Source organism: Streptomyces sp. XM83C, assembly GCF_023072675.1.
GTDB classification, from domain to species: Bacteria; Actinomycetota; Actinomycetes; order Streptomycetales; family Streptomycetaceae; genus Streptomyces; species Streptomyces thermocoprophilus.
On sequence record NZ_JALLGL010000012.1, the window covers coordinates 1 to 43,509 of the forward strand.

General features: G+C 71.5%; 40 protein-coding genes, 1 pseudogene and 1 riboswitch. Of the genes and pseudogenes, 22 read left to right on the plus strand and 19 right to left on the minus strand.

What is annotated here, in order from left to right:
* Window positions 1-207 precede the first annotated feature (207 nt).
* The gene (locus tag MTQ10_RS02870) at window positions 208-816 is read left to right on the plus strand and encodes a TetR/AcrR family transcriptional regulator (RefSeq protein WP_247461851.1); all 609 of its coding nucleotides are present in this window, start codon (window positions 208-210) and stop codon (window positions 814-816) included.
* A 143-nt stretch (window positions 817-959) separates the two neighbouring features.
* Here MTQ10_RS02870 and MTQ10_RS02875 read toward each other — a convergent pair whose 3' ends face one another.
* From MTQ10_RS02875 to MTQ10_RS02890, 4 genes are all read right to left on the minus strand, one after another.
* A complete protein-coding gene (locus tag MTQ10_RS02875; protein ID WP_247461852.1) occupies window positions 960-1,283 on the minus strand; it encodes a DMT family transporter in 324 nt (107 codons plus the stop codon).
* Between the two features lie 144 nt (window positions 1,284-1,427).
* Window positions 1,428-2,438 carry a ribosome small subunit-dependent GTPase A gene (rsgA, locus tag MTQ10_RS02880; protein ID WP_247461854.1) on the minus strand — a complete coding sequence of 337 codons (1,011 nt, stop codon included), beginning with the start codon at window positions 2,436-2,438 and terminating at the stop codon, window positions 1,428-1,430.
* A gap of 17 nt (window positions 2,439-2,455) precedes the next feature.
* The gene (aroA, locus tag MTQ10_RS02885) at window positions 2,456-3,772 is read right to left on the minus strand and encodes a 3-phosphoshikimate 1-carboxyvinyltransferase (protein WP_247461856.1); all 1,317 of its coding nucleotides are present in this window, start codon (window positions 3,770-3,772) and stop codon (window positions 2,456-2,458) included.
* A 235-nt stretch (window positions 3,773-4,007) separates the two neighbouring features.
* Window positions 4,008-4,721 (minus strand): M50 family metallopeptidase, encoded by a 714-nt coding sequence (locus tag MTQ10_RS02890; RefSeq protein ID WP_247461858.1) that lies wholly within the window; start codon window positions 4,719-4,721, stop codon window positions 4,008-4,010.
* A 50-nt stretch (window positions 4,722-4,771) separates the two neighbouring features.
* On the opposite strand from MTQ10_RS02890, the gene MTQ10_RS02895 reads away from it, so the two are divergent.
* The 10 genes from MTQ10_RS02895 (at window position 4,772) to MTQ10_RS02940 (ending at window position 14,875) form a co-directional block, all read left to right on the plus strand.
* The gene (locus MTQ10_RS02895; RefSeq protein WP_247461859.1) at window positions 4,772-5,587 is read left to right on the plus strand and encodes an SOS response-associated peptidase; all 816 of its coding nucleotides are present in this window, start codon (window positions 4,772-4,774) and stop codon (window positions 5,585-5,587) included.
* 1 nt (window position 5,588) lies between these two features.
* The gene (locus MTQ10_RS02900) at window positions 5,589-6,227 is read left to right on the plus strand and encodes an alpha/beta hydrolase family protein (protein WP_247461861.1); all 639 of its coding nucleotides are present in this window, start codon (window positions 5,589-5,591) and stop codon (window positions 6,225-6,227) included.
* Between the two features lie 257 nt (window positions 6,228-6,484).
* Window positions 6,485-7,180 carry a sigma-70 family RNA polymerase sigma factor gene (locus tag MTQ10_RS02905; RefSeq protein ID WP_247461862.1) on the plus strand — a complete coding sequence of 232 codons (696 nt, stop codon included), beginning with the start codon at window positions 6,485-6,487 and terminating at the stop codon, window positions 7,178-7,180.
* Window positions 7,177-7,479 carry a mycothiol system anti-sigma-R factor gene (rsrA, locus tag MTQ10_RS02910; RefSeq protein WP_247461864.1) on the plus strand — a complete coding sequence of 101 codons (303 nt, stop codon included), beginning with the start codon at window positions 7,177-7,179 and terminating at the stop codon, window positions 7,477-7,479. The genes MTQ10_RS02905 and rsrA overlap by 4 nt, the downstream gene beginning before the upstream one ends.
* 129 nt (window positions 7,480-7,608) lie before the next feature.
* The gene (locus MTQ10_RS02915; RefSeq protein ID WP_247461866.1) at window positions 7,609-8,958 is read left to right on the plus strand and encodes an HD-GYP domain-containing protein; all 1,350 of its coding nucleotides are present in this window, start codon (window positions 7,609-7,611) and stop codon (window positions 8,956-8,958) included.
* A 71-nt stretch (window positions 8,959-9,029) separates the two neighbouring features.
* Window positions 9,030-10,253, plus strand: coding sequence for an HD-GYP domain-containing protein (locus MTQ10_RS02920; RefSeq protein WP_247461904.1), 1,224 nt, complete (start codon window positions 9,030-9,032; stop codon window positions 10,251-10,253).
* Between the two features lie 111 nt (window positions 10,254-10,364).
* Window positions 10,365-11,372 carry a tetratricopeptide repeat protein gene (locus MTQ10_RS02925; RefSeq protein WP_247461868.1) on the plus strand — a complete coding sequence of 336 codons (1,008 nt, stop codon included), beginning with the start codon at window positions 10,365-10,367 and terminating at the stop codon, window positions 11,370-11,372.
* Between the two features lie 74 nt (window positions 11,373-11,446).
* Window positions 11,447-12,097, plus strand: coding sequence for a peptide deformylase (gene def / locus MTQ10_RS02930; RefSeq protein WP_247461869.1), 651 nt, complete (start codon window positions 11,447-11,449; stop codon window positions 12,095-12,097).
* 301 nt (window positions 12,098-12,398) lie between these two features.
* Window positions 12,399-13,496, plus strand: a complete 1,098-nt coding sequence (gene cyc1 / locus MTQ10_RS02935; RefSeq protein WP_356757828.1) for an epi-isozizaene synthase — start codon at window positions 12,399-12,401, stop codon at window positions 13,494-13,496.
* Complete coding sequence (locus MTQ10_RS02940) at window positions 13,493-14,875, plus strand: bifunctional albaflavenone monooxygenase/terpene synthase (RefSeq protein ID WP_247461871.1); 1,383 nt, start codon at window positions 13,493-13,495, stop codon at window positions 14,873-14,875. Before cyc1 ends, MTQ10_RS02940 begins: the two co-directional genes overlap by 4 nt.
* Before the next feature lie 54 nt (window positions 14,876-14,929).
* Here the strand turns inward: MTQ10_RS02940 and MTQ10_RS02945 are convergent, their stop codons facing one another.
* The 6 genes from MTQ10_RS02945 to MTQ10_RS02970 all read right to left on the minus strand — a co-directional run bounded on the left by MTQ10_RS02945 (window position 14,930) and on the right by MTQ10_RS02970 (window position 22,824).
* A complete protein-coding gene (locus MTQ10_RS02945; RefSeq protein ID WP_247461872.1) occupies window positions 14,930-15,895 on the minus strand; it encodes a GlxA family transcriptional regulator in 966 nt (321 codons plus the stop codon).
* Between the two features lie 248 nt (window positions 15,896-16,143).
* Entirely contained in the window at window positions 16,144-17,100 is a 957-nt protein-coding gene (locus tag MTQ10_RS02950) for a ribonucleotide-diphosphate reductase subunit beta (protein ID WP_247461906.1), read from the minus strand.
* A gap of 59 nt (window positions 17,101-17,159) precedes the next feature.
* Window positions 17,160-19,520 (minus strand): ribonucleoside-diphosphate reductase subunit alpha, encoded by a 2,361-nt coding sequence (locus MTQ10_RS02955; RefSeq protein ID WP_247461873.1) that lies wholly within the window; start codon window positions 19,518-19,520, stop codon window positions 17,160-17,162.
* Window positions 19,521-19,643: 123 nt separating this feature from the next.
* A riboswitch (cobalamin riboswitch) is annotated at window positions 19,644-19,769 on the minus strand.
* A 174-nt stretch (window positions 19,770-19,943) separates the two neighbouring features.
* Window positions 19,944-21,572 carry a monocarboxylate uptake permease MctP gene (gene mctP, locus MTQ10_RS02960; RefSeq protein WP_247461874.1) on the minus strand — a complete coding sequence of 543 codons (1,629 nt, stop codon included), beginning with the start codon at window positions 21,570-21,572 and terminating at the stop codon, window positions 19,944-19,946.
* Window positions 21,569-21,835, minus strand: coding sequence for a DUF3311 domain-containing protein (locus tag MTQ10_RS02965; RefSeq protein WP_247461875.1), 267 nt, complete (start codon window positions 21,833-21,835; stop codon window positions 21,569-21,571). The genes mctP and MTQ10_RS02965 overlap by 4 nt, the downstream gene beginning before the upstream one ends.
* 224 nt (window positions 21,836-22,059) lie before the next feature.
* The gene (locus MTQ10_RS02970; RefSeq protein ID WP_247461876.1) at window positions 22,060-22,824 is read right to left on the minus strand and encodes a GntR family transcriptional regulator; all 765 of its coding nucleotides are present in this window, start codon (window positions 22,822-22,824) and stop codon (window positions 22,060-22,062) included.
* 408 nt (window positions 22,825-23,232) lie between these two features.
* Here MTQ10_RS02970 and MTQ10_RS02975 point away from each other — a divergent pair, with 408 nt between their 5' ends.
* From MTQ10_RS02975 to MTQ10_RS02990, 4 genes are all read left to right on the plus strand, one after another.
* Window positions 23,233-24,516: an extracellular solute-binding protein gene (locus MTQ10_RS02975; protein WP_247461877.1), complete on the plus strand. Its 1,284-nt coding sequence runs from the start codon at window positions 23,233-23,235 to the stop codon at window positions 24,514-24,516.
* 75 nt (window positions 24,517-24,591) lie between these two features.
* On the plus strand, window positions 24,592-25,578 hold the full coding sequence (locus MTQ10_RS02980) for a carbohydrate ABC transporter permease (RefSeq protein WP_247461878.1): 987 nt from the start codon (window positions 24,592-24,594) through the stop codon (window positions 25,576-25,578).
* Complete coding sequence (locus MTQ10_RS02985; RefSeq protein ID WP_247461879.1) at window positions 25,575-26,444, plus strand: carbohydrate ABC transporter permease; 870 nt, start codon at window positions 25,575-25,577, stop codon at window positions 26,442-26,444. The genes MTQ10_RS02980 and MTQ10_RS02985 overlap by 4 nt, the downstream gene beginning before the upstream one ends.
* Before the next feature lie 9 nt (window positions 26,445-26,453).
* Window positions 26,454-27,941 carry a glycoside hydrolase family 3 protein gene (locus MTQ10_RS02990; RefSeq protein ID WP_247461881.1) on the plus strand — a complete coding sequence of 496 codons (1,488 nt, stop codon included), beginning with the start codon at window positions 26,454-26,456 and terminating at the stop codon, window positions 27,939-27,941.
* Between the two features lie 109 nt (window positions 27,942-28,050).
* Here the strand turns inward: MTQ10_RS02990 and nagB are convergent, their stop codons facing one another.
* A complete protein-coding gene (gene nagB, locus MTQ10_RS02995; protein WP_247461883.1) occupies window positions 28,051-28,836 on the minus strand; it encodes a glucosamine-6-phosphate deaminase in 786 nt (261 codons plus the stop codon).
* 804 nt (window positions 28,837-29,640) lie between these two features.
* Here nagB and MTQ10_RS03000 point away from each other — a divergent pair.
* Window positions 29,641-31,107, plus strand: a complete 1,467-nt coding sequence (locus MTQ10_RS03000; RefSeq protein ID WP_247461908.1) for a sensor histidine kinase — start codon at window positions 29,641-29,643, stop codon at window positions 31,105-31,107.
* A gap of 277 nt (window positions 31,108-31,384) precedes the next feature.
* On the opposite strand, the gene MTQ10_RS03005 is transcribed toward MTQ10_RS03000, so the two are convergent.
* Both MTQ10_RS03005 and MTQ10_RS03010 read right to left on the minus strand, forming a co-directional pair.
* Complete coding sequence (locus MTQ10_RS03005) at window positions 31,385-31,642, minus strand: WhiB family transcriptional regulator (protein ID WP_003992873.1); 258 nt, start codon at window positions 31,640-31,642, stop codon at window positions 31,385-31,387.
* Between the two features lie 318 nt (window positions 31,643-31,960).
* Window positions 31,961-32,929, minus strand: a complete 969-nt coding sequence (locus MTQ10_RS03010) for a diacylglycerol/lipid kinase family protein (protein ID WP_247461885.1) — start codon at window positions 32,927-32,929, stop codon at window positions 31,961-31,963.
* 324 nt (window positions 32,930-33,253) lie between these two features.
* Between MTQ10_RS03010 and MTQ10_RS03015 the strand changes: the two genes are divergently transcribed.
* On the plus strand, window positions 33,254-33,694 hold the full coding sequence (locus tag MTQ10_RS03015; RefSeq protein ID WP_247461887.1) for a hypothetical protein: 441 nt from the start codon (window positions 33,254-33,256) through the stop codon (window positions 33,692-33,694).
* 98 nt (window positions 33,695-33,792) lie between these two features.
* Here the strand turns inward: MTQ10_RS03015 and MTQ10_RS03020 are convergent, their stop codons facing one another.
* From MTQ10_RS03020 to MTQ10_RS03030, 3 genes are all read right to left on the minus strand, one after another.
* Window positions 33,793-34,887 (minus strand): RNA polymerase sigma factor SigF, encoded by a 1,095-nt coding sequence (locus tag MTQ10_RS03020; protein WP_247461889.1) that lies wholly within the window; start codon window positions 34,885-34,887, stop codon window positions 33,793-33,795.
* A 17-nt stretch (window positions 34,888-34,904) separates the two neighbouring features.
* Window positions 34,905-35,318 (minus strand): anti-sigma regulatory factor, encoded by a 414-nt coding sequence (locus MTQ10_RS03025; RefSeq protein WP_247461910.1) that lies wholly within the window; start codon window positions 35,316-35,318, stop codon window positions 34,905-34,907.
* Window positions 35,319-35,567: 249 nt separating this feature from the next.
* Window positions 35,568-35,828, minus strand: coding sequence for a UBP-type zinc finger domain-containing protein (locus MTQ10_RS03030; protein ID WP_247461891.1), 261 nt, complete (start codon window positions 35,826-35,828; stop codon window positions 35,568-35,570).
* Window positions 35,829-35,942: 114 nt separating this feature from the next.
* Between MTQ10_RS03030 and MTQ10_RS03035 the strand changes: the two genes are divergently transcribed.
* Window positions 35,943-37,541: a Na+/H+ antiporter gene (locus MTQ10_RS03035; RefSeq protein WP_247461892.1), complete on the plus strand. Its 1,599-nt coding sequence runs from the start codon at window positions 35,943-35,945 to the stop codon at window positions 37,539-37,541.
* On the opposite strand, the gene MTQ10_RS03040 is transcribed toward MTQ10_RS03035, so the two are convergent.
* Window positions 37,523-38,494 (minus strand): 1-aminocyclopropane-1-carboxylate deaminase/D-cysteine desulfhydrase, encoded by a 972-nt coding sequence (locus MTQ10_RS03040; RefSeq protein WP_247461894.1) that lies wholly within the window; start codon window positions 38,492-38,494, stop codon window positions 37,523-37,525. The genes MTQ10_RS03035 and MTQ10_RS03040 overlap by 19 nt on opposite strands.
* Window positions 38,495-38,605: 111 nt before the next feature.
* Window positions 38,606-39,196 (minus strand): N-acetylmuramoyl-L-alanine amidase, encoded by a 591-nt coding sequence (locus MTQ10_RS03045; RefSeq protein WP_247461896.1) that lies wholly within the window; start codon window positions 39,194-39,196, stop codon window positions 38,606-38,608.
* Between the two features lie 420 nt (window positions 39,197-39,616).
* Between MTQ10_RS03045 and MTQ10_RS03050 the strand changes: the two genes are divergently transcribed.
* The 4 genes from MTQ10_RS03050 (at window position 39,617) to MTQ10_RS03065 (ending at window position 43,381) form a co-directional block, all read left to right on the plus strand.
* Window positions 39,617-41,023 (plus strand): family 2B encapsulin nanocompartment shell protein, encoded by a 1,407-nt coding sequence (locus MTQ10_RS03050; RefSeq protein WP_247461898.1) that lies wholly within the window; start codon window positions 39,617-39,619, stop codon window positions 41,021-41,023.
* A 118-nt stretch (window positions 41,024-41,141) separates the two neighbouring features.
* A complete protein-coding gene (locus tag MTQ10_RS03055; protein WP_282611712.1) occupies window positions 41,142-42,332 on the plus strand; it encodes a family 2 encapsulin nanocompartment cargo protein polyprenyl transferase in 1,191 nt (396 codons plus the stop codon).
* Window positions 42,333-42,720: 388 nt separating this feature from the next.
* Window positions 42,721-42,999, plus strand: a complete 279-nt coding sequence (locus tag MTQ10_RS03060) for a hypothetical protein (RefSeq protein ID WP_247461900.1) — start codon at window positions 42,721-42,723, stop codon at window positions 42,997-42,999.
* A gap of 34 nt (window positions 43,000-43,033) precedes the next feature.
* Window positions 43,034-43,381 (plus strand): DUF952 domain-containing protein, encoded by a 348-nt coding sequence (locus tag MTQ10_RS03065; protein ID WP_247461901.1) that lies wholly within the window; start codon window positions 43,034-43,036, stop codon window positions 43,379-43,381.
* On the opposite strand, the pseudogene MTQ10_RS03070 reads toward MTQ10_RS03065, so the two are convergent.
* Window positions 43,378-43,509: pseudogene (locus MTQ10_RS03070) on the minus strand (IS481 family transposase); the annotation flags it as partial. The gene MTQ10_RS03065 and the pseudogene MTQ10_RS03070 sit on opposite strands and share 4 nt — an antisense overlap.

Sequence of the window (43,509 nt, forward strand, 5' to 3'; positions counted from 1 at the left end):
GAACGGGGGCGGCCGGCATGCCGCCGCGTGCTCGTACGCCGTACCGCTGCGTGGGGTGGGCAGCCCGTGCGCGGCCCGTGCCCAGCCCGTGCCCAGCCCGCGCGCGGCCCCCGGGGATCCGGTGTGTCCCGCGGCTCTCGCGTGGGCTTGACAGGGTGTCGGGGCGCGTCAAACCTGGGCGGCAGGGTCCTGTCCCCCGGGGAGGCGATGATGCCTGCAGCGCGGGAGTCACTGCTGGATGCCGCATTCACGGCGCTGGCCCGACGGCCGTGGTCCGCTGTGCGGATGGTGGACGTGGCCGCTGCCGCCGGCGTCTCCCGGCAGACGCTGTACAACGAGTTCGGCAGCAAGGACGGGCTGGCCCGCGCGCTGGTGCGCCGTGAGGCCGACGGCTATCTCGCCGGAGTGGAACGGGCGTTGGCCACCCAGGGCGACCCCAGGGACCGGCTCACCGCCACCGCGGAGTGGACCGCGTCGGCCGCCCGCGACAACGCGCTGGTACGGGCCCTGCTGACGGGATGCTGGAGCGAGCGGCTGCCGTCGCCGGCGCTGACCGCCGTACCGTCCGGCTCTCCCGTACCGGCGCAGCGGCGGGCGGACGGCCCGCTGCCGTCACCCGGCGACTTCGTGGCGCTCGTCCGGGACCGTGCCGTCGCGGTCCTCACCGCACCCGGCGCCGCCCGGTCCGACAGCGCCGAACTGGCTCGCTCCTGCGAGCTGGTCGTCCGTCTCGCGCTGTCCTGCGTCGCCGCACCGCCCGGCGAGGGCGGAGTGGCGGGGCTGGTGGACAGCCTGTTCCGGCGCCAGCCGGTCTGAGCACCCCGGCGCGCCGAGCGGGCAGCCCGTCCGGGCGCCCCGGTGTGCCGAGCGCCCCACGCCGGTCGGCCCGACCGCCCTCGCGTCGCCCGGCCCGCCGCAGACCGCCGTATACCCCGCGCCGGACCGCCGTACGCCCCGCCTCAGTGCGCCGACCCCGACAATTGCAGCCCGATCACGCCGAGGATCACCAGACTGATCGAGACGATCTTCAGTGTGGAGACCAGGTCGCCGAGGAACACCATGCCGTACACGGCGGTCCCGGCCGCGCCGATACCCGTCCACACCGCGTACGCCGGGCCGACGTCGAGCCTCCGCAGCGACAGGGTGAGCAGACCGAAGCTGCCCAGCGCGAAGCAGGCGAACGCGATGGTGGGCCACAGCCGGGTGAAGCCGTGGGACAGCTTCAGACACACCGCGAAGCCGGTCTCCAGCAGCCCTGCGACGATGACCAGCAGCCACGCCATGTGCTTGTCCTCCCGTACGTCACGTCCCGCGACCGCTTGGGGCGGCGCTCGGTCAGGCTTGGTCAGGCTTGGTCAGGTCCGGGGAGCCCGGCTCGGTGCGATTATGCACTTGCCGCCCATGCCTCCACACAAACAACGCGGAGGTCAGTCGCCTTCCTTCGGCTCCCGCGTGGCCAGCAGGCGGCGCAGCGAGTACAGGCGGGCCGGGTCGGCGTGCCCCTGCGCCACCCACGCGTCCAGCGCGCAGTCCGGCTCGTCGTGGCTGCACGCGCGCGGACAGTCCTCGGTACCGGGCTCCAGGTCCGGGAACGCGTGGATGACCCGCGACGGATCGACATGGGCCAGCCCGAACGAGCGGACACCCGGTGTGTCGATCACCCAGCCGTCCGCGGCCTCCAACGGCAGCGCCAGCGCCGATGTCGTGGTGTGCCGGCCGCGGCCCGTCACCGCGTTCACATGCCCGGTCAGTCGCCGCCGCTCCTCCGGGACCAACGCGTTGACGAGGGTGGTCTTGCCGACACCGGAGTGACCGACGAAAGCGGTGACCCTGCCGTCCAGCAGCTCGCGCACCCGGTCCGCGGCGTCGCCGTTCTCCAGCTCCTCACGGCTGGTGACGACGTACGGGATGTCCAGGTCGCCGTAGAGCTCCAGCAGCTTGTCCGGCGGGGACAGATCCGACTTGGTCAGCACCAGCAGCGGCTCCAGGCCGCCGTCGTACGCAGCGACCAGACAGCGGTCGATCAGCCGCGGGCGCGGCTCCGGGTCGGCGAGGGCGGTGACGATGGCGAGCTGGTCGGCGTTGGCGACGACCACCCGCTCGTACGGGTCGTCGTCGTCCGCGGTGCGCCGCAGCACCGACGACCGCTCCTCGATGCGCACGATCCGCGCCAGGGTGTCCTTCTTGCCGGACAGATCACCGACGAGCGCGACCCGGTCGCCCACCACCGCCGCCTTGCGCCCCAGCTCGCGTGCCTTCATCGCGACGACGGTGCGGCCGTCGACGAGGCAGGTGAGCCGGCCCCGGTCCACGGTGAGGACCATGCCGGTGGCGGCGTCCTCGTGCTTGGGGCGGATGTGGGTACGGGGCCGGGTGCCCCGGCGGCCGGGGCGGCTGCGGATGTCGTCCTCGTCGGTGTGCTTGCCGTAGCGGCGCATGACGTGTCCCTGCGTCCCTACGCCCCGAGCATCCCGGTCCACAGGTCGGGGAACTCCGGCATCGTCTTCGACGTCGTCGCCACGTTCTCGATCCGCACACCCTCGACGGCCAGGCCGATGATCGCACCGGCGGTGGCCATGCGGTGGTCCTCGTACGTGTGGAAGACACCGCCGTGCAGCGGGCGCGGACGGATGTGCAGACCGTCGGCGGTCTCGGTGACGTCACCGCCCAGCTCGTTGATCTCCTTGGTGAGCGCGGCCAGGCGGTCCGTCTCGTGCAGCCGCAGATGCGCCACACCGCGCAGCGTGGACGGCGAGTCGGCCAGCGCCGCGACCGCGGCGATGCCCGGGGTCAGCTCACCGACCTCGCCGAGGTCCACATCGATGCCGTGCACGGCACCCGATCCGGTGAACACCAGGCCGTAGTCGGTGAGTTCGCAGGAACCACCCATCTCGGTGAAGATCTCCCGCAGCCGGTCACCCGGCTGGGTCGTACGCCGCGGCCAGTCCGGGATGACGACCCGCCCGCCGGTCACCAGCGCCGCCGCGAGGAACGGCTGCGCGTTCGACAGGTCCGGCTCGATCGTCAGATCCCGGCCGAGCAGCGCACCCGGCGTGACCCGCCACACGTTCCGCTCGCCGCCCGACTCCGGGGTGTCCACCTGGGCGCCGACCGCGCGCAGCATGTCCACGGTCATCCGGATGTGCGGCATCGACGGCAGCGTCGCGCCGACGTGCCGCACCTCCACGCCCTGGTTGAAGCGGGGCGCGGACAGCAGCAGCGCGCTGACGAACTGGGACGACGAGGACGCGTCGATCTCGACCACGCCGCCGTCCAGGGCGCCGCCGCCGTGCACCGTCATCGGCAGCGCGCCACGGCCGTCGTCGTCGATCCGCGCGCCGAGCGCGCGCAGCGCGTCGATCACACCGTGCAGGGGACGCTCGTACGACCGCGGGTCGCCGTCGAAGCGGACGGGACCGTCGGCCAGCGTGGCGACCGGCGGCAGGAACCGCATCACCGTGCCGGCGTTGCCGACGTCCACGGTGGCCGGGCCGCGCAGCCCCGTCGGCAGCACCCGCCAGGCCTCGCCGGTGCCGTCGGGTCCCACGCCCTCCTCGATCTCCACGCCCATGGCGCGCAGCGCGCCCGCCATCAGCAGGGTGTCCCGGGACCGCAGGGGGCGGCGCAGCCAGCCCGGCTCGGAGGCGAGGGCGGCGAGCACCAGGGCACGGTTGGTGACCGACTTGGACCCGGGCACGTGGACCGTCGCGTCGACGGCTCCGCTCGCGTGCGGGGCGGGCCAGAGGGCGGTGGAGGCGGCGTTCGGGACCATGGGGCCCACTTTATAAGGAGGAGAGGGCCACCGTTCGCCCGCGACCAGCCGCTGGAACGGCGACCGGGCCCGCCCCGAAGGCCGCGCACGCCGCTGTACGGGGCAACAGCCGGGCGCCCCCGACCGGGCCCCGCGCCGGCCGCGTGCGCCCCCCCGCGCCTCACAACCCCGGCGGCAGCCGCCGCGCTCGTCGCGTCCGACAGCCCCGGCGGCAGCCGGCGCCCCCGCCGGCTGCTCACAGCCCGAGCAGCCACCGCCCCCCGCCCGCCAGCGAGCACAGCGACACCGCGTGGAACAGGAACAGCCACAGCCCCGCCGGCGTGTGCGTCAGCCGGGCCAGCTGGTCGGCGTCGGAGTCGCCCGCACCGCCGTACCGCCGCTTGGCCTGAAGCTCGAAGGCCGGCCGGACCCCGCCCAGCAGCAGGAACCACACCACCACGTAGGCGAACGCCGCCTGCACCTGCGGCCCCGTCAGCCACGACACCAGCACGAACACGGCACCGGTGACCACCACCGTCACGGCGCCGTACGCGTTGCGGATCACCACCAGCATCGCCAGCAGCAGGGCCGTCGCCAGCCACAGCAGCAGCGTGATGCGCCCCGCGCCCAGCAGAGCGGCCCCGCCCAGCCCCAGCAGCGGCGGCGCGGTGTACCCGGCGACGGCGGTGAGGATCATGCCGAGGCCGTACGGCTTGCCGCGGCTGACCGTGAGACCGCTGGTGTCGGAGTGCAGGCGTATCCCGGTCAGCTGCCGGCCGGTGAGCAGCGCGACCAGACCGTGGCCGCCCTCGTGGGCGATGGTGATCGCGTTGCGGGCGACGCGCCACACCGGCTGCGACACGACGGCGGCGAGAGCGACGAGGCCGGTGGCGCCGACCACCCACAGATCGGGATCGGACTGGGTTCCGCTCAGTTCGTCCCACAGCGAGGTCGCGGTGCTGATGTCCATGTTTCCGGGCTGCTCCCTGTCCTCCGGCGGAATCTGGCAGTGTGGCACGTATGTGCGGACGGTATGCATCGAGTCGTGGGCCCGAGGATCTCGCGGGAATCTTCGAGATCGAGAAGTGGGAGCCGCAGGAGACCCTCGCGCCCGACTACAACGTGGCCCCGACCAAAGAGGTCTACGCCGTTCTCGACCGCCCTCTGAAGGACGCCGACGAGCCGCGTCCGGTTCGTCAGCTGCGCAAGCTGAAGTGGGGGCTCGTGCCGTCCTGGGCGAAGACACCCGAGGGCGGCGCGCGGATGATCAACGCGCGGGCGGAGACCGTCCACGAGAAGCCGGCCTACCGCCGCGCCTTCACCTCCCGGCGCTGCATCCTCCCCGCCGACGGCTACTACGAGTGGGTCACCGGCAGCAAGGAGCGCGAGCTGGAGGTCGAGGGGAAACGGAAACGGCCGCGCAAGCAGCCGTACTTCGTGCTGCCGGCCGACGGGTCGGTGTTCGCGATGGCCGGCGTCTACGAGTTCTGGCGTGACCGGACCCTGCCGGACGACCACCCGCAGGCCTGGTGGGTGACCTGCTCGGTGATCACCACCGAGGCGGAGACCACCCCGCTGGCCGTCGCGCCCGCCGAGGGCCCGCGCTCCCTCGCCGACATCCACCCGCGGATGCCGCTCATGCTCACCCCGGACCGCTGGGACGCCTGGCTCGACCCGTCCCGCACCGACCCCGACGATCTGCGGGAGCTGCTCGCGCCCCCGCCGCCCGGCCTGATGCGCGCCTACCCGGTGTCCACCGCCGTCAGCAACGTGCGCAACAACGGCCCGGAGCTGCTGAAGGAGCTGGAGGCCCCCGAAGAGGGCACACTCTTCTGACGTGACCCGAACCATTGAGGAGACCGTTCCCACCGACGCCGGCGACGCCCGCATCACCTGGCACCCGGCGAGGAAGGCGCGGCTGGTGCTGGCCGTGAGCCACGGCGCAGGCGGTGGCATCGAGGCCCGCGACCTCCAGGCGCTGGCCGGGGTGCTGCCCGCGCACGGCGTGACCGTCGCCCTCGTCGAGCAGCCCTGGCGGGTGGCCGGCAAGAAGGTCGCGCCCGCGCCGAGGACCCTCGACACCGGCTGGCGCGGCCTGTGGCCCGCGCTGACCCAGCCGGGCCTGCCGGTGATCGCCGGCGGGCGCAGCGCCGGGGCCCGCGTCGCCTGCCGTACGGCGACCGAGCTGGGCGCGAGCGCCGTACTGGCGCTGAGCTTCCCGCTGCACCCGCCGGGCAGGCCGGAGAAGTCCCGCGCGGACGAACTGCTCGGCGCCGGGGTGCCCACGCTCGTCGTGCAGGGCGGCAACGACCCGTTCGGCAAGCCGGAGGAGTTCCCCGAGGGGTCGTACGAACTCGTCGAGGTGCCGTACGGCGATCACGGCTTCGCCGTGCCGAAGCGGGCGCCCGTCGGGCAGGACGAGGCCCTCACCGTGATCACCGACGCCGTGGTGAAGTGGACCGGCTCACTCGCCTGAAGGCCGGGAATGTCCCGCGCGCGGACGCTGTTGACCGGGACAGAAGTGCTGGGGCCGCCAGCGCCGACGTCACTGGAGAGGAAGTCCGCCGCATGGGTTCGACCTACTGCCCGAGCCGTGAGCGCCGCGCCGACCTGGACTGGACGGTGCTGCACGCGGCCACGACCGTTCCAGTTCGGGCGGCGGGCGGGCCGGATCGTCGTCTATCCTCCGATTCGAGTGGGACCGGTCTCGGTCTCGCCACATCGCTTGAGGAGGTGGGTCCGGTTCCCGGTACCGACGCAGGGACCGACAACGGCCAGGCGGAGCTGCCCGAGGGCCCGGGCGTGAGCGCGGACGCGGCGGCGGAGACGACCGCCGAGCGCAGCGCGCGCTTCGAGCGCGACGCGCTGGAGTTCCTCGACCAGATGTACTCGGCGGCCCTGCGCATGACGCGCAACCCGGCGGACGCCGAGGACCTGGTGCAGGAGACGTACGCGAAGGCGTACGCGTCCTTCCACCAGTTCCGTGAGGGCACCAACCTCAAGGCCTGGCTGTACCGGATCCTCACCAACACCTTCATCAACTCGTACCGCAAGAAGCAGCGTGAACCCCAGCGCAGCGCGGCCGAGGAGATCGAGGACTGGCAGCTGGCCCGCGCCGAGTCGCACATGTCGACCGGTCTGCGCTCGGCGGAGTCGCAGGCGCTCGACCATCTGCCGGACTCGGACGTGAAGGAAGCGCTCCAGGCGATCCCCGAGGAGTTCCGCATCGCCGTCTACCTCGCCGACGTAGAGGGCTTTGCGTACAAGGAGATCGCGGACATCATGGGGACACCCATCGGTACGGTGATGTCCCGGCTGCACCGGGGCCGCCGTCAACTGCGCGGCATGCTCGAGGACTACGCCCGAGAGCGCGGGCTGGTCCCGGCCGGCGCCGGAGAGTCGAACGAAGCGAAAGGCTCGGGCTCATGAGCTGCGGAGAGCCGCACGAGACGGACTGCAGTGAGGTCCTCGACCATCTGTACGAGTTCCTCGACAGCGAGATGCCGGACGTCGATCGCGACAAGTTCCAGCAGCACTTCCAGGAGTGCTCTCCCTGCCTCGAGAAGTACGGGCTGGAGCAGGCCGTGAAGAAGCTGGTGAAGCGGTGCTGCGGGCATGACGACGTGCCCACCGACCTGCGGGCCAAGGTCATGGGCCGGATCGAGCTGATCCGCTCGGGGCAGGCCGTCCCCGAACACGATGTGACGGCCACCCCGCAGGAGTCCTGACCCGGGCCCACCTCCGGCCCGCCGTCACCCGAACGTGCTAATCCGCGGGGCATCGGCCCGCGTGCTCCCCCCTTGCCGTCCTAGGCTCCCGACGCGGACGGCGGCACGGCCCGGGGGGGAGGGAGCGGTATGGAGACGGTTCCGGGACGGGCCCGTGTGTACGTCGCCGGGGTCACCGTCTGCGCCTGCGTGCTGGTGCTGCCCTCGGCGCCGTCGCCGGCGTCCCTGCCGTCACCCGGCGTCGGGCCGTCCGCCTGGGCCGTCGCACTGCTCGCCGTGCTGTACGCGGCGGGGGAGCTGCCGGCCCGTCGCCGTCTTGCCGGAACGTTCTACCCCGTCCTCCTCGCCGGCGCCTTCCTGCTGCCCCCGCCCGCCGCGGCCCTCGTCGCGGTGCCGGGGGCACTGCTCTCCCACGGCCCGCGCCGCGGGGTGCTGCTGCGGCGCGTGTGGCGGGCCGCGCAGCTCGTCGTCGCCGTGTGGGCCGCCGCCCGGACGCACGGGGCGCTCGGCGGCCGGGGCGCCGTCGCCGCCCCCGACTTCCCCTGGGCGCTCGCCCCGGCCGGGGCCGCCGTCCTGGTGTTCTGCCTGGTCCTCGCCGTGCTCGACACGGGAGTGCTGGCCCTCGCCGAACGCGCCCCCGTGGCCCGCACCTGGCGTGCCGTGTTCGCGCACTCCCTGGCACCGGTCGCGGTGCACGGTCTCGCCGGGCTGATGATGGCCGTCCTGTGGCGCAGCCCCTACGGGCCCGTCGCCGCGCTGCTCGTGCTGCTGCCGATGTACGTCTCGTGGTGGGTGTTCGCCCAGTACCACCGCGAGCGGGCGGCCCACCGGGCGACGATCCGGGCGCTCGTCCAGGCCGTCGACATCAAGGACGGCTACACCCGCGGCCACAGCGAACGCGTCGGCCGCGCCTCGATGATGATCGCCCGTGAGCTGGGCCTCGACGAGGACCGCGTCGAGGTGCTGCGGCTCGCCGGCATCCTGCACGACGTGGGCAAACTCGGCGTCCCCACCCGGCTGCTGCGCAAGGACGGGCCGCTCACCCCCGAGGAGCGGCGCGTCATCGAACTCCACCCCGAGTACGGCCACGAGATCACCCGCGGCATCTCCTTCCTCGGCGAGGCCCGCGCCGCGATCCTGCACCACCACGAACGGCTCGACGGCAGCGGCTACCCCTACGGGCTGTCCGGGACGCAGATCCCCGAGTGCGCCCGCGTCGTCGCCGTCGCCGACGCCTTCGACGCGATGACCTCCACCCGCACCTACCGGCGGGCCCGGCCGGTGGCCGCCGCGGTTCAGGAGCTGCGGCGGTGCGCCGGCGCCCAGTTCGACCCCACGATGGTGGAGGCGCTGATCCGGGCGCTGGCGAGGGAGGGCTGGCACCCGGCCGTCACCGCCGAGGAACCGGAGCGGGAACCGGCCGTGCCGCGCCCGCGCCGGGCCTCGCGCAGTCGCGGACGTCCCGGGGTGCACCGGTGAGCCGGGCCGCCGCGGCGGCCCCCGTGTGGCCGGCCGCGCACAGCCCCGCGCCGCCGGGAGCCGTCACGCCGCTGCTGGTGGCGGTGCGCTGCGGCGCGGGGCTCCTCGCCGTCGTGAGCGTCGCGGCCACCGTTCGCACCGGCCCGGCGGAGCGGCCCGTCGCGCTGGCCTTCGGCCTGCTGGTGGCCCTCGGCGAGGTCACCCGCTGGCGCGGCCCCCAGCTGCGGGAGCCGGCGCCGCTCGGCGCGGCCGGGGCACTGGCGTACGCGCTGCTCGGCGAGGTGAGCGGGCAGCCCACCCACCACGGCCCCGCCCAGGTGGTGACCGTCGTGTCCGTGGCCTCGCTGCTCGGCGGGGTGCCGCACATCGCCCGCGGCACCAGCCCCACCCTGGACCATCTCGCCCGGCGCGTCCTCACCGCGGGTTTCGCCGCGGTCTGCTTCCAGCCGCTGTACAACCGGGGTGCCCTCGACACCTGGGTCGGCCCCGCGTACGCGCTGCTGCTGGTGGCGCTGCTCGCGCTGACCGCCCTGTGGGATGCCGTGCTGGCTGCGGCCCTCGCGCACGCCCGCACCCGGTGGCCGTTCGCTCCGCTGCTGCGGGACGAGCTGCGGGCGCTCGCCGGGATCGGCTCGGCGGTGTGCGCGACCGGCGCGGTCATGGCACTCGCGGTGGCCGTGGCGGGCCTGTGGGCGCTGCCGGTGTTCTGTGTGCCGCTGCTGCTCACCCAGGCGTCGTTCCGCCGGTACGCGGCCGTCCGCGCCACCTACCGGCAGACCATCGCCTCCCTGGCCCGCGCCACCGAGATCGCCGGGTACACCCCCGCGGGGCACGCCCGCCGGGTGGCCGCGCTCAGCCTGGCCGTCGGACGGGACCTGGGGCTGGCGGAAGCGGAGCTGACCGTCCTGGAGTACGCGGCGCTCATGCACGACATCGGCCAGCTGAGCCTCGTCGACCCGGTGCCCGCCGGGGCCACTGCCGGGCTGCCGGGCGAGGAGCAGCGCCGTATCGCGCTCCTCGGCGGTGCCGTGGTCCGGCAGACCGGGGTGGACCGCAGGGTCGCGGCGGTGGTGGAGCGGCAGGCCGACCCGTTCCCGGAGCAGCCGCGGGCGGCGCGGATCGTGCGGGTGGTCAACGCCTGGGAGGAGAAGGCCCGTGACGCGGGTCCCGGCGGGGCGCTCGCCGCGCTGGAGGAACTGCGGCTGGGTGCGGCGGGCGATTACGCGCCCGATGTGGTGGAGGCGCTGGCGCGGGTCCTGGCCCGGGGCGGTCTGACTTTCCCCCCGACTGGGTAACCCATGGGTAATGAGCGCCCCCGCGGCCGTACGTGGTTGGATGCGAGGGAGAGGGTGTCCGGGGGCACAGGCCAGCCCACTTTCCGGAACTGGAACTGGCAGGCGGGAATCGTGAGGATCTTCGGCAAGGGACGGCACCGGCCCTCCGCCTCCTGGCGGCAGGCCACCGACCGCGCGTTCACGCTGATCGGCGACGGCCGCTACGAGGACGCGGGAGCACTGCTCACCCGCGCCGCCGATCTGGAGCCCTGGCGGTCGGAGTCGTGGTTCAACCTGGCCCTGCTGCACAAGTTCCGGCACGACTGGGAACAGGCGAGGGCGGCCGGGCTGCGCGCGGTGGCGCTGCTGGAGAAGGAGACCGGGGCGCCCGACTGGTGGAACGTCGGCATCGCGGCGACGGCGTTGCAGGACTGGCCGCTGGCGCGGCGGGCCTGGCAGGCGTACGGGCTGCGGGTGCCCGGCACCGGCTCCCGGCAGGCGGCCGGCGCGGGCGCGTCGGCGTCCGGGGAGCCCGTCGGCATGGACCTGGGCAGCGCGGCCGTACGGCTGTCGCCGGAGGGCGAGGCCGAGGTGGTGTGGGGGCGGCGGCTGGACCCCGCCCGTATCGAGGTGCTGTCGATCCCGCTGCCGTCGTCCGGGCGGCGCTGGGGCGAGGTCGTCCTGCACGACGGGGTGCCGCACGGGGAGCGGACCACGTCCGCCGGGCACACCTACCCGGTGTTCGACGAGATCGAGCTGTGGGCGCCGTCGCCGGTGCCGACGTGGGTGGTGCTGATCGAGGCGGCCACGGAGGCGGACCGGGACGCGCTGGAGCAGCTCGCGGCGGACGCCGGGTTCGCGGCGGAGGACTGGTCGTCGTCGGTGCGGCTGCTGTGCCGGATGTGCTCGGAGTCGCGGATGCCGGCCGACGAGGGCGAGGGCGTCCATCTCGACCCGCACGACCACAGCGAGCCGGGCCATCCGGGCCCGCTGGGCCACCGCACCGACGGACAGTCGTGGGTGCCGGAGCGGGAGTGCGGGGTGGCCGCGCCGGCGTCGCTGGTGCGCGGCCTGCTGGACGGCTGGGTCGCGGACGCGCCGGACTCGCGGGACTGGCGTGACCTGGAAGAGGTCTGCTGAGCACCTCGCTCCCACGGACCCCTTTAGGCTGTACTGGCAGATTTCTCAGGCTTGCAGGAAGGCGTACGTCGGTCATGGCGCAGCAGGACACCGATCAGCAGCACGCGGGCGTGCTCCCCGTAGACGACGAGGGTTACGTCGTCGACACGGAGGACTGCGAGGAGCGCGAGAAGGCGTACCGCGAGCGCGGCACCTCGCGGCCGATCACGGTCGTGGGCAACCCGGTCCTCCACAAGGAGTGCAGGGACGTCACGGAGTTCGACGACGAGCTGCGCAAGCTGGTCGACGACATGTTCGCCTCGCAGCGCACCGCCGAGGGCGTGGGTCTGGCCGCCAACCAGATCGGCGTGGACCTGAAGGTCTTCGTCTACGACTGCCCCGACGACCAGGGCGTGCGGCACGTCGGCGTGGTGTGCAACCCGAAGCTGGTCGAGCTGCCCGCCGAGCGGCGCGTCCTGGACGACAGCAACGAGGGGTGCCTGTCCGTGCCGAGCGCGTACATGCCGCTGGCCCGCCCCGACTACGCGGAGGTCACCGGGCAGGACGAGCGGGGCAACCCGATCAAGGTGCGCGGCACCGGCTACTTCGCCCGGTGTTTGCAGCACGAGACCGACCACCTGTACGGGTACCTCTACATCGACCGGCTCTCCAAGCGTGAACGCAAGGACGCGCTGCGGCAGATGGCCGAGAACGAGCCCCGCTACCCGGTGGTGCCGAACGACTGACGCGCCCCGCCCGTCGCACGGTCCCCTCACGTACGGCGCCTGTTCAGGACCCACTTCCTGAACAGGCGCCGCGTCGTTGGGTGTTCGCCCGGCCGACACGCGTTCGATCCCATACGCACATGTGGTGATCCACAACCAGTCATTCAGGGGGAGATTCTCAGCCCCTGGGGGTAGTGAATGAAGCAAATCCGTTCCCAGAACGGTCAGTTGTGGTGCTGAATGGGGGGAGCGGGGATACGCAACGGCGCACGCCCGGTACAGCGGGAGGGTGTGCGTCACCGGCGGCTGAGAGGGGTAGTTCGTGCATGCTTTCCCATACAGCACCACATACGGGGCCGCGGCGGCGCCGGCCCGGCCGGCGGTCCCGCCGTCGCTCGCTCTTCCGGTGATCGAGCAGGAGTTTCCCCGGCAACTGCATCCGTATTGGCCGAAGCTTCAGGAGAAGACCCGGACCTGGCTCCTCGAAAAGCGGCTCATGCCGGCCGACAAGGTCGAGGAATATGCCGACGGCCTGTGCTACACGGACCTGATGGCCGGCTACTACCTGGGCGCCGACGACGACGTCCTCCAGGCGATCGCCGACTACAGCGCGTGGTTCTTCGTCTGGGACGACCGGCACGACCGGTACGTCGTCCACGGCAGGCCGGACGCCTGGCGCACCCTGTGGCAGGGGCTGCACGCGGCTCTGGACTCCCCCGGAGCCCATCTGCACCACGAGGACCCACTGGTCGCCGGTCTGGCGGACAGCGTGGCCCGGCTGTTCGCCTTCCTGCCGGACACCTGGAACGCCCGCTTCACCCGTCACTTCCACGCGGTGATCGACGCCTACGACCGGGAGTTCCACAACCGGACCGAGGGAATCGTGCCCACGGTCGAGGAATACCTTCAGCTGCGCAGGCTCACCTTCGCGCACTGGATCTGGACCGATCTGCTGGAGCCGAGCGCGGGCCGTGAACTGCCGGACCGGGTGCGGAAAAACCCCGCGTACCGCAGGGCCGCGCTCCTCAGCCAGGAATTCGCCGCCTGGTACAACGATCTGTGCTCGCTGCCCAAAGAAATAGCGGGCGACGAGGTCCACAATCTCGGAATCAGTCTCATCACCCATCACGGGCTGACTCTGGAAGAAGCCGTCGAAGAGATGCGGCGGCGCATCGAGGAATGCATTTCTGAATTCCTCGCCGTGGAACGCGAAGCACTGCGTCTCGCCGACGGGCTCGCCGACGGATCGGTCGACGGAAAAGAACTCGGCGCGGCGGTACGTGCCTGCGTCAGCAATATGCGGAACTGGTTCAGTTCCGTCTACTGGTTCCACCACGAATCCGGCCGGTACATGGTCGACAGCTGGGAGGACCGGTCCACGCCCCCGTACGTCAACAACGAAGCGGCAGGTGAGAAATGACCGTCGAGCAGGTGAAGCCCGAGACCGAGACCACCGACGCCGCGGCGCCCGCACTCCAGGAGCCGCCCCTCGCGGGCGGGGGAGTGCCGCTCCTCGGCCACGGCTGGCCCATGCTGCGCGACCCGCTGGGCTTCATGTCCCAGCTGCGCGACCACGGCGACGTCGTACGCCTCAAACTGGGGCCCAAGACCCTGTACGCGGTCACTGCCCCGCATCTGACCGGCGCGCTCGCCCTCGACCCGAACTACCACATCGCCGGACCGCTGTGGGAGTCGCTGGAGGGCCTGCTCGGCAAGAAAGGCGTGGCCACGGCCAACGGGCCGCAGCACCGGCGCCAGCGGCGCACCATCCAGCCCGCGTTCCGGATGGACGCCATACCCGCGTACGGGCCGATCATGGAGGAGGAGGCGCACGCGCTCACCGAGCGCTGGAAACCCGGCGAGACCGTCGACTGCACGAGCGAGTCCTTCCGGATCGCCGTGCGCATCGCCGCCCGCTGCCTGCTGCGCGGCCAGTACATGGACGAGCGTGCCGAGCGGCTGTGCAACGCGCTCGCCACCGTCTTCCGCGGCATGTACCGCCGGATGGTGGTGCCCCTCGGCCCGCTGTACCGGCTGCCGCTGCCGGCCAACCGCGAATTCAACCGGGCACTGGCCGATCTGCATCTGCTGGTCGACGAGATCGTCGCCGAACGGCGGGCATCTGGTCAAAAGCCGGACGATTTGCTGACGGCATTGCTGCACGCGAAGGACGACAATGGCGACCCGATCGACGAGCAGGAGATCCACGACCAGGTGGTCGCGATACTCACGCCCGGAAGCGAAACCGTCGCCTCCACGGTCATGTGGTTGCTTCAGGCACTTGCCGAGCATCCCGAACACGCCGACCGGATCCACGACGAAGTCGAATCCGTCACCGGCGGCCGGCCCGTCGCATTCGAGCACGTCCGCAAGCTCACCCACACCAACAATGTGGTGCTGGAGGCGATGCGGTTGCGCCCCGCCGTCTGGATTTTGACGCGCAGGGCGGTCGCCGACTCGGAACTCGGTGGCTATCGCATTCCAGCCGGAGCCGACATCGTGTACAGCCCGTACGCGATCCAGCGCGATCCGAAGTCGTACGACCGCAACCTGGAGTTCGACCCGGACCGCTGGCTCCCGGAACGCGCCAAGGACGTTCCGAAATACGCCATGGCGCCCTTCAGCGTGGGCAACCGCAAGTGCCCCAGCGACCACTTCTCCATGGCGCAGCTCACGCTGATCACCGCGGCGCTCGCGGCCAAGTACCGCTTCGAGCAGGTGCGGGGCTCCGACGACAACGTCCGCGTCGGGATCACCCTCCGCCCGCAGAACCTGCTGCTGCGACCGGTGCCGCGGTGACGGCGACGGCACGGCACCGGCCGGGGGCGCGGCACCGCCCCTGAACACCTCCGGTCAGGCGGCCTGCGGCCCGCGGAACGTACGCCGGTAGTTCTGCGGCGTCGTGCCCAGCACCCGCACGAACTGGTGCCGCAGTGCCGCCGCCGTGCCGAACCCGGTGCGCCAGGCGATCGCGTCGACCGTCTCGTCCGTCGCCTCCAGCAGCTCCTGGGCCAGCAGCACCCGCTGCCGCAGGATCCAGCGGTAGGGCGTGGTACCCGTCTCCTGCTGGAAGCGGCGGGCGAACGTGCGCGGCGACATGTGGGCCCGGGCCGCGAGCTGCTCGACGGTGACCTCCTGGTCGAGGTGCTGCTCCATCCAGGCCAGCACCTCGCCGACGGTGTCGCAGGAACTCCTCGGCAGGGGCCGCTCGATGTACTGCGCCTGCCCGCCGTCCCGGTGCGGCGGCACCACCATCCGCCGGGCGATCCTGTTGGCGACCTCCGGGCCCTGCTCCTTGCGCACCAGATGCAGACAGGCGTCGATACCGGCGGCCGTGCCCGCCGAGGTGATCACCGGGTCCTCGTCCACGTACAGCACATCGGGTTCGACGAGCGCCTGCGGATACCGGCGGGCCAGCTCGTCCGCGTGATGCCAGTGCACGGCACACCGCCGCCCGTCCAGCAGCCCGGCCGCGCCCAGCACGAACACCCCGGAACACACGCTGAGCACCCGCGCCCCGCGCTCCACGGCCCGCACCAGCGCGTCCAGCAGCGCGGGCGGGTACTCCCGGCGCACATACTCGTTGCCCGCCGGTACGGCGATCAGGTCGGCCTCGTCCAGCCGCTCCGGGCCGTAGGGCGTGGCCACGGTCAGCCCGGCGACATGCGTGGACAGCGCGGGGCCCTCGGCGGAGACCACCGCGAAGTCGTACGTCGGAAGCCCCTCGTCTCTGCGGTCGATCCCGAAGACCTCGCAGACGACGCCCAGTTCGAAGGGATGCACTCCGTCCAGCAGGACGGCGGCCACGTTCTTCAGCATGCCGCAAGTGTGCACCCGTCGATGGCAGTAATTCGAGGGTGCACGGCAGTCCTGCCACTGTCAGGAGTGTCTTCGCTGTACGACGCTTACCGCATGAACACGATCCTCAGTTACGCGACCGTCCTGATCCTGTTCCTCCTCCTCACCGCCCCGGCGCTCGTGGGCTGGGTCCACGAGCGCCGGATCGACAGGCAACTGGCGGCGACACGACCCGCACGGCCCGCCCGGCCCGCGCGAGCCGCGTGGACTCAGAAGTCCTCGTCGAGGTCGACGGTGCCCTCCACCGCCACCTGGTACGCCGAGGGACGCCGCTCGAAGAAGTTGGTCAGCTCCTGAACCCCTTGCAGCTCCATGAACGCGAAGGGGTTCTCCGAGCCGTACACCGGCGGGAAACCGAGCCGGACCAGCCGTTGATCGGCGACGCACTCCAGGTACTGCCGCATGGAGTCGGTGTTCATACCGGGCAGCCCGTCCCCGCACAGGTCACGCGCGAACTGGAGCTCGGCCTCCACCGCCTCCCGCAGCATCGCCGTCACCTCGTCGCGGAGCCGGTCGTCGAACAGCTCCGGCTCCTCCTTGCGCACGGTGTCCACCACGTCGAACGCGAACGACATGTGCATGGTCTCGTCACGGAACACCCAGTTCGTGCCGGTGGCGAGACCGTGCAGCAGCCCCCGGCTGCGGAACCAGTACACGTACGCGAAGGCACCGTAGAAGAACAGGCCCTCGATGCACGCGGCGAAGCAGATCAGGTTCAGCAGGAATCGCCGCCGGTCGGCCCGCGTCTCCAGCCGGTCGATCTTCTCCACCGAGTCCATCCACTTGAAGCAGAACTGCGCCTTCTCACGGATCGACGGGATGTTCTCGATCGCCGCGAACGCCGCCGCCCGCTCCTCCGGGTCGGGCAGATACGTGTCCAGCAGCGTCAGATAGAACTGGACGTGCACGGCCTCCTCGAAGAGCTGCCGCGACAGATACAGGCGCGCCTCGGGCGAGTTGATGTGCTTGTACAGCGTCAGCACCAGGTTGTTCGCGACGATCGAGTCGCCCGTCGCGAAGAACGCCACCAGCCGGCCGATGAGGTGCTGCTCACCGGGGCTGAGCCGGGCGAGGTCGGCGACGTCCGAGTGGAGGTCGACCTCCTCCACGGTCCAGGTGTTCTTGATGGCGTCCCGGTAGCGCTCGTAGAAGTCGGGGTAGCGCATGGGGCGCAGGGTCAGCTCGAAACCCGGGTCGAGCAGATTCTGTTCTTCACGGGCGGTGGTCACTGGCAGGCCTCGCAGGACTCGGGGTTCTCAAGGGAGCAGGCGACCGCCTCGGGGTCGGGGGTCGTCTGCGCGGGCACGGACGCGCGCGCGGCACGGGCGATACGGGTCGCCGGGCGCGAACGCAGGTAGTACGTCGTCTTCAGCCCGGACTTCCAGGCGTAGGCGTACATCGAGGAGAGCTTGCCGATGGTCGGCGTCTCCATGAACAGGTTCAGCGACTGCGACTGGTCCAGGAACGGGGTGCGCGCGGCGGCCATGTCGATCAGCCCGCGCTGCGGGATCTCCCACGCCGTGCGGTACAGCCGGCGCACGTCCTCCGGGATCCACGCGAAGTCCTGCACCGAGCCGTTCGCCTCGCGCAGCGCCTCCCGGGTGCGGGCGTCCCACACGCCCAGCTCCTTAAGGTCCCGTACCAGGTAGGAGTTGACCTGGAGGAACTCACCGGACAGCGTCTCGCGTTTGAACAGGTTGGACACCTGCGGCTCGATGCACTCGTAGACGCCCGCGATGGAGGCGATGGTGGCGGTCGGCGCGATCGCGAGGAGCAGGCTGTTGCGCATGCCGACGGCGGCGATCCGCTCGCGCAGCGCCGCCCACCGCTCGGGCCAGGTCAGACGCGCGTCCGGGTAGTGGTCGGGGTGCAGCACACCGCGCGCCGCGCGGGTCTTCTCCCAGGCCGGCAGCGGGCCGTTGCGCTCGGCGAGGTCGGCGGAGGCCTCGTAGGCGGCCAGCATGATCCGCTCGGCGATCCTGGTGGACAGCTCCTTCGCCTCGGCCGAGTCGAACGGCAGCCGCAGCCGGAAGAAGACGTCCTGGAGGCCCATCGCGCCCAGGCCCACCGGCCGCCACCGGGCGTTGGACCGGCCGGCCTGCTCGGTCGGGTAGAAGTTGATGTCCACGACCCGGTCGAGGAAGGTCACCGCGGTGCGGACGGTGGCGTCCAGCCGCTCCCAGTCGATGCCGCCGTCCACGACGAACGCGCCCAGGTTGACGGAGCCCAGGTTGCACACCGCGGTCTCGCCGTCGTCGGTGACCTCCAGGATCTCCGTGCAGAGGTTGGAGGAGTGCACGACGTGGCCGGGCTCGGCCGTCTGGTTGGCGGTGCGGTTCGCGGCGTCCTTGAAGGTCATCCAGCCGTTGCCGGTCTGCGCCAGGGTGCGCATCATCCGGCCGTACAGCTCACGTGCCGGCAGTGTCTTCCTCGCCAGGCCCTTGCGTTCGGCCTCGCGGTAGGCGGTGTCGAACTCCTCGCCCCACAGGTCGACCAGTTCGGGCACGTCGGCGGGGGAGAACAGCGACCACTGCTCGTCGGCGGCGACGCGGCGCATGAACTCGTCGGGGATCCAGTGCGCCAGGTTGAGGTTGTGGGTGCGGCGGGCGTCCTCACCGGTGTTGTCCCGAAGCTCCAGGAACTCCTCGATGTCGAAGTGCCAGGTCTCCAGGTAGACGGCGGCGGCACCCTTGCGCCGGCCGCCCTGGTTCACCGCGGCGACCGAGGCGTCGAGGGTCTTCAGGAACGGCACGATGCCGTTGGAGTGACCGTTGGTGCCGCGGATCAGCGAGCCGCGGGAGCGGACCCGCGAGTACGACAGGCCGATGCCGCCGGCGTGCTTCGACAGCCGCGCCACCTGGTGGTAGCGGTCGTAGATGGAGTCCAGCTCGTCCAGCGGGGAGTCCAGCAGATAGCACGACGACATCTGCGGGTGCCGGGTGCCGGAGTTGAACAGGGTGGGGGAGGACGGCAGATAGTCCAGCCGGCTCATCAGCCCGTACAGCGCGGCGACCTCGTCCAGCGCGCGCACGCTGTCGTCCTCCGCGAGCCCGGCGGCGACGCGCAGCAGGAAGTGCTGCGGGGTCTCGATCACCTTGCGGGTGTGCGGATGGCGCAGCAGATAGCGGGAGTGCAGGGTGCGCAGCCCGAAGTACTCGAAGCGGTCGTCGGCGGCCGGGTCCACGAGCGCGTCGAGCCGTTCGGCGTGCAGCCGTACGAACTCGGCGGTGCGGTCGGCGATCAGGCCCTCGCGGTGGCCGGTGGCGACGGAGTCGGTGAAGGTCCGCACGCCCTGGGAGGCGGCCTCGTCCCGGATGGTGAGCGTGAGCAGCCGGGCGGCCAGCCGGGAGTAGGCGGGGTCCTCGGAGATCAGACCGGCGGCGGCCTCCGTGGCCAGGTCGCGCAGCTCCGCCTCGTCGGCCTGCGCGGACCGGCCCCGCAGGGCGGCGGCGGCGACCCGGCCGGGGTCGGCGTCGGGGAGGTCGGCGGTCAGCTCGGTCAGCGTGCGCAGCAGCGCGGTTCCGGGGGCGTCGGTCTCCGCGGTCTCCGGGACCGCTGAAGCCGGGTCGGCTGGCGCGATGGTCACGTGGGGCTCTCCCTCGCTCGGCACGGGGCCTGCGCGAGGGCAGGGGGCAGCACGAGCGCACGGGGGCGTCCGCGTCCGCCGGCCCATTCCGCGAGGCCCGGACGTCACAGCACACCGGCCGGACGGCCGGGTGCACTGCCGGCAGGTCCTCGGACTTCACCAGTGCGGGCGAACACGCACAAGTACACCGTTGCGGGACAGTTCCGGATTCGCACCGGATTCCCCTGCGGCGACAGCGAGCATGAGCATACATCTTGTGCCGGGCTGTCGTGCCACCCCCAGATGTTGTGTCTCGATGGTGTCGGAGTGTCAACTCATGGGTGAGGAGCGTGATGTCCCCACCGCCCAGGGCGCAACGGCGGCGGGCCGCCGCAGCGCCTGCTGCGACGGCCCGCCGCGGGTCGTACGAGGGTGGGGGAGGGGTCAGTGCGCGGACCCCGCCGTGGCGGGCGGCAGCTCCACCTGGACGCCCGGGTCGCCCGCGTCGGCCGTGTAGTCCTCCGGCTTGGTCTCGTCGACGCCCTCGGGGGCCTTCACGGCCTTCAGGACGAGGGTCAGGACCACCGTCACGACGACGTTCAGCACGAGCGCCGTCAGGCCGATGTAACCGATCTCGCCGATGCCGGGGATCTCCTTCGAGGAGCCGCCGAAGTGCTCCTGCGTCGGCGACGCCACCCCGTACGCGGCGAGCGTGCCGTACACCATGCCGACCGCCCAGCCGGCCAGCAGCGCCCACCGGTGGAACCAGCGCGTGAACAGGCCGCCGACGAGGGCCGGGAAGGTCTGGAGGATCCAGATGCCGCCCAGCAGCTGGAAGTTGATGGCGACGGTCTTGTCCATGGTCAGGACGAAGACCAGCGCGCCCACCTTCACCAGCAGGGACACGATCTTGGAGACGGCCGTCTCCTGCTCGGGTGTCGCGTCCGGCTTGATGAAGTCCTTGTAGATGTTGCGGGTGAACAGGTTCGCCGCCGCGATCGACATGATCGCCGCCGGGACCAGCGCGCCGATGCCGATCGCCGCGAACGCGACGCCCGCGAACCAGTCCGGGAACATGTTCTCGAACAGCTGCGGGATGGCCAGCTGGCCGTTGCTCACCTTCACCCCGGCCGCGATCGCCATGAAGCCGAGCAGCGCGAGCAGGCCCAGCATCAGCGAGTACAGCGGCAGGATCGTGGTGTTGCGGCGGATCACCTCACGGCTGCGCGAGGACAGCGTCGCGGTGATCGAGTGCGGGTACATGAACAGCGCGAGCGCCGAGCCCAGCGCCAGCGTGGCGTACGTCCACTGCGTGGCCTCGGGCGGCACGAGCGCGCCCTTCGGCTTGCCCGTGGCCGGGTTGGTCTGCGAGAACGCCTCGCCGGCCTTGGCGAAGATGTCGTCGAAGCCGCCCAGCTTGATCGGGATGTAGATGATCGCCACCGCGATGACGATGTAGATCAGCGTGTCCTTCACGAACGCGATGAGCGCCGGGGCGCGCAGACCCGAGGAGTAGGTGTACGCGGCGAGCACACCGAACGCGATGAGCAGCGGCAGGTCCTTGACGAACCAGTTGCTGTCCTCGCCGCCGCCGACGCCCATCACGTCCAGCACCGCCTGGATGCCGACGAGCTGGAGCGCGATGTACGGCATCGTCGCCAGGATGCCGGTGAGCGCCACCGCCAGCGACAGCCCCTTGGAGCCGAACCGGCCGCGCACGAAGTCGGAGGTCGTCACATAGCCGTGCTTGTGCGACACCGACCACAGCCGCGGCAGGAACGTGAAGATCAGCGGGTAGACGAGGATGGTGTACGGCACCGCGAAGAACCCGGACGCGCCCGCCGCGTAGATCGCCGCCGGCACGGCGACGAACGTGTATGCCGTGTACAGGTCGCCGCCGAGCAGGAACCAGGTGATCCACGTGCCGAACGAGCGTCCGCCGAGACCCCATTCGTCCAGGCTGTGCTCGTTCTCGGCCCTGCGCCACCGTGCGGCCAGGAAGCCCATGACGGTGACCAGGAGGAAGAAGAAGATGAAGACGCCGAGCGCGACGCCGTTCACGCCGTCCTTCACCGCTGCTCACCGCCCTTCCGGGAGGCGCGGGCGCGCTGGTCGCGGCGCCACAGCTGGTAGGCGGCCATCGTCAGCACGGTGGAGATGAGCACCCACAGCATCTGGTACCAGTAGAAGAACGGGATCCCGATGAACGCCGGGTCCTTCTTCGCGTACGAACCGACCCACAGCATCGCGACGAAGGGCGCGACAAGACAGAGGCCGATGACGACGCGCACAGGCGTCACCACCGGCTCCCTGGACACTTCCGAGGCTTGCGACATCAGGCGGCTCCGTCCCCTAACCGATCACCTGTGAAACAGGCACGCAATGTAGGTGACGGATAAAGGACTTCGGAAGACCCCGTCCGGATATCACCACGGCACGTCCGCATCCCACGCACCGTCAGCTGTTTCCGGCCCCGGTGCGCGGCTGTCCGAGGGGTCCCTTTGCTGCCGGTTGGTGCGGGGCGGGACGCGCGTTCTGTGCGGGTTCGACCCGCGCGCGGTCACTCCTGGGGGCGCTTGAGCCTCGCGACGAACTTGTAACGGTCGCCGCGGTAGACCGACCGCACCCATTCGACCGGGTTGCCGTCCTTGTCCAGTGAGTGTCGGGACAGCATCAGCATCGGCAGGCCGACGTCGGTGCCGAGCAGGCCGGCCTCGCGCGGGGTGGCCAGGGAGGTCTCGATGGTCTCCTCGGCCTCGGCGAGATGGACGTCGTACACCTCGGCGAGCGCGGTGTAGAGGGAGGTGTACTTCGCCAGCGACCGGCGCAGCGCCGGGAAGCGCTTGGCGGACAGATGGGTGGTCTCGATGGCCATCGGCTCGCCGTTGGCCATGCGCAGCCGCTCGATGCGCAGCACCCGGCCGCCGGCGGCGATGTCGAGCAGGCCGGCGAGCCGGTCGTCGGCGGTGATGTACCCGATGTCCAGCAGCTGCGAGGTGGGCTCCAGGCCCTGGGCGCGCATGTCCTCGGTGTAGGAGGTGAGCTGAAGCGCCTGGGAGACCTTCGGCTTGGCGACGAAGGTGCCCTTGCCCTGGATGCGCTCCAGCCGGCCCTCGACGACGAGTTCCTGGAGGGCCTGCCGGACGGTGGTGCGGGAGGTGTCGAACTCGGCGGCCAGCGTGCGCTCGGGCGGCACCGGTGTGCCGGGCGCCTGCGTCTCCGTCATGTCGAGCAGGTGCTTCTTCAAGCGGTAGTACTTGGGCACGCGCGCGGTACGGACGGTCGCCCCACCCTCGTTCTCCGCACTGCTGACCTCGGTGCTCATGCTCTGCCTTCCCGGCCCTCGGTGCCGAAGCGGCCGACACCCCGTCGGCTGCGGCCCACCATCGTGGCACGGCCGCGTCGGCACAGGCGCCCGCGCGTTCCGTGATCCCCTCTGTATACCGTCGGCAACGGGTTTGGTCTAGTCCATCGCCACCATGTGGTCTACCCGAAGTGTGCCGTGAAGGGGGCATCTTTTCGCGGGGTTGTTACTTAAAGGTTCCTGCATATGTAGGTCGCATAACGGCTGGTCGGAGCCGATTCGCACACCCTTGACACTCCCTTTGGTCTGGGCCAAGCTCCCCGTACTGGTCTACACCATTGGTCCAGTCCCGGCCCCACGGGCGGTTCGCGTTCAGTCGTTCACCGCGGGGAGGCAGGGGGGTTCGTGTGCATCCCTGAGGAGGGTGGCGTGAAGCGCAAGCTGATAGCCGCGATCGGTATCGCGGGCATGATGGTCTCCATCGCGGCGTGCGGGGACAGCGACAGCAAGGGCGGCTCCGACAAGGGCGCCGACGCCAAGGAACTGACGGTGTGGCTCACCGTCGACGCGCAGAACAACTGGCCTGAGCTGGTGAAGGCCGCCGACGAGGCCGTGCAGAAGAAGCACCCCGGCCTCAAGATCAACCACGAGTACTACGGCTGGCCGGACAAGAACGCCAAGCTCGACGCCGTCCTCGCCACCGACAAGGCACCCGACGTCGTCGAGATGGGCAACACCGAGATGCTGCCCTACATGGTCAAGGGCGCCTTCGCCCCGCTCGACCCGGCCAAGTTCGACAACTCCTCCGCCTGGCTCGACGGCCTGAAGGCCTCGGTGACCTACGAGGGCAAGACCTACGGCGTGCCCTACTACGCCGGTGGCCGCGTCGGCAACTGGCGCAAGGACGTCTTCGCCGAGGCCGGCGTGAAGACCGCGCCGAAGACCTGGCAGGAGCTGACCGCCGCCCTGGACAAGGTCCAGCAGAAGCAGGGCGACAAGTTCAGCGCCTGGTACCAGCCCACCCGTGACTGGTACGCGGCCATGTCCTTCGTCTACGACGCCGGCGGCGCCATCGCCAAGGAGGAGGGCGGCCAGTGGAAGGCCAGCCTCTCCTCGCCCGAGTCCGTCAAGGGCCTCACCGAGTTCAAGAACGTCGTCGACAAGTACATGCACGGCGACAAGACCAAGGACGAGTCCGACCGCTACATCGTCTACGGCCAGGGCAAGTCCGGCATGATCTTCGGCGCGGCCTGGGAGGGCGGCACCAGCGAGCTGCCCGAGAACGACAAGACCGGCAAGCTCAAGGGCAACCTCGAGAACTTCGTGATGCCCGGCCCGTCCGGCAAGAACCTCCCGGTCTTCCTCGGCGGCTCCGACCTCGCCGTCCCGGTCAAGTCGGACGCGCAGGAACTCGCCGCCGAGTGGATCAACGCCTTCACCGGCCCGTCCGGTCAGAAGGGCCTGATCGGCAAGGGCAACCTGCCGAACAACAAGACCGACCTCGCCACCCTGAAGAACGACCCGAAGACGGCCGTCCCGGCGACCGCCGCCGAGGCCAACTGGTTCGTTCCGATGGCGCCCGGCTGGGGCCAGGTCGAGAAGGCCCAGGTCCTGCAGACGATGCTCCAGAACATCGGCACCGGCAAGAAGTCGGTCGAGGAGGCCGCCAAGGAGGCGGACGCCGCGATCGACAAGGTCATCAACACCAAGTGACCTTCCGGCGGGGCCCCCGGCACCCCGGGGGCCCCGCCGCCGTAACCCTCTGTAAGGACCGCTGAGGAGCGCGCGATGAGTGCCGCAGACACGACCACCCCTGCCAAGGTGCCGCCGCCGCGGCAGGCACCGCCGCCCGTGACGAAGCGGCCCACGGCCGGCCGCGGCACCAAGGGCACCGCCGCCACACCATGGCTGCTGCTCGCCCCCTGTCTGCTCGTGCTCGTCCTCGTGATGGGCTATCCGCTGCTGCGGCTGGTCACCCTGTCCTTCCAGAAGTTCGGCCAGTCCCAGCTGTGGGGCTTCCAGCCCGCCGAGAACGTCGGCTTCGACAACTTCACCGCGGTGCTGGGCGACGACGAGTTCTGGACGGTCGTGATCCGCACGATCGTCTTCGCGGGGGGCGCCGTCGTCCTCACCATGGTGATCGGCATGCTGCTCGCCCTGCTGCTGCAGAAGGTCTCCGGCTGGCTCAAGACCCTGATCAACATCGTCCTGGTCGCCAGCTGGGGCATGCCCGTCATCGTCGCCACCACCGTCTTCAAGTGGCTCTTCGACACCGACTACGGCGTGTTCAACGCGCTCCTCAGCAAACTCCCCGGCGTCGACATGGTCGGCCACAACTGGTTCGCCAGCGGCCCGCAGGGCCTCGCCGTGATCATGCTGCTCGTGGTGTGGGGCGCGGTGCCCTTCGTGGTCATCACCCTCAGCGCCGGACTCACCCAGGTCCCCAAGGAACTGGAGGAGGCCGCCCGCCTCGACGGCGCCGGCGCCTGGGGCGTTTTCCGGTTCGTCACCCTGCCGATCCTCAAGCCGATCATCGTGATGCTCACGACCCTGTCGGTCATCTGGGACATGGGCGTCTTCCCGCAGGTGTTCGTCATGCGCAACGGCCACCCCGAGGCCGAGTTCCAGGTCCTCAACACCTACTCCTACGACCGCGCCTTCGTGGTCAACGACTACGCGCAGGGCTCCGCCATCGCCCTGCTCACCGTGCTCCTCCTGCTCGGCGTGGTCGCCGTGTACATGCGCCAGATGCTGAAGATCGGAGAGGTCGAATGAGCACCGCCACGGTCGCGAAGACGGACGGCGCCCCGGTGCGCACCGCCCGCCGCACCTCCCGCCTCGGCTGGAACCTGATCGGCCTGCTGGTCTTCCTCACCGCCGGCTTCCCGCTGTACTGGATGCTCAACACGGCGTTCAAACCGGCCAAGGACGCCATCGACCCGGACCCGAGCCTGCTGCCCACCGGCCTCACCTTCGACAACTTCAGCCGGGCCCTGAACATCGCCGACTTCTGGGGACCCGTCGGCCGCAGCCTGATCGTGTCCCTCGCGGTCGTCCTCATCGGCATCGTCGTCGGCACGCTCGCCGCGCTCGCCATCTCCCGGTTCGCCTTCCGCGGCCGCAAGATCGTCATCGTCGGCATCCTCGCGGTCCAGATGGTCCCGCTCGTCGCGATGATCATCCCGGTCTTCCTGCTGCTGAACGACCTCGGCCAGTACGACCGGCTCACCGGCCTGATCATCACCTACCTGACCTTCATCCTCCCGTTCACCGTGTGGACGCTGCGCGGCTTCATCGTCAACATCCCGCGCGAACTGGAGGAGGCCGCCATGGTCGACGGCTGCTCCCGCACCGGCGCGTTCATCCGCGTCGTCTTCCCCCTGCTCGCCCCCGGCATGGTCGCCACCAGCGTCTACGGCTTCATCCAGGCCTGGAACGAGTACCTGTACGCCCTGATGCTGCTCAGCCAGAAGAACCAGACCGCCACCGTCTGGCTCGGCAACTTCACCACCAAACACGGCACCGAATACGCCCCGATGATGGCCGGCGCCACCATGATGGCCGTGCCGATCGTCGTCCTGTTCCTCCTCGTCCAGCGCAAGATGGCCGCGGGCCTGACCGCCGGCGCCGTGAAGGGATAACGCCACCCGATGACGACAATCGCCAGCGGCACCGACACCCTCACCCGCGACGCCCTCACCGTCCTCCAGCCCGGCTTCACCGGCACCACAGCCCCCGACTGGCTGCTGCGCCGCCTCGGCGAGGGCCTCGCCTCCGTCGGCCTGTTCGGCCGCAACATCGCCACCGCCGACCAGGTCGCCGCCCTCACCGCCCAGCTGCGCGCCGAACGCGACGACGTCCTCGTCGCCGTCGACGAGGAGGGCGGCGACGTCACCCGCCTCGAGGTGCGCACCGGCTCCAGCTTCCCCGGCAACCACGCCCTCGGCGCCGTCGACGACCCGAAGCTCACCCGTGCCGTCGCCCACGAGCTGGGCCGCCGCCTCGCCGCCTGCGGCGTCAACTTCAACTGGGCCCCGTCGGCCGACGTCAACTCCAACGCCGCCAACCCGGTCATCGGGGTGCGCTCCTTCGGCTCCGACACCGCCCTCGTCGCCCGGCACACCGCCGCCTACGTCGAAGGCCTCCAGGCCGCCGGTGTCGCCGCCTGCACCAAGCACTTCCCCGGCCACGGCGACACCGCCGTCGACTCCCACCACGCCCTGCCCCGCATCGACGCGAGCGCCGACGTCGTCGCCGAACGCGACCTCGCCCCCTTCCGCGCCGCGATCGAGGCCGGCACGCGTGCGGTGATGAGCGCCCACATCCTCGTCCCCGCGCTCGACCCCGAGCACCCGGCGACCCTCTCCCGCCGCATCCTCACCGACCTGCTGCGCGGCGAACTCGGCTACGACGGCCTCATCGTCACCGACGGCATGGAGATGCAGGCCATCTCCGCCACCTACGGCATCGAACGCGGCAGCGTCCTCGCCATCGCCGCCGGCGCCGACGCGATCTGCGTGGGCGGCGGCCTCGCCGACGACGAGACCGTACGGCGCCTGCGCGACGCCCTGGTGACCGCCGTACGCGCCGGTGAACTGCCCGAGGAACGCCTCGCCGACGCCGCCGAACGCGTCCGCCGCCTCGCCCGCTGGACCGCCGCCGCCCGGACCGGCGCCCCGGCCGGCCCCGCCGACCCGGAGGTCGGACTGCACGCCGCGCGCCGCGCCCTGCGCGTCACCGGCGGCGACTCCTTCACCCCGCTCACCGAGGCGCCGTACGTCGCCGCGTTCAGCCCCGTCGCCAATATCGCCGTCGGTGACGAGACGCCCTGGGGCGTCGCCGCCGAGCTGGCCCGGCTGCTGCCCGGCACCGAGACCGGCAGCTTCGCCGGGGAGGACGCGGGCCCCGCGGCGCTGGTGGCGGCCGGGGAGCGCCGTATCGTCGCCGTGGTCCGCGACGAGCACCGGCACCCCTGGATGGGCACGGCCCTCGACGTCCTCCTCGCGGCCCGCCCCGACACCGTTGTCGTCGAGATGGGCCTCCCGCAGTCCGCGCCGCGCGGCGCCCTCCACCTCGCCACCCACGGCGCCGCCCGCGTCTGCGGCCGGGCGGCGGCCGAGGTCATCGCGGGGGCGTAGCGGGACCGGGGCAGCACACAGGCCGGGCGCCGGCTCCCCTCAGGGAGCCGGCGCCCGGCCTGTGTGTGAAGTGGCAGGGTGCCCCCGGCACGTGGCCGGGGACCGCCGTCTAGAGACCCTGCCACTCCGGCTTGTCGGCATAGGTGTGCCGGAAGTAGTCGGCCAGCTTCAGCTTGGACGCCGCCGCCTCGTCGACCACCACCGTGGCGTGCGGGTGCAGTTGCAGCGCCGACGCCGGGCACACCGCCGCCACGGGCCCCTCGACGGTCGCCGCGACCGCGTCGGCCTTGCCCTCGCCCGTGGCCAGCAGCACCAGGTGCCGGGCCTCCAGGATGGTGCCGATGCCCTGCGTGATGACGTGGTGCGGCACCTGCTCGATGTCCCCGTCGAAGAAGCGCGCGTTGTCCACCCGGGTCTGCTCGGTGAGCGTCTTGATCCGGGTGCGGGAGGCGAGCGAGGAGCAGGGCTCGTTGAAGCCGATGTGCCCGTCGGTGCCGATGCCCAGCAGTTGCAGATCGACCCCGCCCGCCTCGGCCAGCGCACGGTCGTACGCCTCGCAGGCCGCCTGTACGTCGTCCGCGGTGCCGTCCGGCCCCATGAAGTTCTCCATCGGCACGCCGAGCGGCTCCAGCACCTCGCGGCGCAGCACGGAGCGGTAGGACTCCGGGTGGTCGGCGGGCAGCCCCACGTATTCGTCGAGCTGCGCGATCCGCGCCCGCGAGGCGTCGACGGCGCCGGAGCGGACCTTCGCGGTCAGGGCCTGGTAGATCGGCAGCGGGGTCGAGCCGGTGGCGACGCCGAGCAGCGCGTCCGGCTTGCGGCGCAGCAGTTGCGCCATGGCCTCGGCGATGAGCTCGCCGCCCGCTGCGGCGTCCGGAACGATCACAACTTCCACGCTGGCCTGCCGTTCTGGGGAGGGGGCTGGAGAGGGCCCGGTAGGACTATGTGGTTTAGACCAATCTAACAGAGTCGGCCGCCGCCGCCCATGCGATCCGTACCCTGGGACGCGGCGGGTCGCAGGGGCCCGGCCCGGCCGGTGCAGGGCCTCTCGGGAGTGTCGTCCGCGGGTGCGACGGTCGCCTTTCGTGGGGGGCGTGCATCGGCGGGGAGCGGCCGGTGTCGCGTAATTCGCACGCTCCGCGGGGCTCCGGACCCGGCCGGGTGCGGCTAGGCTTCGCAGAGCGGCGGTCGCCCGCGCCCTCGGGGTGCCGGCAAATCCGCCGTCGACGCATGGACACGCAGAGTGGTCTAGTCCACAATGCTTGCAGGACCCCGCGCTCCGGCGCGGAGAACGACGCGCGACGGAGCGCGGATCGAGCCTCCGCCTTCCCCGCACAGGAAGGCGGATCGAGGAACCGGAGCTCTCTGCCCTGACTGCCCCGGCTCCTCGTCCTTCGGCCGACCGGGACCGCACACCCCACGGCCGATATTGCTCCGGGCTGCGGTGCCGGGAGGGTTGAGGGTCCCTCCCAGGCGCCGCGGCCCGCGGGTGTTTCCGGGCCCGGAAGCCCCTGCTCCGGCCTTGGCCGCACCCGCCCCCCTCCGGCTGTCCCGGTCTCGCCCTGCGGCTTTCCGGACCTGGCCCTCGGTCCGTCCCGGACCTGGCTCACGGCCTTTCGGCCCCACCCCTCCCGCTGTCCCGCCCGCGTCGATTCGGGCCCGCCCCTACCGGCGGGTTACGCTCGCTGACGTGCCCTCCATGAACGAACTGGTCCGCCAGCACACCGCCCTCGACGACTCCGACCTCGAGTGGCTCCACCTGCTGGTCTCGGAGTGGCAGCTGCTCTCCGACCTGTCCTTCGCCGACCTGGTCCTGTGGGTGCCCACCAGCGACGGCACACGCTATGTCTCCGTGGCCCAGATGCGGCCCAACACGGGCCCGACGTCGTACCAGGACGACATGGTCGGCCATCTCGTCCCGCGTGGCCGCCGACCCATGCTGGACGCCGCTCTCGACGAGGGCCGTATCGTCCGCGAGGGCGACCCGGAGTGGCGTGAGGAGGTCCCCGTACGGGTCGAGTCGATCCCCGTACGCCGCGAGGGCAGGGTCCTCGGGGTGATCGCCCGCAACACCAATCTGCTCACCGTGCGCACCCCGAGCCGGCTGGAACTGACCTATCTGCAGAGCGCCTCCGACCTCGCGCAGATGATCGCGGCCGGTACGTTCCCCTTCCCCGACCAGCAGGTCGACATGGACGCCTCGCCGCGCGTCGGGGACGGCCTGGTCCGGGTGGACGCCGACGGCATCGTCCAGTACGCCTCCCCGAACGCCCTGTCCGCCTACCACCGGCTGGGCCTCGCCGCCGACCTGGTCGGCCATCACCTCGGGCAGCTCACCGCCGAACTCGCCCCGACGCGCGGGCCGGTGGACGAGGCGCTGGCGAAGGTGGCGAGCGGCTGGGCGCCGCGCGAGTTCGAGATCGAGGCCAATGACGGGGTCATCCAGTTCCGGGCGATCCCGCTGAAACCGAAGGGGACGCGCATCGGCTCGCTGGTGCTGCTCCGGGACGTCACGGAACTGCGGCGACGCGAACGGGAGTTGATCACCAAGGATGCGACCATCCGGGAGATCCACCACCGGGTGAAGAACAACTTGCAGACCGTCGCCGCGCTGCTGCGGCTTCAGGCCCGGCGGATCGAGTCCGAGCGGGGCCGGGAGGCGCTGGAGGAGGCCGTGCGCCGGGTCGGGTCGATCGCGATCGTGCACGAGACGCTGTCGCAGAACCTCGACGAGCGCGTGGAGTTCGACGACATCGCCGACCGGGTCCTCGCGATGGTCGCCGAGATCTCCCCGGGCAAGGTGACGGGCCGGCGCTCCGGGCGGTTCGGCATCCTGGACGCCGAGGTGGCGACGCCGCTGTCGATGGTGCTGACGGAGATCCTTCAGAACGCCCTGGAGCACGGTTTCCGCGAGGGCGACACCGGCACGGTGGAGGTGTCGGCGGTGCGCGGCGGCACGACGAAGGAGGCGCGGCTGCTCGTCACCGTGCAGGACGACGGGGTCGGTCTGCCGGAGGGCTTCGACCCGCACCGCTCGGGCAACCTGGGGCTCCAGATCGTACGGACCCTGGTGGAGGGCGAGTTGGGCGGTACCTTCGACATGGTCCCGGCGCCCGAGAGGGGCACGCGGGTGATCCTGGACATTCCGGTACGGGCGCAGAAGTAGCGTCGGCCGCCCGGCCGGTGGCGCGCCCATACGCCGGAGGGTGCCGCTTCACGGGGCATACCTCCAAATGGCCCGTACGGCAAGGGCGTTGAGGCCGATGTCACACTCCGTGTCCGGACAGCGAAAAGCCCCGGACCGGTGGGTCCGAGGCTGATGCTCGACTGCTGCTCTGCTATCTCAAGCGCGTCGGGGGTACTGCGCGCTGCGGCTCGGGGGCGGGAGATGCGTACGCGCTGTACGCGCCGCCAAGCTCAGGCTGTCAGCAGGGGTGCGCGGGTCAGGCGGAGGCCTGACGGGCCCGGTTGCGGGCGGCGCGGCGCTTCATCGCGCGGCGCTCGTCCTCGCTGAGGCCACCCCAGACGCCGGAGTCCTGGCCGGACTCGAGCGCCCACTGCAGACACTGCTCGATCACCGGGCAGCGACGGCAGACGGCCTTGGCTTCCTCGATCTGCAGCAGCGCAGGACCGGTGTTGCCGATGGGGAAGAAGAGCTCGGGGTCTTCCTCGCGGCAAACGGCGTTGTGACGCCAGTCCATGGCTGCTACCTCTCCTTGGTATTACGTGCAAGTTGCTTGTGAATGTGAACGCTTTCACGAATCCCTCAACAAGGGAAGGGCCGACCGCCGGGTTCCCCGGCGTGGTCCTGGGTTTGTAGAGGGGTTCTGGTGATCAGTGGAGGCCGGTCTTGCGGGCCGTCCCGATCGCCACGTAGAGACTCGCAAACCTCGGCGACGGATACAACCCCTTCCGGAAAGTTTTTTTTGATTCTTCGGTGTCGACTAGGTCACAGCCGTACTTCCATGGGGTGGATCCTGGCCTAAACGTTCGAGTGAAAGGACTTTGGGCCCTTCTGCTCACACAATCACACGCAGTGCACGGCGTACGCCTGTGAACGTCACGCTGGTTCGCAGGCCCAGGTGGTCACCGTCCATCTGAAGGGGCAGCGGCACCTTCGAATGCAAGGTGAACTGCTCCAGGTCGTGCAGGGTGGTGGCGTGCTTGCCGCGCGGGCCGCGCTCCGGGGACGAAGTGAGCAACTGGGTGCCATACCGGGCAACCGAGGCGGTGGACAGACGGCTGAGAGCGAACACGTCGAGCCCGCAATCGAACGAGGCTTTAGGCGACGCATAGATCGGGCGATTGCCCAGGAACGTCCACGGCGAGGTGTTCGAGACTATCGAGAGCACGAGATCCGTGACCGGCTCCTCGCCCTCGCGCTCCAGCGTGATCGTGCCGTGCCGGCGGTTCGGCTCGCCGAGCAGTTGGCGCACCACCTGGCGGACGTAGAGCGCGTGCGTCGACTTCTTGCCGCGCTCGCGCTGCTGCTCGACCCGGCCGACCACACCCGCGTCGAAGCCCAGGCCGGCGTTGAAGGTGAACCAGCGGTGCGGCACCTCCGCGTCGTCCGTACCGGGCGTGCCCGAGGCCAGACCCAGGCCGACGGTGCGTTCGCTGCCCTCGCGCAGCGCGTCCAGCAGGGCGCCGGTCGCCTCCACGGCGTCGTTCGGCAGGCCGAGGGCGCGGGCGAAGACATTGGTGGAACCGCCGGGGACCACGGCGAGGCCGGGCAGCCGGTCGGGGTCGGGTCCCGCGTGCAGCAGACCGTTGACGACCTCGTTGACCGTGCCGTCGCCGCCGAGTGCCACCACGAGGTCGATGTCGTCGCCGAGCGCCGCCTGCCGGCCCAGGTCACGCGCGTGGCCGCGGTACTCGGTGGTGACCGCCTCCAGCTTCATCTCACTGGCGAGTGCGTGGATGAGCACGTCACGTGTCCGTGCACTGGTGGTGGTAGCCGCCGGATTGACCACGAGAAGTGCACGCATGACGTGCAGGGTACCTACTGGGTGGTACTGCGCCCAGCGCGAGGTAGGGATCGGGTAAGAGACCGGACCCCGGAACGGGCCGGCGCGGGGGTGCGGTCACGGGTCCTGCGACGGGGGCGACCGTCCGGCGCCCGTCCCGCGACGGCGGCGAGACGGGCGGCGAGACGCGCCACGAGACCGGCCGTGAGACGCGCCACGAGACCGGCCGCGAGACCGGCCGCGAGACGCGCCGCGAGACGGGCCCCGGACCGGCCGCGGGAACAGCCGGCGGCGGCACGGGACCGGCCCCCGGGGACGGCATCCCCGGGCGGATACCCTTCTGGGGTGAGCAGTGAGCAGACCACCAGCACCGGCCGCCCCGCCGGCCCCCGCCCGCGGCGACTGACGTACGCCGCCGCGCTCGCCGCCCTGGAGGGGCTCGCGCTGGTCGCCGGCGGGGTCTGGATGCTCGTCCTCGGCTTCACCGGGGACCCCGACGACCGGGGGCAGGCCGTCACCGGCGGCATCACCCTGATCGTCCTGGCGCTGCTGCCGCTGCTGGCCGCCCGCGGGCTGCTCGCCCGTCGCAGCTGGAGCCGCGGCCCGGCCGTCATCACGCAGATCATGGCGCTGCCGGTCGCCTACAGCCTGCTGACCTCCGACGGCCCCGGCATCCCGGTCGGCATCGTCCTCGCCGTCGTCGCCGTCACCTCGCTCGTCCTGCTGGTCAACGGGGAGACGACCCGGGCCCTGGGCATCCGCGGACCCGGCGGCGCCCAGAAGTAGTCCGGGGGCCGACAAGCCTCACCGGGGGCCGAGAAAGCCTCGTGGGCCGGCGCGGCCCCGGCCTCGCCCTCGGGCCGGCGCGAGGGCGGCGCCCGGCGTCACTCCTCGACGAGGAGCTTCTCCCGCAGCTGCGCCAGCGTCCGCGCCAGCAGCCGCGACACATGCATCTGCGAGATGCCGACCTCCTGCGCGATCTGCGACTGGGTCATGTTGCCGAAGAACCTCAGCAGCAGGATGCGCTTCTCCCGCGGCGGCAGATCCTCCAGCAGTGGCTTGAGGGACTCGCGGTACTCCACGCCCTCCAGCGCCTCGTCCTCGGCGCCCAGGGTGTCGGCGACCGCGGGAGACTCGTCGTCGGTGTCGGGGACGTCCAGGGACAGCGTGGAGTACGCGTTGGCGGACTCCAGGCCCTCCAGGACCTCCTCCTCCGAGATGGCCAGCTTCTCGGCCAGCTCGTGCACCGTGGGGGAGCGGCCGTGCTGCTGGGACAGCTCCGCCGTGGCCGTCGTCAGTGACAGCCGCAGCTCCTGAAGCCGACGCGGCACCCGCACCGCCCAGCCCTTGTCGCGGAAGTGCCGCTTGATCTCGCCGACGACCGTCGGGGTGGCGTACGTCGAGAACTCCACGCCCCGGTCCGGGTCGAACCGGTCGACCGACTTGATCAGGCCGATCGTCGCGACCTGCGTCAGATCGTCCAGCGGCTCGCCACGGTTGCGGAAGCGGCGCGCGAGATGCTCCACGAGCGGCAGATGCATCCGGACCAGCCGGTTCCGCAGCTCCGCGTACTCCGGGGTGCCCTCCTTCAGGCCGCGCAGCTCGACGAACAGCGCCCGTGCGCCGCTGCGGTCCTGCGGGTCGTGCCGCACACCCGGTGCGTTCTGCGTGCCCGGCGTTTCGTGCTCGCCGTGTCGCTCGTGCTCGCTCATCGTCCCGCCCGTTGCCCTTCCCCGAGCCCTTGCCGGTGCCCGGACAGGGGTGACCCCGACCCGCTCGTCCAGAGGCGTGCTCCGCGAGGCACCTCCGTGTGCCCGCCGCCCGCCGTCGGGGACGACCGCCTCGGGGTCGTCCTCCGGATGCGGCCGGGCCTGTTCCGGGATGCCGTCGATGCCCTCAGCCGTGCGCCGGGCGCCGCCCTGGACCCCCGGAGCGTCCTCGGGAGGCAGTTCCCGTGTGCCGCGCTCTTCGTCCCGCACCGGCCCGTCCCCGTCCCTCACGCCGGCCCGGGTCCCGCGCCGCGCTGTTTGTAGAGGCTGATCGACACGATCCTGTCCTCGTCCACGGCGGACGAGACCTTGCCCGCCAGCGCGGACAGCACGGTCCAGGCGAAGGTGTCCCGTGACGGAGCGTGACCGTCAGTGGTCGGCGCGGAGACGGTGACCTCCAGCGAGTCGTCGACGAGCCGGAAGACACAGGAGAGCACCGAGCCGGGCACGGCCTGCTGCAACAGGATCGCGCAGGCCTCGTCCACCGCGATGCGCAGGTCCTCGATCTCGTCGAGGGTGAAGTCCAAACGGGCCGCGAGACCGGCCGTGGCCGTCCGCAGCACCGACAGGTAGGCACCCGCGGCAGGCAGCCGGACTTCCACGAAGTCCTGGGTCACGGGCTCGCCGTCGATGTGGGACACCCTCACCTCCAAGGTGGTACAAGCTGTTCGGGGCCGAGGGTCGCCCCCCGGGGTAACGCGATGTGTGGTTCAGCGGTGACGCTACCGCGCTCTGAACTTTCCTGTCCCAAGGACCCCAACCCCTTGCCGTAACTCATAGTAAAGCTCCGGATACGCTCCGTGGCTAGGGGGTGGGCGGTCTCAATCGGGAAGAGCGCGCGCCGGTTTGACGTACCCAGACGTCAGACGTCCGAACCGTACCCGCCGGACTCACACCAGGACATGGTCCACGAAGCACCAGCGCCAGTCCTCGCCCGGTTCGAAGGTCCGCATCACCGGGTGCCCGGTCTCCGCGTGGTGTCCCGTGGCGTGCCGGCCCGGCGAGGAGTCGCAGCAGCCCACATGCCCGCACGTCAGACACAACCGCAGCTGCACCGGGTGGGTGCCGTCCCGCAGACACTCCGGACATGTCTCGCTCAGCGGGACAGGTTCCGGGTGCGGCAGCGCGTCCGCGTGCGTGCACTGTTTCATGATTGCCAGATTACGACGGGCGTGACGACGGCCGCGCGGAAAAAGAGCGTGCGGACGACCGCACGGAAAAGGTGTGCGGACGATCGCGCGGACAAGGAAAGGCGGGCGAGGCCGATGGACGTGATGCCGCTGCTCCTGCTGGTGGCGGGCAGCGCCGCGGTCGCGGGACTGGCCCGGCGCACGCCCGTGCCGGCCCCCCTGCTGCTCGTGGCGGTCGGCCTGGCGCTCTCCTACCTCCCCGGCGTCCCCGACTACACCCTCGACCCGGAGGTGGTCCTGCCGCTGCTGCTGCCGCCGCTGCTGTACACCTCCGCCACCGAGAGTTCCTATCTCGACCTGCGCGCGCAGAAGCGGGCCATCGCCCTGCTGTCCGTCGGGTACGTGCTGTTCGCGACCGTCGTCGTCGGGCTCGCCGCCTACGCGCTCGTACCGGGACTTCCGCTGACTGCGGCACTGGTGCTGGGTGCGGTCGTCGCACCGCCGGACGCGGTCGCCGCCACCGCCGTCGCCCGCCGCGTCGGCCTCCCCTCCCGGATCACCACGATCCTCCAGGGCGAGTCCCTCCTCAACGACGCCACCGCGATCACCGCCTACAAGGTCGCCGTCGCCGCCGCGATCGGCGAGGGCGCCTCCTGGGCCGACGGCATCGAGGAGTTCCTCGTCGCGTCCGTCGGCGGCGTCGCCGTCGGACTGGTGCTCATGGCGCCCCTGCACTGGCTGCGTACCCGCCTGACGGAACCCCTGCTCCAGAACACGCTGTCGCTGCTCATCCCGTTCGTCGCCTACGCCGCCGCCGAACAGGTCCACGCCTCCGGCGTCCTCGCCGTCGTCGTCGTGGCCCTCTACCTCGGCCACCGCGCCTGGGAGGTCGGCTTCGCCACCCGCCTCCAGGAGGAGGCGGTGTGGAAGATGGTCGCGTTCGTCCTGGAGTCCGCGGTGTTCGCGCTGATCGGCCTGCAACTGCCGTTCGTGCTGCGCGGACTCGGCGCGTACGAGGGAGCAGAGGCCGTCTGGTACGCCCTCGCCCTCTTCCTGGTGGTCGTCGCGGCCCGCTTCCTGTGGGTGTATCCGGCGACCTTCCTGCCCCGCGTGCTGTCGGCGCGGATCAGGGAACGCGAGGAGAACCCGACCTGGCGCGGCCCCGTCGTCGTCGCCTGGGCCGGAATGCGCGGCGTGGTCTCCCTCGCGATCGCCTTCTCCATCCCGCTGACCCTGCACGACAGCGAGCAGCCCTTCCCGCACCGCGACCTGATCCTCTTCCTCACCTTCACCACCGTCATCGGCACACTGGTGGTGCAGGGCCTCTCGCTGCCGCCACTGATCCGGCTGCTGAGGTTCCCCGCCCGTGACACCCGCGCCGCGACCCTCGCCGAGGCCAACGCCCAGGCGCAGGCCTCCCGCGCCGCCGAGCAGCGTCTGGACGACCTGCTCGCCGACGAGCGCAACGCCCTCCCGCCGCCCCTCGCCGACCGGCTCCGCACCGTGCTCGAACGCCGCCGCAACGCCGTCTGGGAGCGGCTCGGCCAGGTCAACCCGGTCACCGGCGAGACCGTCGACGACACCTACCGCAGACTCTCCCGCGAGATGATCAGCGCCGAACGCGAGGTGTTCGTCAAGCTCCGCGACGGCCGCTACATCGACGACGAGATGCTGCGCACCCTGCTGCGCCGCCTGGACCTGGAGGAGGCGGCGGCCTACCGCGAGACGGCCTGACCGTGACTTGCGGCGGGGCCGGACCAACGGCCTGAGCGTGGGCTCCCTGCGGGGCCGGGCTGGGGGAACGGCCGGCCGGTGATCACCGCGGCGACCGTCGTCCCGCGCGGGAAGGCGCCCTCCTCGGCCAGAGCGGCGAGACCGTGCAGCATTTTGGCCACATAGAGACGCTCGACGGGCAGCCCGTGCCGGTCCTCGAAGGCCGCCGCGAACGCGTCGAGCCACTCCGGCACGCGCGCGTAGCCCCCGCAGTGGAAGCGGTCGTTCAGCGACCAGGTGCCGCGCGGCCCGCCGAACGCCTCCGTCTGGAGCCGCCGTACCTCCGCCGCGAGGAAACCGCCCTTCAGGACGGGAACCCCGAGGGCGCGCTGCCCCGGGCCGAGTCCCGCGGCCAGCCCCGCGAGCGTCCCGCCCGTGCCGCAGGCCACGGCGACGACGTCCGCCGCGCCGCGCAGTTCGGCGCCGAGCGCTGTGCAGCCGCGGACCGCGTGCGCGTTGCTGCCGCCCTCCGGGACGACGTACGCGCCCGGCTCGCCGACCGCGCGCAGCAGCCCGCCCAGGGTGTCCGGCTCGGCCTTGTGCCGATACGTCGATCTGTCGACGAAGTGCAGCCGCATGCCGTCCGCCGCGCACCGGGCAAGGGACGGGTTGAGCGGGCGTGCGGCCAGTTCGTCGCCGCGCACCACGCCCACCGTCGCCACCCCGAGCAGCCGGCCCGCGGCTGCGGTGGCCCGCAGATGGTTCGACCAGGCGCCGCCGAACGTGACGACCGTACGGCCGGCCGCGGCGGCCAGGTTGGGGGAGAGTTTGCGCCACTTGTTGCCGACCAGCTCCGGATGGATCAGGTCGTCCCGCTTCAGCAGCAGGCGCACACCGTGCCGGTCGAAGCGGTCGTCCCGCACCTCCTGGAGCGGGGAGGGCAGGCGGGGCCGCAGCGTGTCGAGTCCGGTCACCGCCTCATTGTCGAACACCCGCCCGCGTCGTGACGGAGGGGCGCGTCCGAGACAGGCGGGCCCCAGGCCCGGGGTGGGCGAGGCCTCAGGTGCGCCCGCCGAGCGCTGCCCTCACTTCAGGCGGTCGCGGATCCGCTCCCGAAGCCAGGTCATCGTGAACCCCCGCGGGTCCACCTTCCCCGGCTGCCATTCCAGATGGCCGATCACGGACCGTTCGGTCCAGCCGTGCCGCCGGCAGATCGCCGCCGCGGCCTTCTCGACGGCGGCCAGCTGGGCGGGCGGCCAGGGGTCCTGGCCGTTGCCGAGGTTCTCGCACTCGAAGCCGTAGAAGTGCCGGTTGCCGTCGGTGTTCGTCTCGTTGTCGTGGGGCAGCGCCTTCTCCGCGATCACCGCGCGCAGGACGTCGTCGTCGCCGAGGCCCGCGTGGTTGGCGCGGCCGTACCCGACGAGGTGGACCGTGCCGTCCTTGGTGATGACCCCGTGGCAGAGCGGGCCGGGCAGACCCGAGTAGCCCTTGCGGCACAGCTCCACGGTCCGGGCGGAGCCCTCCGTCGCCGTGTGATGGATCATCACGCCGTGCACGGGACCCCACGCGCCCTTGTGGTTCCGGTTGTGGTGGCGCCAGTCGCCGACCTCGACAACGGTCAGGCCCTCTTTTCTGAGGGCGTCCAGGAATGCGCTTGCGGACAGGGGCGAGGCCATGGCTGCCTCCTCGGCGTTGCGTCGTGCTGCTGTCCGCGGCCGCCGGATGCGACCGCCTTCGTCCCGGACCTTCTACCGAACCGGAATGATCCACTACACATCGTTCGTACGGTGTGCGAGCCGATCCGGACAAACACCGGCGCCCGTCGGCCACGAGCCGCGAACGGAAGATCGCGCGCGGCGAACGGAAGATCGGCGGCGGCGAACGGGAGGCTGCGAGCCGTCGACGGCAGGCCGTGAGCGGTGAGCGGAAGGCTGGAGCCGCTGTTGGACGAAATCCCCATATGTGCCCAGTCCGTGGAGATCCAATCCCGCTCTTTCGTGTAATAGCACGAGCACGGTGCGTGATGAAACGCTGGTCGTGAGATCGATGCCCGGCACAGTTCGGGTGCCGGAGCATGACCGGGAGGGCAATACCTTATGTCGGTAGGCGAAGAGGTCCGCACGGAGCAGGCCAGGCCGCAGCAGAGCCTGGGCACCGCGGCCGCGCGGAACCTGGCCACCACCACCAAGTCGGTCCCGCAGATGCAGGAGATCAGCTCCCGCTGGCTGCTGCGGATGCTTCCGTGGGTGGACGTCCAAGGCGGCACGTACCGCGTCAACCGCCGTCTGACGTACGCCGTCGGCGACGGCCGTATCACCTTCGTGAAGACCGGCGACCGCGTCGAGGTCATCCCCGCGGAACTCGGCGAACTGCCCGCCCTGCGGGGGTACGAGGACGAGGAGGTGCTGACCGAACTCGCCCGGCGCTGCACTCAGCGCGAGGCCGCCGCGGGCGAGATCATCGCCTCCTTCGGCAGCCGCACCGACGAGGTGTATCTGCTGGCGCACGGCCGCGTGGAGAAGGTCGGCACCGGCCCCTACGGCGACGACCAGGTCCTCGGAGTCCTCGCCGACGGCGCCTACTTCGGAGACACGGCACTGACGTCCGAGGACGCCATCTGGGAGTACACCGCCCGCGCCGACACCGCGTGCACCCTGCTCGTCCTCACCCGCGACCAGGTCCAGCAGGTCGCCGAACGCTCGGAGTCCCTCGCCGACCACATCAGGCAGCAGCGCACCCTGCCGGAACAGCGCACCAACAAGTACGGCGAGAAGGAGGTCGAACTCGCCGCCGGCCACTCCGGCGAACCCGACATCCCGCACACCTTCGTCGACTACGAACCCCGGCCCCGCGAGTACGAACTGAGCATCGCCCAGACCGTGCTGCGCATCCACAGCCGCGTGGCCGACCTGTACAACCAGCCGATGAACCAGACCGAGCAGCAGCTGCGGCTCACCGTCGAGGCGTTGAAGGAGCGCCAGGAACACGAGCTGGTCAACAACCGCGAGTTCGGCCTGCTCCACAACTGCGAGTACGACCAGCGCATCCAGCCGCACGACGGCGTGCCCGGCCCGGACGACATGGACGAGCTGCTCAGCCGGCGCCGCGGCACCAAGATGTTCCTCGCCCACCCGCGCGCCATCGCCGCGTTCGGCCGCGAACTGAACAAGCGCGGACTGGTGCCCGAGACCATCGACGTCGGCGGCAACCGCATCCCCACCTGGCGCGGCGTGCCCATCTACCCGTGCAACAAGATCCCGGTGACGCCGGAGCGAACCAGCTCCATCATCGCCATGCGTCTCGGCGAGGCCGACCAGGGCGTCGTGGGCCTGCGTCAGTCCGGCATCCCCGACGAGATCGAACCGAGCCTGTCCGTGCGGTTCATGGGCATCAACGAACAGGCCATCATCAAGTACCTGGTGACGGCCTACTACTCCGCCGCCGTCCTCGTCCCCGACGCGCTCGGCGTGCTGGAGAACGTCGAGATCGGCCGCTGGCGATGACCCTTCCCGCCGACGGGACGCCGTGCGTCCGCCCCGCCCGGCGGACGCACCGCGGCGGCACCGGCCCAGCCCCCGCGGCACAGCCGCCCCCCGTCGACACGCCGCCGAGGGGGAGCCGTTGACCGAGCCCCTGACCCAGCCCGCCGACCGGCACACCAGCGTCCCCGCGGCACGCGCCCAGGAGACGGCCGGGACCGCCGGCCGGCGCGCGAGCCGGGACGACCCCGGCGCCCCGGCCGTGACCGCCGACGAACCGAGGACCGGCCCCGACCGGGCCACGGCCGGCGACGGTCCTGAGGCGGCCGGCCTCCTGCGCCGCACACGCGAGGTCGTCGACCCGGGCCTGCGCGCGGCCCTGGACACCCTGCCGGACCCGATGCGGCGCGTCGCGCTCTACCACTTCGGCTGGCAGAACGCCGACGGCACCCCCGCGTCCGGCGGCGCCGGCAAGGCCCTGCGCCCCGCGCTCGTCCTCGCGGCAGCCGCCGCGCTCGGCGGGCCCGAGGCCCGGGACAGCGCCGTACGGGCGGCCGTCGCGGTCGAACTGATCCACAACTTCACACTGGTCCACGACGACGTGATGGACCGGGACGCCACCCGACGCCACCGGCCCACCGCCTGGACGGTGTTCGGGGACGCCGACGCGATCCTCGCCGGGGACGCCCTCCAGGCGCTCGCCCTGCGGCTGCTCGCCGAGGACCCGCACCCGGCGTCGGCCGCCGCTGCGGCCCGCCTCGCGGGCTGCGTCGTCGAACTGTGCGCCGGACAGCACGCGGACACCGCACTGGAGCGCCGCGGCCCCGCCGAGGTCGGCCTGACGGAAGTCCTCGCCATGGCCGAGGCCAAGACGGGTGCGCTGATCGGATGTGCCTGCGCGCTCGGCGCGCTGTACGCGGGAGCGTCCGCCGACGATGTCGCAGCGCTGGACGCGTTCGGCCGGCAGGCCGGGCTCGCCTTCCAGCTCATCGACGACGTCATCGGCATCTGGGGCGACCCGGGACGCACCGGCAAACCCGTCGGCGCGGACCTCGCCGCCCGCAAGAAGTCCCTCCCGGTGGTCGCGGCGCTCGCCTCCGGGACCCCGGCCGCCGCGGAACTGGCCGCACTGTACGAGCGGCCCTACGACAAGGAGGACCTGACCAGCACGGCACTCGCCGTGGAACGCGCCGGTGGGCGGGACTGGGCGCAGACCGAGGCCGCCGAGCGGATGTCCCGCGCCGTACAGGCACTGTCCCGGGCGATCCCGCGGCCGGAGTCGGCGGAAGAGCTGCTCGCACTGGCCGAGTTCGTCACCCGGCGCAGCACCTGACCCCCGCCGCCCCACGCGGCGCGGCGCCCGGCCGCCACGCCTCACCGGACCCCGGACCGAGGGGACCGCGCGGTTCCTGACCCCGCGCGGCCACCCCGGCACCGGCCGGGCGGGTCCCGCACATCCCCACGGTGTGCGGGCCCCGCCCTCATTCCCCGGCGGAACGCACCCCGCCCGCCACCCGGTCGTGCCCGGGAATCCCCTCGCGCCCCACCGCGCCATGCGGTCGAAGGCCTTGCAGACAAAGGCAGTCGACCGGAGGGAGAACCCATGGGCGTGGCGATCCGCACGGCGGGCGAGGACGCGGGCCCCGCGTCCGGCCCATGTGGCGCGAGCCGCGCCGCTGACCGCGCGAGCGCCGTCCGCCAGGCCGCCCTACCCTGGGGAAATGGACAGCGAGAAACATGTCTGTGCTGTCTGCGGACAGCCCGTCGAGACGGTCGTACGGCGCCACAAGACGCTCGGCGCCTGGGTCCCCGTATGGGTGCCGGGCCCCTGCCGGAACCCCGACTGCACCGCCTACGGCACCCCGCCGGAGGAGTCCCCCACCCCGCAGTCCGCACACCGGGAGGGCGGTACGAAAGCCGGCACGGATCCGGGCAACGGCGGCCCCGGAGAACGCCCCGACGCGGATCCCGGCTCCGCTCCGAGCCCGAAAACGCGCTGACCACCCCGTCGGCAACCGCCTACGCTCTGCCCGCATGACCGGACACATCCTGCACATCACCGAACGCGCCCTGTGGGAAGCCGCCCGAGCCGACGGCGCCTACACGATGTCGACGCGCGGTCGCACCCTCGCCGAGGAGGGCTTCGTCCACTGCTCGACCCGCGCCCAGCTCCCCGCGGTGGCGCGCTTCCTCTACGGCTCCTACGACGGCCCCGACGAACTGCTGGTGCTGGTGATCGACCCGGAGCGGCTGGAGGCGCCGGTGAAGTACGAGGCACCGGAGCCGGGCGGCGAGGAGTTCCCGCACGTGTACGGGCCGATCCCGGTGAAGGCGGTCGTCGCGACGGAACCCTGGCCGGACGGTCGGGGCGACAGGCCCTAGGTGTATTGCCCTGAGAGGTTAGGAACGCGGCTGGCGGGTGGCTGGCCTTTCAGCGCGGTGTGTCCGCGGTGGTGATTGTAGGTGTGCAGCCAGTCGGGGAAGGCGTCGCGTCGTTGTTGTTCTGACCG

What these genes read in the sequence shown, in the direction of transcription:
- MTQ10_RS02870 (WP_247461851.1), top strand. Translation starts at nt 208, where the DNA reads ATGATGCCTGCAGCGCGGGAGTCACTGCTGGATGCCGCATTCACGGCG.
- MTQ10_RS02875 (WP_247461852.1), bottom strand. Translation starts at nt 1,283, where the DNA reads ATGGCGTGGCTGCTGGTCATCGTCGCAGGGCTGCTGGAGACCGGCTTC.
- rsgA (WP_247461854.1), bottom strand. Translation starts at nt 2,438, where the DNA reads ATGCGCCGCTACGGCAAGCACACCGACGAGGACGACATCCGCAGCCGC.
- aroA (WP_247461856.1), bottom strand. Translation starts at nt 3,772, where the DNA reads ATGGTCCCGAACGCCGCCTCCACCGCCCTCTGGCCCGCCCCGCACGCG.
- MTQ10_RS02890 (WP_247461858.1), bottom strand. Translation starts at nt 4,721, where the DNA reads ATGGACATCAGCACCGCGACCTCGCTGTGGGACGAACTGAGCGGAACC.
- MTQ10_RS02895 (WP_247461859.1), top strand. Translation starts at nt 4,772, where the DNA reads ATGTGCGGACGGTATGCATCGAGTCGTGGGCCCGAGGATCTCGCGGGA.
- rsrA (WP_247461864.1), top strand. Translation starts at nt 7,177, where the DNA reads ATGAGCTGCGGAGAGCCGCACGAGACGGACTGCAGTGAGGTCCTCGAC.
- MTQ10_RS02915 (WP_247461866.1), top strand. Translation starts at nt 7,609, where the DNA reads ATGGAGACGGTTCCGGGACGGGCCCGTGTGTACGTCGCCGGGGTCACC.
- def (WP_247461869.1), top strand. Translation starts at nt 11,447, where the DNA reads ATGGCGCAGCAGGACACCGATCAGCAGCACGCGGGCGTGCTCCCCGTA.
- MTQ10_RS02940 (WP_247461871.1), top strand. Translation starts at nt 13,493, where the DNA reads ATGACCGTCGAGCAGGTGAAGCCCGAGACCGAGACCACCGACGCCGCG.
- MTQ10_RS02945 (WP_247461872.1), bottom strand. Translation starts at nt 15,895, where the DNA reads ATGCTGAAGAACGTGGCCGCCGTCCTGCTGGACGGAGTGCATCCCTTC.
- MTQ10_RS02950 (WP_247461906.1), bottom strand. Translation starts at nt 17,100, where the DNA reads ATGCGCTACCCCGACTTCTACGAGCGCTACCGGGACGCCATCAAGAAC.
- MTQ10_RS02965 (WP_247461875.1), bottom strand. Translation starts at nt 21,835, where the DNA reads ATGTCGCAAGCCTCGGAAGTGTCCAGGGAGCCGGTGGTGACGCCTGTG.
- MTQ10_RS02970 (WP_247461876.1), bottom strand. Translation starts at nt 22,824, where the DNA reads ATGAGCACCGAGGTCAGCAGTGCGGAGAACGAGGGTGGGGCGACCGTC.
- MTQ10_RS02980 (WP_247461878.1), top strand. Translation starts at nt 24,592, where the DNA reads ATGAGTGCCGCAGACACGACCACCCCTGCCAAGGTGCCGCCGCCGCGG.
- MTQ10_RS02985 (WP_247461879.1), top strand. Translation starts at nt 25,575, where the DNA reads ATGAGCACCGCCACGGTCGCGAAGACGGACGGCGCCCCGGTGCGCACC.
- MTQ10_RS02990 (WP_247461881.1), top strand. Translation starts at nt 26,454, where the DNA reads ATGACGACAATCGCCAGCGGCACCGACACCCTCACCCGCGACGCCCTC.
- MTQ10_RS03000 (WP_247461908.1), top strand. Translation starts at nt 29,641, where the DNA reads ATGAACGAACTGGTCCGCCAGCACACCGCCCTCGACGACTCCGACCTC.
- MTQ10_RS03005 (WP_003992873.1), bottom strand. Translation starts at nt 31,642, where the DNA reads ATGGACTGGCGTCACAACGCCGTTTGCCGCGAGGAAGACCCCGAGCTC.
- MTQ10_RS03010 (WP_247461885.1), bottom strand. Translation starts at nt 32,929, where the DNA reads ATGCGTGCACTTCTCGTGGTCAATCCGGCGGCTACCACCACCAGTGCA.
- MTQ10_RS03030 (WP_247461891.1), bottom strand. Translation starts at nt 35,828, where the DNA reads ATGAAACAGTGCACGCACGCGGACGCGCTGCCGCACCCGGAACCTGTC.
- MTQ10_RS03035 (WP_247461892.1), top strand. Translation starts at nt 35,943, where the DNA reads ATGGACGTGATGCCGCTGCTCCTGCTGGTGGCGGGCAGCGCCGCGGTC.
- MTQ10_RS03045 (WP_247461896.1), bottom strand. Translation starts at nt 39,196, where the DNA reads ATGGCCTCGCCCCTGTCCGCAAGCGCATTCCTGGACGCCCTCAGAAAA.
- MTQ10_RS03050 (WP_247461898.1), top strand. Translation starts at nt 39,617, where the DNA reads ATGTCGGTAGGCGAAGAGGTCCGCACGGAGCAGGCCAGGCCGCAGCAG.
- MTQ10_RS03060 (WP_247461900.1), top strand. Translation starts at nt 42,721, where the DNA reads ATGGACAGCGAGAAACATGTCTGTGCTGTCTGCGGACAGCCCGTCGAG.
- MTQ10_RS03065 (WP_247461901.1), top strand. Translation starts at nt 43,034, where the DNA reads ATGACCGGACACATCCTGCACATCACCGAACGCGCCCTGTGGGAAGCC.